This is a genomic window from Pseudomonas palleroniana (genome assembly GCF_003031675.1).
In the GTDB taxonomy this organism is placed as follows: Bacteria; Pseudomonadota; Gammaproteobacteria; order Pseudomonadales; family Pseudomonadaceae; genus Aquipseudomonas; species Aquipseudomonas palleroniana.
Map to the genome: position 1 here is coordinate 1 of NZ_PYWX01000071.1, position 57,671 is coordinate 57,671.

The following is a 57,671-nucleotide window of genomic DNA, read 5'->3' on the forward strand; positions in this document are numbered from 1 at the left end:
CACTACGACGACCAGCACCGCCTGCACGCCCACGCCATCACCCAGCAGGAACACATTCTTTACCAACGCCAATACGACTACGACAACACCGGCAACCTCACCCGCCTGCTCGACACCCGCAAGGGCCAGCACGACTACCACTACGACCCCCTCGCCCGCCTGACCCGCGCCAACCACTCGCAAGACGTACAGGAACGCTTCGGCCACGACCCGGCGGGCAACCTGCTGATGCAGAACCGCCCTGGTCCGGACATCGTTGCGGGCAATCGCCTGATGATCCAGGGCGATCATCACTATGACTACGACGCCTTCGGCAACCTGATCCGCGAGCGACGCGGCAAAGGTCAGTCACTTGTCACCGAATACCGCTACGACTGCCAGCACCGTTTGATCGGCCTCACCACGCCCAACGGGCAAACCGCACACTATCGCTACGACCCGTTTGGGCGGCGCATCAGCAAAACCGTGGATGACACCACCACGGAGTTTTTCTGGCAAGGCGACAAGCTGATTGCCGAGCATCATGCGGAGCGCCATCGCAGCTACCTGTATGAACCCGGCACCTTCCGCCCGCTCGCCCTGCTGGAAGGCTTTGGTCCAAAGGAAACAAAGCCCTACCACTACCAACTCGACCACCTTGGCACGCCGCAGGAACTCACCGCCCCCGACGGCGAAATCGTCTGGTCCGCGCATTACCGCGCCTACGGCGAAATCGCCCGCCTCGATGTCGGCAAAATCGACAACCCATTGCGTTTTCAAGGCCAGTACTGCGACCCGGAAAGCGGACTGCACTACAACCGTCATCGCTACTACAATCCGGATATTGGTCGGTACCTGACGCCGGATCCGGTGAAGCTGGCGGGTGGGATCAATGCGTACCAGTACGTGCCGAATCCTACGGGGTGGGTGGATCCACTTGGCTTAAATACATGCCCAGGCAGTAATGGTTGTAAACCAGCATCTGAACTCGAAAACCCAATTGAAAAGGCCACGGTTGACGAGCGACAACCAGCACTGCCGAAACAAGCTAGGGAAGAACGAAGATCACGAATAGAAGACCTCAGTGAGGCAAACGCAAAACGGCGGGTGCTGGAGTTGGAGGAAAAACACAACATGCACAGCGTCGCTAAACACAGCCCTGAAATCAACGATGCAGCGTTGAGGCAGAGAGCCATTGATGGCACAGATCCAAGCACTGGATTATTGAAACCAGGTAAAAGTGGAAATCTAAGCTCTCAGTTTCATAGCTGGAGAATGCAGCTAGGCGCCTTAAATAAAGCGTTGACACGAAATTCGCTAGGATTAGATCCATTCAACGGCAAGGACCACAATCAAAATCCCATACTCAAATTGGAGTTACTTGGAGCTGGACGAGGTTATCGACCTAACAAAAAAGATCCGAAAAGTCCGCACCTAAATGAAAAACTAAACTGGTTCGAAGTAAAGTTTGATAAAAAAGATAACACTAGGCCATTCACCGCTTTTCCTGTTGAGAAAAAATGATGCTCAAAGACCCATTTCTGAACGTCCCATTCGACCCCAGTTTGAAATGGTTTATAGGTGTATTTGATGTTTACGACCGAGAGCAAGATCTTGGGGAGGAGTTGGAGAAATACAATCCAAATGAACACGCAGACAGAGAAGAACTCATAAAAAACTACGCATTGAGCTTGGATTACCTATCCTACAGGCATAAATACGCGTTGGTCGAAGCTTTAAAATGCTGCCTGAGCGACAAGGACTACGATTTCCAAAGCTTATTCGAGATTGGTGAAGGTGAAGCAGCCTCATGGCCTAGGTCAGAATGGTACAACCTTGAAAAGCCTAGAGACTTCTTGGCAGACGTTTATCAATTTGCTCGAATTATTTGGATGGAAGACCTCCAAAAAGCCAGCCTCGAAGACCCATCAACTTGGTAACACCGCACCGCTCTGCAACGCGACACCGCCTCCTGTGGCGAGCGAGCTTGCTCGCGCTGGGCCGCGAAGCGGCCCCCAGGTCCGGCGACGGGTGTTTTCAGTTAGATGGGTAGTGTCTATTTTGGGGCTGCTGTGCAGCCCAGCGCGAGCAAGCTCGCTCGCCACAAAAAAAAGGGTGGCGATCATCATCTCGATAATGCCCCACCCCAATCAGCGCTTCGACAGCTCCATAATCATCCGGCTCAACAAATAAACCCGAGGCACTACGCTCTCCACCTCCGCGTACTCTTCCGGCGTGTGAATATTGCCGCCCACTATCCCGAACCCATCCAGCGTCGGCGTGCCCACACCCGCTGACAAGCTCGCATCCGCCGCGCCGCCGCTGCCTTCAATGGTCAAGGTCTTGCCTAACTCGCCGTAGATGCCTTGGGCAATCGCCACCAGTTTGTCCGACTCCGGCGTTTGCGGCATGGGTGGCAAACCACGGTGCAGGCTGGTGGTCACTTCGGTGTCGGGGATCAGTTTGTTGGCCGACACTCGCGCCAGGTCTTTCTCGATGCGATCAAACTCTTCCGGTAACGCCGCGCGGACGTCGGCCTTGGCGGTGGCTTGGTCGGGGATCACGTTGACGCGGTCACCGGCCTTGAGCACGGTGAAGTTGATGGTGGTTTTCTTCTCTTCATCGCCCAACTTGCCCAGTTGCAGGATCTGGTGCGCGGCTTCCATGGCCGCATTGCGGCCCAGTTCCGGAGCGACACCGGCGTGGGCGGCTTTGCCTTTGACTTCGACGACGGCGGTCGCGCTGCCTTTGCGCCATACCACCAGGCCGTCCGCAGGGCGGCCGGGTTCGAGGTTCAAGGTCACGTCGTGCGCCTTGGCGGTTTTACGGATCAGCTCCGAGGCCGCTTCAGAACCGGTCTCTTCGTTGGCGTCGAGCAGGAAGGTGATTTGCGCGAAGTCCTTGAAGCCCTGGTTTTTCAGGACCTTGAGCGCATAGATACCGGCGACGATGCCGCCCTTGTCATCCATCACGCCGGGACCATAGGCGCGGCCGTCCTTGATGTGAAACGGGCGCTCGGCGGCCGAGCCTTCCTTGAAGACGGTATCCATATGGGCCATCAGCAAAATCCTGGCCTTGCCGGTGCCCTTGAGGGTGGCGACCACATGACTGTTGTTGGCGGCTTTGTCCGGTACCAACTCAATGCTGAAACCGAGCTGTTTCAGTTCATCCACCGCAATGTCGCGCACTTGGGTCAGGCCCGGCTCGTAGCCTGAGCCCGAGTCGATATTCACCAGGCGCTCCAGCAGTTTCAAGGCTGGGGCCTTGGCCTGTTCGGCATCCGCCTGGATCTGTTTATGGGGTTCGGCACTGTAGGCCGGCACGACGACGGACAAGGCCAGGGTCGCGGCCAAAAGGGTACGGGGGGAAGTAAAAAGCATGAACCGATCCTTGTTTTTGTTGAGAGGGGCCGCGTTACCCTACCCCACTAAACTGATCGCAACAAACTCCCCTGGGCCGAACTCACGCGGTTACGCCCACTGCTTTTGGCCTCGTATAACGCAAGGTCAGCGTCGTTGAGCCAACTCAGCGAATCGGCGTGGCTCGGTTGATACGGCGCCAGGCCGATGCTCAAACTGGCGCGCAAGGTCGGGTCCTGGGCGTACACCAAGGCGTTGAAGCGATCGCGCAGGGCCTCCATCATTTCGGTGGCATGGTCGAGCGGCATGCCCGGCAGGATCACGCAGAACTCATCGCCGCCATAACGCCCGGCCAGGTCGGTGATGCGCAAGCTTTGGCGCAGCACTTTGCTCAGTTGGCGCAGCACGATGTCACCGGTCACATGGCCGTAAGTGTCATTGATGGTCTTGAAGTGATCGATATCGATCAGGGCGATCGCCGCACCGGCCGGACCACGGCGGCACCGTTGAAATTCGATTTCGAGGTGATCTTTCCAGGCGCCGTGGTTGAGCAGGCCGGACAGGCTGTCGGTGCGGCTCAGGGCGAGCAGTTCACGTTTGTGCCGCGCCAGGGTCACGGCCTGGCGATAGCAGATCCAGCCCAGAACCAGGGGATACACCGTCAGGATCGGCAGGCAGGCGTAGAGTTGCGCCTGGCTGGTCACGGCAATGAACGCCGGCGTGAACAACAGCAGGGACACGCCAATGCCGAGCGCTTGCGCCACCCAACCCATGAGCATGAAACGCGATCCGCCGATGGCGACGTTGTTCATGGTCATCATCGACAGCGTGGTGACGCTGGGCAACGGGTTGAAGTGCATCGCACCGACCCAGAAGCCCCCGCAAAAGGAATCGAACAGCAGATTGCGTCGCTCACTGCGCAACGAATTGCTCGCACGTCGCGAGCCCTGATAGGCCAGGTGCGGCCACACAAAGGCATTGATCAGCATCCAGGCCCAGACCCAGGCGGACGGGTGCAGCGGGTACATGGCAAACACCACGCACACAAAGCCGAGCGTCAGCCCCAATGCGCGGGATTTGTATAGGCGCGAAGCGAGCGGAAGTCCCTTTCCTCCGGCGGCTGGCATGGTGTGGGTGTAATCCAGGCTAAGTGCCTGGAGTCTATCAGGGCAGAGTCAAATCGCCACTACCGCTTATGGGCTAATACTTCAGTGCGAAAACCCGCGTGCCAACATCCCCGCAACCCCCACCAGCATCAGCGCCGTGCAACGCTGTAGCAGCACTCGATGCCTGGGGTTTTCCAGCACGCCCTTGATGCGTTGGCCGAAGTAGCCATACAGGCAGCCACTGGCAAATTGCAGCAGCAGGAAGGTCAGGCCCAGGATCGCGATATCCGCCATGGAACTGTGCTCCCCTGCCCCGGCAAACTGCGGGAACACCGCGCTGAACAGAATGAGCGTCTTGGGGTTGGAAAACCCGGTCAACAACCCCTTGCCGAACAGGCTGCGCGAGCTTTCCGGGGCGCCGCCCTGAGCGATGATTCCGCCGGTGCTGGTCCATTGTTTATAGGCCAGGTAAAGCAGGTAGGCCACGCCGACCACCTGGAGGGTCTGCGTAATGACAACGTTGCCCTTGATCAACTGTGAAAAGCCCACGGCAAAGATCAGGATCGAAATCAGGTACGCCACACTGGCGCCGACCTGCGCCGGGATCGAACGACGCAGGCCGTCCCTCAGGCCCAGGCTCAACAGCAGCAAGGTCATGGGGCCGGGGCTGAAGGTCATGGTGGCGCAAAACACCAGGAAATAGAGAAACGAAGACAGGGTTAACGCACTGGTCATGGTCAGGGGGCCTTGGGGGGGGTAGCAAAGAGATTTGAGCGTCGTCGCCAGCCGGGCCGGCGTTACACCCACGACCAACAGCGGCGCCTGGCGCGCAGTCTAGGCCAGCGTCATTGCACAAGGCAGGTAAAGTGGTGCCTAATCCGGCCTGACTTCACCGGTAAAATCACCGGTAAACACCAGGAAGGTTTATGTTCATATCCGCCATCGCCTTTGTGGAAGGCACGCCGAAGGTTCAGCAGATCGTCGAGGCGTTCAGCCAGGCCATCGAAGGTGGCGAGTGGGCGCCCGGCAGCAAGTTGCCGTCGGTACGCGAATTGACCCAGGTGCTGGGCGTCAGCAAGTTCACCCTGAATGAGGCGTTGGACCGCCTGCGCGGGCGCAACCTGCTGACGTCCAGCCAGGGCCGTGGCTACTTCGTCGCGATGGAAACCGCCCGGCCGGCGTCGGTGGCCTGGGTTGATCTATTGCCCCAGGACTTGCTCAGCGTATTGCGACGCCCCTTGGCCAACGCCGACAGCGAGCTGCGCCCGGGCAGTGGGCATTTGCCGGAAGACTGGTTGAACACCGAAGCCATCCGCCAGGCCCTGCGCAGCGTCGTGCGCGCGCCCTCACTGCGGATCGCCGGGCTGGGGACGCCGGCGGGCTTGTTGCCGTTGCGCCAGGCCCTGCAACAAAAGCTGCACAGCGACGGCCTGGCGGTGCCGGTGGAACAGATCATCACCACCCCCAACACCGTGCAGGGCCTGGACATGCTCATGCGCCTGCTGACCCGCCCCGGCGACACCGTGCTACTGGACGCGCCGTGCTACTTCAACTTCCACGCCAACCTGGCTCTGCATGGGGTCAAGGTGGTGACGATCGAGCGTCGACCCGACGGTCTGGACTTCACCGCGCTGGAGCAATTGCTCGCCGAACACCGGCCCAGCCTGTACCTCACCACCAGCGTGCTGCAAAACCCCACCGGTCACTCCTTCAGCCCCAGCCAGGCGTTTCGCCTGCTGCAACTGACCCGGCAGTACCACTGCCACATCATCGAGGATGACCTCTACGGCGACCTGCATCCCAACCCTCCCCCGCGCCTGGCGGCCCTGGCCGGGCTGGACCAGGTCACTTACCTGTCAGGCTTCTCGAAGATCCTCAGTGCCAACACCCGCGTCAGCTACGTGGTGGCCGCCCCGCAACTGGCGGCCAACCTGACGCATATGAAATTGATGAGCGGCGGCGTCACCTCCGAACTGTTCGAGCACGTGGTGTACCGCATGCTCAGCGAAGGCAGCTATGCCCGGCACCGCAAACGCACGGTGCAGCGCCTGCAGGAAGCCGGCGGACGAGTCGAGCAATGGCTCAAGCGCTGTGGCTGCGAACCGGCGATGGCTTATGAGGGTGGGATGTTCATCTGGGCGCGCCTGCCTGCGGGAGTGAATGCCGAGCAACTGGCCCAGGCGGCGTTGAAACACAGCATGGCGTTGGCACCGGGCGCACTGTTCGGCTATGACCCGGCCAACGGCGATTCGATGCGTTTCAATGTGGCCCATACCGATGAGCCACGGGTTCAGCGGTTATTCGAGACCTTGCTGCTCAAGGCCGTGGGCAGGTGAACAGGCCGTAGAAGCTCAACGAGGTGCCCATGACGTCAAACATCATCCGGCTGTTTTTTGCCTCGTCGTGTATCTACTTATCGCCAGATACAGTGCAATACAAAGGGCACAAGGCAACGGCGCCCATAATGGCTAGACTGCGCGGCAATCACACTTTTTGAGGAACGCAGCATGGAGCATGTCGATCACATCCTGATCGTCGATGACGACCGCGAAATCCGCGAGCTGGTGGGCAATTACCTGAAGAAAAACGGCATGCGCACCACCGTGGTCGCCGATGGCCGCCAGATGCGCAGCTTCCTCGACACCACCCCCGTGGACCTGATCGTGCTGGATATCATGATGCCCGGCGACGACGGGCTGCTGCTGTGCCGCGAGCTGCGGGTGGGCAAGCACAAGGCGACGCCGGTGCTGATGCTCACGGCGCGCAACGACGAAACCGACCGCATCATCGGCCTGGAAATGGGCGCCGATGATTACCTGGTCAAACCCTTTGCCGCCCGTGAGTTGCTGGCGCGGATCAACGCCGTGTTGCGCCGTACGCGGATGTTGCCGCCCAACCTGGTGGTCAGCGAAACCGGCCGTTTGATTCGTTTTGGCCGCTGGCGCCTGGACACCACCGCCCGCCACCTGCTGGATGAAGACGACACACTGGTAGCCCTGAGCGGCGCGGAATACCGGTTATTGCGGGTGTTCCTCGACCACCCCCAGCGCGTGCTCAACCGCGACCAGTTACTGAACCTGACCCAGGGCCGTGACGCGGACTTGTTCGACCGCTCCATCGACCTGCTGGTCAGCCGCCTGCGCCAGCGCCTGCTGGATGATGCACGTGAACCGGCCTACATCAAGACCGTGCGCAGCGAGGGCTATGTGTTTTCCCTGCCGGTGGAAATCCTCGGGGCCGCGCCATGAAGTGGCGGTTGGGTTGGCCACGCACGCTGGCGTCGCAGTTGTCCCTGATCTTCTTGATCAGCCTGCTGTGTGCCCATGGCTTGTCGTTCAGCGCGCAGTTCTACGAGCGCTACATCAGCGCCCGCACCGTCATGCTCGGCAACCTGGAAAACGATGTGTCGACCTCGGTGGCGATCCTCGACCGCTTGCCCGCCAACGAACGCGCAAGCTGGCTGCCACGCCTCGACCGGCAGAACTACCGCTACCTGCTCAATGCCGGCGAAACCGGCGAACCGCTGAGCAACGATGACGTGCCCATGGCGGCAACCTCGATCGCCAGCGCCCTGGGTGAGCACTATGCCCTGACCTTTCGTGACCTGCCCGGCCTGCGCAAGCATTTCCAGGCGCACCTGACCTTGGCCGACGGCAGCCCGATCACCATTGACGTGCGCCCCGCCGCCCAGCCGGTCGCTTATTGGTTACCGGTGGTGCTGGTGCTGCAACTGGCGGTGCTGCTCGGCTGCACCTGGATCGCCGTGCGCCTGGCCATCCGCCCGCTGACGCGCCTGGCCCGCGCCGTGGAAACCCTCGACCCGAACGCCCATCCTACGCCCCTGGACGAAAAAGGCCCCACCGAAGTGGCCCACGCGGCGGTGGCGTTCAATCAAATGCAACAGCGCATCGCCGAATACCTCAAGGAACGCATGCAGATCCTCGCGGCGATTTCCCATGACCTGCAAACACCGATTACCCGCATGAAGCTGCGCGCCGAGTTCATGGAGGACTCAGTCGACCGCGACAAACTGTGGAACGACCTGGGGGAAATGGAGCATCTGGTGCGTGAAGGCGTGGCCTACGCCCGCAGCGTCCACGGCGCCACCGAAGCCAGCCACCGCATCGACCTGGATGCGTTCCTGGACAGCCTGGTGTTTGACTACCAGGACATGCATAAAAACGTCAGCCTCAGCGGTAAAAGCGCGGTGCTGCTGGACACCCGCCCCCACGCCCTGCGCCGGGTGCTGGTGAACCTGGTGGACAATGCGCTGAAATTCGCCGGCAGCGCCGAGCTGCAGGTGAGTTCGACGGCCAACGGCGAATGCTCGCTCAAGGTGCTGGACCGCGGCCCCGGTATCGCCGAGGAAGAACTGGTGCAAGTGATGCAGCCGTTTTATCGGGTGGAAAGCTCACGCAACCGTGGCACTGGTGGCACCGGGTTGGGGCTGGCGATTGCGCAGCAATTGGCCGTGGCGATTGGCGGGTCACTGACCCTGAGCAATCGCGAGGGCGGCGGTTTATGTGCCGAGGTGCGCATAACGCTCTGATCAACCCGGCAACGGAATCACCCGCAACGGCCTGACCGACTTGTAGGAAAAACTCGAATAGATCTCTTTGACACAGGGCAGCGTCTGCAAGACCTCCCTGGCGAACTCGCCAAACGACTCCAGGTCCTTGGCCACCACTTCCAGCAGAAAGTCATAGCGCCCGGACACGTTATGGCACGCCACGATTTCCGGAATTTCCAACAGCCGTTTCTCGAACGCCCGGGCAATGTCCTGGGTGTGGCTCTCCATCATGATGCTGACAAACGCCGTCACCCCATACCCCAGCGCCTTGGGCGACAAAATCGCCTGGTAGCCGCTGATCACACCGCTGTCTTCCAGGTTTCTGACCCGTCGCCAACAGGGCGAGGTAGTCAAGGCCACCCGGTCGGCCAGTTCGGCGACGGTCAGGCGGGCATTGCCTTGCAACGCGTTTAAAAGGGCTTTGTCGGTACGGTCCAGACGGATGGGCATAACGTGCCTCTGATCATTATTTTTATAGGTTTTTCATCCCTTGACGCGGGATTTGTCGGCAAATTTGGCAACGTTCATCTGCGGTTATGAGCATAGCATTGTAGTAAATAAGGAGCGCTTGAGATGAACAATAAACACCCTGCCTTCGGATTTTCCACCCGCGCCATCCACCACGGCTATGACCCCAAGGACCACCATGGGGCCCTGGTGCCGCCGATCTACCTGTCTGCCACGTTCGCCTTCCCCACGGCCGAATATGGCGCCGCCTGCTTCGCCGGAGAAGCGAACGGCCATTTCTATACACGTATTTCCAACCCTACCCTGGCTCTGCTCGAGTCGCGCATGGCCACCCTCGAGAACGGCGAGGCTGCGGTCGCGTTCAGCTCCGGCATGGGCGCCATTGCCGCAACGTTCTGGACCCTGCTGCGTCCGGGCGACGAAGTCATCGTCAGCCGGACGCTCTACGGCTGCACCTTCGCCCTGCTGCACCACGGCATCGGCGAGTTCGGCATCAAGGTGCGCCATGTCGACCTCACCGACCTGGCCGCCCTTCGCGCGGCACTGTCCCCTGCCACCCGCATGATCTATTGCGAGACCCCGGCCAACCCGACCCTGCAATTGGTCGACATCGCCGCCGTGGCGCAACTCGCCCACGAGCAGCCGAATGTCACGCTGGTGGTCGACAACACCTACTGCACGCCCTACCTGCAACGGCCCCTGGAATTGGGCGCCGACGTGGTCGTGCATTCGGCCACCAAATACCTCAGTGGGCACGGCGACATTACCGCCGGCGTGGCGGTGAGCAGCCACGCCCTCGCGCAACGCATTCGCCTGCAAGGGCTCAAGGACCTGACCGGCGCAGTGATGTCTCCACAGGATGCCTCGCTGTTGATGCGCGGTCTCAAGACCCTGGCCCTGCGCATGGAACGCCATTGCAGCAGCGCCCAGACGGTGGCCGAAGCCTTGCAGGCGCACCCTGCCGTGCAGTGGGTGACTTACCCTGGGCTGCGCTCTTTCCCACAGTACGAATTGGCGACGCGCCAGATGAAAATGGCCGGCGGCATGATCGCGTTTGAACTCAAGGGCGGGATTGAGACCGGTCGGCGCTTCATGAACGCGCTCAAGCTGTTTACCCGCGCGGTCAGCCTGGGCGATGCGGAATCACTGGCCCAGCATCCCGCGAGCATGACCCATTCCACCTATACCCCGGAAGAACGTGCACACCACGGTATCAGTGAAGGTCTGGTGCGTTTGTCGGTGGGGCTCGAGGACGTCGCCGACCTGTTGGCCGATGTGCAACAAGCCTTGGCCAAATGCATGCGCGAGACGACCCGCCGGCCCTCGACCGTCGAACATGCCCTGAAATAAGTCCCAAGCTCGGCGTTATCCTTTCCCACAAACGGTGGTCGGACTGGTCCGACCGCCGTTATGCGTTTTAATCTGATTTTTTACCGATTGGATCCCCATCCCTGCGTCAGGCTGTACTAGCATAAGGCCAAATATCTGCACCTGAAATTCATGGATGAATGGATGAACTCACACCTGTTCCCACAGATAGGCAAGGTCATCGCCAGCACTGGCAGTCGCCATTTCCCACGCTTGCTGCATGACCTTATCCGTACCCAACTGGCAGTGGACGCCAGCCATATCAAGCAGTTGCAGGTCAGTTGCACCGGGCACGCCCACCGTGAGATCAACCCGGTCTACACCGATTCGGTGGTGACCCTGGACCCCGAGCAACCTGCCGCCCAGTTGCACCTGACGCATTGCAAGGACAATGTGCGTTACGTGCTGTCGGTGTATCGCGGCCAGCAATCCGAAAACTTTTCGCCTCAAGAACGCAGCCTGCTGCGGGATTTTTCCACCCTGCTGCTGCCGATGGTGGAAAAACACATCACGGCGATACATCCCTGCCGCCAGGACGGCGAGCCGCCGCTAACGGATAACCAGGGCCTCGAAGCCTTGCGTCAACGCATCCAGGAGCGCCTGGTGCAAGCGGGGCTGAAGCTGTCCAAGCGTGAGCTGGAAGTCTGTGTCGGCCTGCTGGCCGGGCGCACCGCGCGCGAACTGGCGGAACAATTGGCGCTGAAGGTCAACACCATCGAGAGCTACCTGAAGCGGGCGGCGATCAAGCTGGGGATCAGTGGACGGCACTCATTGTTGCGATGGATGTACGCCACCGACGATGGACCGCTCCCAGAATAAACAGGGCGGGCAAACCCTGATGCCTGTCGGTTAATCGATAGAACGGACGACGACTAACTTGTGGCGAGGGAGCTTGCTCCCGCTGGACTGCGTAGCAGGCCCAGTCTTTTCAAACCAAAAGCCGGGGCCGCTTCGCGGCCCAGCGGGAGCAAGCTCCCTCGCCACATGAGTGAGAGGCACAATCAGTCGCGGGCCAGTGCTTCGATCGGGTCCAGTCGCGCCGCATTTCGCGCCGGTACGAAGCCGAACACAATGCCGATCAGCGTCGAACAGGCAAACGCGGTGATGATCGAGCCCAGGGAGAACACCATCTCCCACTCCTTCACGAACAGCGAAAACAGATAGCCGATCGCGTAGGACAGCGAAATCCCGATCACCCCACCGATCAGGCACACCATCACCGCCTCCACCAGAAACTGCTGGCGGATATCCGACTGCCGTGCGCCCACGGCCATGCGGATACCGATCTCGCGGGTACGCTCGGTGACGGACACCAGCATGATGTTCATCACGCCGATCCCCCCCACCAATAACGAAATGACGGCGATCAGCGACAACAGCAACGCCAGGGAACGGCTGGTTTTTTGCACCGTCTGCATGATGCTGTCGAGGTTGTTGGTGAAGAAGTCCTTGGTGCCGTGACGTTGCAGCATGAGTTTATTGACGTTGTCTTCCACCACCTTGCTCGGCTGGCCATCCTTGATGCGCACAGTGATGCTGTCCAGGTGGCGCTGGCCCAACACGCGGCCCGCCGCCGTTTCATAAGGCACCCACACATTCAGCGCTTTGCTGGCGGCGAACATGTTTTTATTGTCGGCAGTGACCCCGATCACCGTACACGGCAGCTTGCCCACCAGGATGACCTGGCCCAGCGGGTCAATATTCGGCCCGAACAAACGCTGACGCGTGTTGTGGTCGATGACCACCACTTGCGCCTGGCGTCGCGCATCATTTTCGCTGAAGGCAATCCCGGCTTCGAGCTTCAAGCCCTTGACCTTGAAATAGCGCTCACTCACGCCATTGACCTGCGCATCCACGTCGATGTTGCCAAAGCGCAGCAACAGGTTGCGGCCCACCACCGGCGTGGCACTGTCGACGTAATACAGCTGGTTCAACGCCTCCACATCCGACGGCATCAAGGTCTCGATGGCCGACGCGCGGCTGTCACCAAAACTGGTGCCGGAAAAGATATCGATGGTGTTGCTGCCGATCGCCTGGATGTCCTTGAGGACATAGCGTTTGGCACCCTCGCCGATCGCCGAGATCGACACCACCGACGTAATGCCGATAACGATCCCGAGCATGGTCAACAAAGTCCGCATGCGATGGGAAATCAGCGCGACCCAAGCCATGTTGAACGCTTCCTTGAACAGCCCCAGGCTTGCCACCAAGCGGCGTGCGCCGCTGCGTCTGGGTTCGATGGGCGCTTCGCTGGGCAAGTCCAGGCCGACACGTTCGTTGGCCTGGTCGCTGACGATCTCGCCGTCGCACACCTCGACGATACGCTGGGCATTCGCCGCCACCTTGGGGTCATGGGTGACGATGATCACCGTATGCCCGGCGGCGTGCAGCTCAGTGAGGATACGCATCACCTCTTTACCGCTATGGGAATCGAGTGCCCCGGTGGGCTCGTCGGCGAGAATCACTTCGCCGCCATTCATCAAGGCCCGCGCAATACTCACCCGCTGCTGTTGCCCGCCGGACAACTGGCTCGGCCGGTGACTGATGTGCCCCGACAGCCCCAGGCGCGCCAGCAACTCCCGAGCCCGGCTGTGCCTTGCGGTTTGCGGCGTACCGGCGTAGATCGCCGGCATTTCCACGTTGTGCAAGGCACTCAAATGCGCCAGCAAGTGGTAGCGCTGGAAGATGAAACCAAAATAATCCCGACGCAGCTCCGCCAGTTGCTCATCCCCCAGGGAGCGGGTTTCGATGCCGTTGATCTTGTAGCTGCCGGCCGTGGCGTAATCCAGCCCGCCGAGGATATTCATCAGCGTGGATTTGCCCGACCCCGAGGCGCCGATGATCGCGACCATTTCCCCGGCCTGGATCGTCAGATCGATGCCCTTGAGCGCAACGAACTCACGCTCGCCGGCCATGAAACTGCGAGTGATGCCCTTGAGCTCCAACAGCGGCTGAGCCATGCGTCAGCTCCCTGCCACGGCAGGGGTTGCATCGCCGATCACGACTTTATCGCCCTCAGCCAGGCCCTCGAGGATCTGCACCTTGACGTTGTTGTTGATACCGGTCTTCACCTCACGGGGCACCGCCTGGCCCTTGGCATCCAGAACCCGCAGCGTGTAGCGACCATCGGGGCTGCGCACACCGAGTGCCGCCACCGGCACCAGCAACGCAGCCTGGGCGGTGTCGAGCACGATGCGCACCTGGGCGGTCATGGAGATGCGCAGGCGATGGTCGGGGTTGGGCACCTCGAACAACGCGTTGTAGAACACCGCGGTGTTCTGCTTCGACGTGCCCGCGGCCTGGGTTTCCAGGAAGTTCTGCGGCGCCGGCTCCGTGCCGCGCAGCTTGGCGTAGTAGCGTTTTTCAGGCTCACCCAGGATGGTGAAATACACCGGCTGGCCGCTGCCGATATGAATCACATCGGCTTCCGACACCTGAGCCTTGACGGTCATGGTGTCCAGGTCCGCCAGCTTGAGCAGCACCGGCGCCAGTTGGTTGGCAATCACGGTCTGGCCTTCCTGGGTGACGATCCCCACCACGTCGCCGTCGATGGGCGCGACAATGCGCGTATAGGCGAGGTTGACCTTGGCGGTGTCGATCTGGATCTGCGCGCTGTTGATCTGCGCATCCAGGGACACCAGGTTGGCCTGCTGCACCTGGAAGTTCGACTCGGCGTTCTCGAAATCCTGGCGCGACACCGACGCGTCGCTCTGCAAGTCCTTGTAGCGTTCATACACCGACTTGGCTTGCTTGAGCTGGGCCGCCGTGGCCCGGCGCTGGGCCTGCAGGTTTTCTTCATCCACCTGGGCTTTGCGCAGCGTGTTTTGCAGGATCAACGGGTCGATTTCGGCAAGCCACTGGCCCTTCTTGACCTTGTCGCCGACCTTGACCTTGAGCGACTTCAACTGCCCGGAAACCTGGGCGCCGACATCGACCTGCTTGACCCCTTCCAACAGGCCGGTGGCCAACACGGCATTTTCAATATCACCGCGTTCGGCGGGCGCGGTGAGGTATTGCGGGGCATCGGCGGGCGCTTGCACCGTGTAGATGACCAATGCCGCCGCGACAACCAGCGCCAGGCCGAAGCCGACTTTGCGAAACTTTGACTTTTGCATAAATGACCCTAAAGCAGTGATGAGGTCCGTTCTAAAGCGGGACAGTTAAAAATGGGCGCGTTGCATGGCCTTCAAGACACCACCTCCCCAATCACCAAACGCTCAAGCCACCACTGCGCCACTCCCTGAACATTCGGCGCTTTAAGCAAGGTGAAATGATTCCCCTCGCCATACCCCACCTCCAGCCCACTGCCTTGGCGCCGCCAGCCTTCAATCATCAACCCCTGCTCACGCTGATTGCCCGCCATATCCAGGGTCGCGTCGCGTGCCAACACCAGGCGCACCACCCCGCGATACGGCCGCGCCGGCCGATACACCGTGCGCAACGCCGCCGCATAGGTACGCGCAGGCCCCACCATCGCATCCACCGCAGCGCGGGCAGGCAGCAACCCCACGCGTACCATCCCCGCATGCAACGCCTGCCGCTGGGCCACTTCATCGCGCAGGGCAAAGTCCGGCGGATCGATGCCCAGCGACTTGCCGGCCGACACCTGCATGGACTCGATCAAGCGCAGCAGCGCCGCCGTCGAGGTATATGGCCGCCCTATCACACCGTTGCCACCCGGCGACTCACTGTCGATCACAGTCAATGACGCCACTTCACGCCCCGCAGCCTGCAAGCGCAGCGCCATTTCCAGCGCGACCCAGCCACCAAACGAATGCCCGATCAGATGCACCGGCCCCTGCGGGCACTCGTGCTCCAACGCAGCCAGGTAACACTGCGCCGCCGCTTCCACTTGGCTGTGGGGCACCGCTTCGCCGTCGAGGCCACGGGGTTGCAAGCCATACAGCGGCCAGTCACGCCCCAGTGCCTCACTCAAGCCGACGAAGCCGGTGACGCTGTCACCCGCCCCCGGCACACAAAAGATCGGGGCGTGCCCTGCGCGGCCGCTTTGAATGCGCAGCAACGGTTGATGCGCGACCTCCTTGACCGGCGTCCCCGTTGCCAATGCCTCGTTCAGCGCGCGGCCCAACGCCTGGATATGTGGCGCTTGCATCATGCTCTGGTGATCCCCCGGCACTTCGATGCGGCGCAGTTGCCCCGGCGCCAGCGCGTCGCTCCAGCCCAGCGACTCACTGCGTCGCGACAGCTCGGTAGGCCGTTCCTCGGCACTGAACAGATGCACCGCCAGCGGCAGCGGGAACAGGCTGTAATGCGCCAACGCATGTCCATGCCCGACTTCCCGCTCGATGAAATTCAAGAGGTCGGTGTCCGTCGCCGCCGCCATTTGCGCGTATAGCAGACCTTGATCGCGACAGCGTTGCAGCAGGCCCGCAAAGTCCAGCTGTCCAAGGCCTGCCTCCAATTGCTCAATACTCGCCAACTCATTGATACCTCCCTGGGCTTTCCAATAGGCGCTGCACTGCAACAGCAAGTGGCGCTTGAGCGCGTCCGTACCGCTCCAGCGCGCCTTGCCTTGGTCGGTCATGCGCGGCACGTAGCTGTCGATCAGCCCGAGAAACGCGACCGACTCGTCCAGACCCAGCAGTTGCATGGCGACTTCATAGGCCAGCACCCCGCCAAACGACCAACCGGCGATCCGGTACGGCCCATGGGGCTGGAGGCCGCGAATCAGACCGACCAGGCGCGCCGCCAACCCTTCCATGGTGTTCAAGTGCGGCTCGCCGAGGGGCACGCCCGGCAGGCCATAGATGGGGTAATCGCCGGGCAGATGCTGGCCCAGCGCCGGGAAGTACACGTCCATGCCGCTGAACTCGTGCACCAGGAACAGCGGCGGCTGCGAACCGCCGCTGCGCACCGTGACCACCGACGTCTCACGCACCGGCTCATCGGCACGCTCGCGCAGCATCGCCGCCACGGAGGCCACGCTGGCATGCTGGAACAGCTCGGCCAGGGACACCGGCAAACCGGCCTCCTCCATCAGCTTGACCAGGCGGATCGCCAACAGCGAATGCCCACCCAACTCGAAGAAGCTGTCATGCCGCCCCACCTGCTCAAGTTTCAGCACCTCGGCCCAGAGTGGCGCCAAGGTTTGCTCCAAAGCGTCCATCGGGGCTTCGAAATCGCGCTGGGCCAGCGCCTCCCTGTCAGGTATCGGCAAGGCTTTACGGTCGACCTTGCCATTGGCGGTCAACGGCAACTGCGCCAAGGGAACATAGGCCGACGGGACCATGTACGCCGGCAACTGGCCTTGCAGGCAGGCACGCACCGCGTCGACGCCGACCGGTTCGCCGGCCCAGGTGAAATACGCGACCAGACGCTTGTCGCCCGGTACGTCCTCACGCGCCAGCACCACCGCCTCCCGGACGCCGGTGCAGGCGGCCAGGCGCGCTTCGATCTCACCCAGCTCGATGCGGAAACCGCGGATCTTCACCTGGTCGTCATTGCGTCCGATGCACTCCAGCAGGCCGTCCGCCGTCCAGCGGCCGAGGTCGCCGGTGCGGTACATCAGGTTGCCCGGGTTGAACGGGTCATCGACAAACTTCTCGGCAGTCAGCTCGGGCCGGTTCAAATACCCCTTGGCCACGCCGTCGCCGCCGATGCAGATTTCGCCGCTCACCCCCAACGGCAGCGCTTGCAGTTGCGCATCCAGCACATAGACCTGGGTATTGGCAATCGGCCCGCCAATCGGCACGCTGTCGGCGCTTGGCGCCAGCGCACGCACTTCATGCGTGGTGGCGTAGGTGGTGGTTTCGGTCGGCCCATAGCAATGCACCAGGCGCACGGCCGGTGCCCGTGCCAGCAACGTGCGGAAGGCGGCCGGGTCGGCCCGCTCGCCGCCACACAGCAGGATGCGCAAACCGGCCAATGCGTCCGGGATCATCTGCACATACTGGTTGAACAGCGCCGTGGTCACGAACAGCACCGTGGCGCCTGCCAACGCCGCGCCGAACGCGGCCGGGTCGAGCAAGGTGGCATGGTCGATCACCTGCACCTGGCCGCCGTTGAGCAAGGCGCCCCACACATCCATGGTACTGGCGTCGAAGGCCGGGTTGGAGGCAAAGGCCACGCGGTCACTGGCATTGAAGTCGGCATAGCCATTGTTGAGCACCAGCCGGGTAATGCCGCGATGCGGCACCAGAACGCCTTTGGGCGCGCCGGTGGAGCCCGAGGTGTACATGATGTACGCCACGCTGTCCGACGCCTGCGACAGGGCCGGGTTATGGCTCGGTTGCGGGTCGAGAACCAGGGTGTCCAGATCCAGCCGCTGCGCCGAATGCACGGGGCGCGTATCGCTGCGAGTCAACAGCCAGGTCGCGCCGCTGTCTTGCAGCATGAAGTCCTGGCGCTCGGCCGGCGCGTTGAGGTCCAGCGGCACGTAGGCGGCCGCGCATTTGAGGATCGCCAATTGGCAGACCAGCAGGTCCAGCGAACGCGGCAACAGCATCGCCACAGGCTCGCCCGGCTGCACGCCCAGCCCCAACAAATGATGGGCCAGGCGGTTGGCGCGGGTGTTCAAGTCAGCGTAGCTCAAGCCGTGTTCGCCATGCCGTGCCGCCACGGCATCCGGTCGTGCCTGGGCCTGGGCTTCGAACAGGCGCTGCACCGTGTGTTCACGCGGGTACGCCCGAGTGGTCGCGTTGAAGCCCAGCAACTGCTGTTGCTCGACGTCGGGCAGAATCGGCAAGCGCCCGATGGCGATAGCGCTGCCCTGCTCCAGCGCCTGCACGATGTGCTCAAGGGCGACCTTCAGGTAGGCACACAGGCGTCGGGCACCCGGCCCCATGGCCTTGAGGCTGAAACCGTCGCCCAGGTCATCCACACTCAGCGACAGCGCATAGTTGGTGTGCTCCTGCGCCTTGAGCAATTGAATGCCTTGCCACGCCTCGGCCACTCCAGTGGCGTGCGGCGCACTGTGGCGGTAGTTGAACAGCACGTTGAACAGCGGCGTTCCCACCGGCACACCGCTGCAACGTTGCGCCACGGCCAGCGGTGCGTGTTCATGGCTGAGCAGTTGGCTCAGGCGTGCGTGGGTGGCGCGCAGGGCATCACGCACCGCGTGTTCACCGAGGTCGACGCGCAGCGGCAGGGTATTGATAAATACGCCCATGGCCCGCTCGGCGCCTTCGCCACCTTGCAGGCGGCCGAGCATCACCGTGCCGAACACCACCTGCTCACGCCCCGCCACCTTGCCCAACACATGAGCCCAGGCCAGGTGCATCAGGCTCGCTGCGCTGACACCCGACAGACGCGCCTGGCTGCGCAGGCGCTGGCTGAGTGACGGGTCTATTGCCACCTGCACCGACTCATCAGGCCCCAGCGGCTCGACTTGCGTCGGCTCATCGATCTCACTGAGCATCTCGCGGAAAAAGCCTTCGTGATCGTCCCCACCCGGTCGGGTCTGGGCCAGCGTCTGGGCTACATAGTTGCGATACGGAACGGCCTCTCCCAAGGTGTCCGAAGCCCCCAGCAAAAAGGCTTGCAGCTCCTGTTGCAGGATGTCCAGGGCGACGTGGTCCATGACCAAGTGGTGGAACAACAGCGTGGCGACCAGCCCTTGCGCCGCCTCGGCGCACACCAGGCGCATCAACGGTGCCTGGCCCAGGTCCAGACGCTGCGGCAGCGGCCCGGTTTCAACCCGCAACACCGCGTTGCGCCACACCACTTGCACCGGCTCCTCCAGGCCGTCCCAGTGGAACGATGAGCGCAGCACGTCATGCCGCTGGATCACCGCCTGCAACGCCTGGGTAAAGGCGTCCAGGCGCGCCTGGCTGTCAAAGCCGAATTGCGCCTGAAGCACATAAGCGTCAGCGCCCTGCGTCGCACGATGCTGATACAGCATTCCGGCCTGCAACGGCGCCAGCGCGTAGATATCCTGCACATTCGCCACGCCCCCCGGGATGCAGGCGACGATCCGGTCGATGGCCGGTTGATCGAGCTGGATCAACGGCAGCATATCCGGGGTGATCCGGGTGCAATCCGCGGTAATCCGATTGGCCGGCACCGCCACTTCGCGCCCGCCGCCCAACGCCGCCGCCAGACCCGCCAGCGTCGGTTGGCCGAACAGCACCTTCACGTCCGCCGACAACCCCAGGCGGCGCATGCGCCCCATCAGGCTGACCGCCAGCAACGAGTGCCCGCCCAACTCGAAGAAGTTGTCGTGACGGCCTACGCGCTCCACATTGAGCAGCTCGGCCCACAGGCTGGCCAGGCTGATTTCCGTGTCGCCCTGGGGCGCTTCGTATTCGCGCCTCCCCAGCGCATCCACATCCGGTGCCGGCAGTGCCTTGCGGTCGAGCTTGCCGTTGGGGCTCAGCGGCAAGGCCTCAAGATGTACGAAGACAGCCGGGACCATAAATTCCGGCAGGTGGTGCAGGAGGTGGGCGCGCAGTGCTTCGACCGCAGTCGGCACGCCGGTGTAATAGGCGATCAGCCGGTCTTCACGCGCTACAACCGCCGCTTCGTTGACCTGGGCATGTTCCAGCAGTCGCGCCTGGATTTCCCCCAGTTCGATCCGCAGGCCACGGATCTTCACCTGGTCATCGTTACGGCCCAGGTACTCGATATTGCCGTCGGGCAAATAGCGGCCCACGTCCCCGGTGCGATACAGGCGCCCGTGGGTGAACGGGTCGTCGAGGAAACGCTCGGCGGTCAGTTCCGGGCGGTTCAGATAACCCCGTGCCACTTGCACACCGCCGATGAACAATTCACCGACCACGCCCAGCGGTACCGGCTGCAACTGCGCATCCAGCAGGTACATGCGGGTATTGGCAATCGGCTTGCCGATCGGCGTGTTGTCCGGGGTCAGCGGCCCGGCGCAATTCCACGCCGTCACATCCACCGCCGCTTCTGTCGGGCCATACAGGTTGTACAGGGCGATCCCCGGCAACTGCTGCTTGAAGCGGCGCACCAGGCTGCCCGGCAAGGCTTCGCCACTGCACATCACCCGCACCAGCGCAGCGGCCTGGCTCAGATCGTCATGAGCGAGGAACACCTCGAGCATCGACGGCACAAAGTGCAGGGTGGTGACGCGTTCGGCCTCGATCACCTCGCACAGGTAGGCCGGGTCTTTGTGCCCGCCCGGGCGCGCCATGACCAGGCGCGCACCGCTCAACAGCGGCCAGAAGAACTCCCACACCGACACATCGAAACTGAACGGGGTTTTCTGCAGCACCGTATCATCGGCAGTCAGCCCGTATTCGTCCTGCATCCACAACAGGCGATTGACCACCCCCGCGTGCTCGTTGATCACGCCCTTGGGCTGGCCGGTGGAGCCGGAGGTGTAGATCACATACGCGGTCTGGCTGGCTACCTGGGGATTCTCGGCCGACAGGTGCTGCCAGGTCGGGCGGTCCAGGTCGACCACCGGCACCTGGCCGAGCAAGGTATGCGTCGTGTCCTGGGCCAGCACGACCCAAGGCGCGCTGTCCTTGAGCATGTAGGCGATGCGCTCCAGCGGGTAGGCCGGGTCCAACGGTACATAGCCGGCACCGGCCTTGAGAATCGCGTACAGGCCGACCACCATTTCCAGGCCGCGCTCCACGCAGATAGCGACCCGCGCGCCCGGTTGCACGCCCAACGCCATCAGGTGATGGGCCAACCGATTGGCTTGTGCATTGAGTTCGGCGTAGGTCAACTGCCGATCCCCGGCCTTGACGGCCACGGCGTGCGGTGAACGCTCGACCTGAGCCTCGAACAACCCATGCAGGGTCTGGTCGAGGTTGTAATCGACCTGCGTGGCGTTGAAGTCGAACAGCAGGTGCTGGCGCTCGCGCTCATCCAGCAGCGGTGCATGTTCCAGCACGGCCTGGTCGTTATCGACCATGGCCTGCAAGACCCGCTTGAAATAGCCGACGTAACGCTCGATTGTCGACTCATCGAACAGCGCCACGGCGTATTCCAGCGATCCGATCAAAGTGCCCTGCACCTCTCCCAGGTCCAGGGACAGATCGAACTTGGCAAAGTGGCTGTTCTCCACAATGCTCTCCAACGCCAGGTCACCCAGCGCCAGGGCCGGGGCGCTGCTGTCCTGCCAGGTCAGCAGGGTCTGGAACAGCGGGCTGTGCGCCAGGCTGCGCACCGGGCGGGTAATCTCCACCACTTGTTCGAACGGCAGGTCCTGATGGGCCTGGGCCGCCAGCGTCAGGCGCTTGACCCGCGCCAGCAGGGCCTCGGTGCTCAACTCACCCGAGGTATCGATGCGCACCGCCAGGGTGTTGACGAACAGCCCGATCAGCCCTTCCACCTCGCTGCGCGTGCGGTTGGCCACCGGCGAGCCGATCACCAGGTCCTGCTGCCCGGACAACCGCGCCAACAAGGACGCCCAGGCCGCCATCAAGGTCATGTACAGCGTGGTGCCATGCCGCTGGCTCAAAGCCTTGAGCCCGGCCGTGAGGCGTTCATCCAGGCGCACGGCGACGCTGTTGCCGGCGTAGTCCTGTTGCGCCGGGCGCGGGCGATCGGTGGGCAGCGTGAGCAAGGCCGGGGCGCCGTCCAGCGCCTGCTGCCAATAGGCGCTCTGGCGTTGCAGCACTTCACCGCTCAACCACAGGCGCTGCCACACGGCAAAGTCGCCGTACTGGATCGGCAGCGGCGGCAACGGGTCTGGCTGGCCGTGGCTGAACGCCCGGTACAGCGCCATCAGCTCACGGGTCAGCACGCCCATCGACCAGCCATCGGAAACGATGTGGTGCAGGGTCAACAGCAACACATGGTGATCGTCGGCCATCACCACCAGGCGTCCGCGCAGCAACGGGCCACGCTCCAGGTCGAACGGCGCCGACGCTTCGCCCTGGATCAGCGCATCCAGCGCCTGCTGCGGTTGCGGGTGGCGGCGCAGGTCCTGTACTTGCAGGGGCAGCATCTCCTCGGCCGGAACCACCAGCACTTGGGCTTCGTCACCGTGCTGGGCGAAACGGCTGCGCAGGGTTTCATGCCGCGCAACGATGCGTGCCAGTGCGCGCTGCAACGCCTCTACGTGCAACTGCCCGCGCAGGCGCAGGCCAATGGGGATGTTGTAGGCGGTGTTGGCGCCTTCCATCAGCGCCAGGAACCACAGGCGCTGCTGGGCGAAGGACAGCGGGATGTGTTCATCGCGGTTGGCCGGGAGGATGTCCGGCAAGGTGCTGCGGCCGGCCTGGGCCAACACGTCGCTGACGGCGGCAAGTTCGGCGTTGGCAAACAAGTCCCCCAGCAACAGCTCCACGCCCAGGCGCTGGCGTACCTGGGACACCATGCGCATGGCCAGCAACGAGTGCCCGCCCAGTTCGAAGAAATGGTCGTGCCGCCCCACGCGCTCGACCTGCAGCACATCGGCCCAGATCTGCGCCAGCTGGGTTTCGATTTCGCCTTGGGGCGCCGCGTATTCACGGCTAAACACCGCCGCCATGTCCGGCGCCGGCAGGGCCTTGCGGTCGAGCTTGCCGTTGGCGGTCAGCGGCAACGCGTCGAGTTTCACGAAGGCCACCGGCACCATGTAGTCCGGCAGGTGCGCCACCAGATGGGCGCGGATGCCCGCCACCGTCAGCGGGTCCAACTGCGGCTTCTCAGTGAAATAAGCCACCAGCCGCTCGTCACGCACCAGCACCACGGCTTCGAGGATGCCGGGCAGTTGGTTGAGCTGGGTTTCGATCTCGCCCAACTCGATGCGCATGCCGCGGATTTTCACCTGGTCGTCGTTACGCCCCAGGTACTCGAGGTTGCCGTCCGGCAGCCAACGCACCAGGTCGCCGCTGCGGTACATGCGCCCGCCGTTGAACGGGTCTTGCAGGAAGCGTTCTGCAGTCAGTTCCGGGCGGTTCAGGTAACCGCGCGCCACCCCCTTGCCGCCCACATACAATTCGCCTGCCACGCCCAGGGGCACCGGGCGTTGTTGTTCGTCCAGCACGTACACCGTGGCATTGGCGATGGGTTTGCCGATATGCAGCGGCTGCCCCACTTCGACCTTGCCGGAAGTGGCAACCACCGTGGCTTCGGTGGGGCCATAGTTGTTGATCAATGCAAAGCGCTGCGCCCGCGCAAACTGGCGCAGGCGGTCGCCGCCGATCAACAGGGTGCGCAGCGTCGGGTGTTCGATCTGTTGGCTGAAGGCATACTCGGCCACCGGTGTCGGCAGGAAGCCTACATCCAGAGGTTGCGCGGCCCACCACGCCAGCAAGGCGTCGATGTCTTCACCGCCCTCCTGGGTCGGTGCCAAGTGCAGGGTCGCGCCCACACACAGTGCCGGCCACACTTCCCAGGCCATCGCGTCAAAGCCGAACCCGGCCACGCTGGCGGTATGGCGCCCGGCACACAGATCAAAGGCGTGGCAATGCCAGTCCACCAGGTTGGTCACGGTGTGGTGTTCCACCATCACGCCCTTGGGCAGGCCGGTGGAACCGGAGGTGTAGATCACGTACGCCAGGTTCGACGGCGTGACGCCGGTCTTGGGATTATTCGCCGAGTGGTGCTGCCAGGTGTAGCGATCCAGGTTGATCACCGGCACGTCCAGCACCGGCAGACGCTCGAGCAACGCCTGCTGGGTCAGTACCGCCACCGGGGCGCTGTCGCTCAGCAGGTAGTTCAGGCGCTCGGCCGGGTGGGAGGGGTCCACCGGCACATAGCAGGCCCCTGCCTTGAGGATCGCCAGCAACCCGGCCAGGGTGTCCAGGCCACGGCGGGCGACGATGGCCACGCGGTCGTCGGGCTGCACGCCCAGCGCGATCAGGTGATGAGCCAGCAGGTTGGCTTGCTGGTTCAACTCGGCATAGGTGCGTTGTCGGCCTTGGTGCACGGCGGCAATGGCGTCGGGCGTGAGCGCGGCCTGGGCCTCGATGCGCGCGTGCACCGAGGTGCCCTGGGGGAAGTCGACCTGGGTCGCGTTGAACTGTTCCAGCAGCAACTGTCGTTCGCCGGCGGGCAGCACCGCGATCTGGTTGAGCGCCGTGTGGGGCGCCTGCTCCAGCGCCGTCACCAGGTTTTCCAGGGCGGTTTGCAGGTAGGCGCAGACGCGTTGCGGGTCCACTTGGGTGCTGGCCAGCAGGCTCAGGCCAAAGCCTTCGCCGAAGTCATCCACGCTCAAGGTCAACGGGTAGTTGGTGCGCTCCTCGGCGCTGAGCGCGGTGATGCCCGCCCAGGCCGATAACGCCTGCTCACTGGCGGCCGACGCGCTGTGACGGTAGTTGAGCAAGGCGCTGAACAACGGCGTCGGTGCCACCACCCCACTGCAACGCTGCGCCAGGGCAAGCGCCGCATGTTCATGGCGCAGCAAGGTGGTCAGGCGCACGTGCGTGGTCTTGACCCCGGCACGCACGTCCTGGTCATCCACGTCCACGCGAAACGGCAAGGTGTTGATGAAGATTCCCAGCGCACGCTCGGTGTCATGACTGCCTTGCATACGGCCCATCAAGACCGTGCCGAATACCACCTGCCGCTTGCCGGCGAGCACGCCCAGCACCTGTGCCCAGCCCATATGGAACAGGCTGGCGGCGCTCACCGCCAACAGCCGTGCCTGTGCACGCAGGCGCTGCCCCAGCTGCGGCGACAGCGGCAGGCTGACTTCAGTGATGCCACGGGCATCGCCCTGTACATCCTGCAAGCCGAACGGCAAGGTCGGCTCGCTGATATCGCCGAGCATCTGGCGGAAGAACGCCTCGTGCTCCTGCTCGCTGACACCCAGTCGCGCCTGAGCCACATAGTTGCGAAACGGCACCGGCTGACCGAGCGCCGCGCCCTGCCCCAACAGGCACGCCTGCAGTTCATGGCAGACCACTTCAAGGGCGCTGTGGTCCAGAGCCATGTGGTGAAACAGCAAGGTGGCGACAATCCGCGCATTCACCGGGTCATCGGCGCGCACCAGGCGCAGCAACGGCGCCCGGGTCACGTCGAGGCGATAGTGACGAACGTCGAACAGCCCGTGCAGTTGCGCCGCGATGTCGCCATCGGCGGGGTCCAGTTCAAGGGCCTGCACCGGCAGGCGAGCCTGGCGCCAGACCACTTGCGAGGGCTCGCGCAAACCTTCCCAGACCACGCTGGTACGCAGGATGTCGTGCCGGTCCATGACGGCCTGCAGGGCCTGGGCAAACGCGTCGAAACGCTCAAGGCTGTCGAAGGCGAACTGCGACTGCATCACATACGGGTCACCGTGCTCGGCGCTGACGTGATGGAACAGGATGCCTTCCTGCAGCGGCGCCAACGGGTAGATGTCCTGGATATTCGCGACACCGCCATCGACCGTGGCGACGAGGCCGTCGATCTCCTCCTGGCTCAGCGTCGACAGGCTCAACATCGCCGGGGTGATGCGCTCGGCATCCAGCGGGATGCCATTGGCCGGCACCGTTACTTCACCGGCCTTGGTCGCCGAGTATTCGCCGCCCTTGATCAACTCGATCAGCGCCGGTTTGTGTTCGCGCAACGCGGCCAGCAGCGCCGGGTCTTGCAACGCTTGTTTATTGCCTTGCACCGACAACTGCTCACCCTTGAGCGCCAATTGGACACCCTTGGTTTGCAGCGTCGCCAATAGTTCGAGGATGCTCACAGGACGATCTCCATTTGTTCGATGACGGCGGCGTAGCCCGCCAGGGTCGGCTGTTCGAACAGCGCCCGCACATCGGCTTCCATGCCTTCCTGGCGCAAGCGCCCGATCAAGCTCACGGCGAGCAGCGAATGCCCGCCCAGTTCAAAGAAATTGTCGTGGCGCCCTACCCGCTCCACGCCAAGCAGCTCGGCCCACAGCCGGGCCAGCAGGGTCTCGGTGTGACCTTGCGGCGCCTGGTATTCGCGCACGATCAATGCCTCCATGCCCGGCAGCGGCAACGCCTTGCGGTCAAGCTTGCCGTTGGGGCTCAGCGGCAGCGCGTCGAGGTGCACGAACAGGGCGGGCACCATGAAGTCCGGCAGGTGCTGCAACAGATGCGCGCGCAGTGTTTCGATGTCGGTGTGCACGCCGGTGTAGTAGGCGATCAGCCGCTCTTCGCGGGCTACTACCGCCGCTTCATTGACCTGCGCGTGCTCCAGCAGGCGCGCCTGGATTTCGCCCAGTTCAATGCGCAGGCCACGGATCTTCACCTGGTCATCGTTACGGCCCAGGTACTCGATATTGCCGTCGGGCATATAGCGACCCACGTCCCCGGTGCGATACAGGCGCCCTTGGGTGAACGGGTCGTCGAGGAAACGCTCGGCGGTCAGTTCCGGGCGGTTCAGGTAACCCCGCGCCACTTGCACCCCACCGATGAACAACTCACCGACCACGCCCAGCGGCACCGGCTGCAACTGCGCATCCAGCACATACATGCGGGTGTTGGCGATGGGTTTGCCGATCGGCGTGTTGTCCGGTACCTCGGGGCGTGCGCAGTTCCAGGCCGTCACGTCCACCGCCGCTTCTGTCGGGCCATACAGGTTGTACAGGCCGCTCCCCGGCAACTGCTGCTTGAAGCGCCGCACCAGGCTGCCCGGCAACGCTTCGCCACTGCACATCACCCGCACCAGCCCGCTGGCCTGGCCAACATCGCCATGGGCCAGAAACACATCGAGCATCGACGGTACAAAGTGCAAGGTGGTGATGTGTTCGGCCTCGATCACGTCGCACAGGTACGCCGGGTCTTTGTGCCCACCCGGGCGCGCCATGACCAGGCGCGCACCGCTCAACAGCGGCCAGAAGAATTCCCACACCGACACGTCGAAGCTGAACGGGGTTTTCTGCAACACCGAGTCATCGGCCTTGAGGCCATAGGCGTCCTGCATCCACAACAACCGGTTGACCACGCCCGCGTGTTCATTGATCACGCCTTTGGGCTGGCCCGTGGAACCCGAGGTGTAGATCACATAGGCCGAGTGCCGGGCGCTCAGGCCCGGCACCTGGGGGTTGGTGGCGGGCTGGTGCTGCCAGGTGACCGAATCCAGATCAAGCAGCGGCACGTCGCCCAGCAACGTGCGGGTGCCACCTTGCGCCAGCACCACCACCGGCGCGCTGTCTTGCAGCATGTAGGCGATGCGCTCCAACGGGTACGCCGGGTCCAGCGGCACGTAGGCGCCACCGGCCTTGAGGATGGCCAGCAGGCCGACCACCATGTCCAGGCCCCGCTCGACGCAGATACCCACGTGTGAATCCGGCTCTACTCCGAGTTCCCGCAGGTGATGGGCCAGGCGGTTGGCACGTTCATTAAGCTCTGCGTAGCTCAGTTGCTGCTCAGCGGCCTTGACCGCCGGCGCATTCGGCGTTTTCGCCACCTGCGCCTCGAACAGACCGTGCAGGGTCTGGTCGAGGTTGTAGCTGACATCGGTGGCGTTGAACGCCACCAGCAGTTTCTGGCGCTCGTCGTGGCCCAGGACCGGCAGACGATTGAGCGCCTGGTGCGGTGCCTGCTCCAAGGCGTCAACCAGGCCCGCCAGGGCCGTCTGCATATAACCGCACACGCGCTGCGCATCGAACTGCGCCAGGGCGGTGACGTCGTAGCCATCGCCCAGGTCATCCACGTTCAACGTCAGCGGGTAGTTGGTGCGCCCATCGTTGACCAGCGTCTGCATGCCTTCCCACGCCTGCTGTGCCTCGGCGGCACGCGTAGCGGCGCCGCGATGGCGATAGTTGAGCATCGAGCTGAACAACGGCGCCGGTGCCGCCACCCCACTGCAACGCTGGGCCAGGGCCAGGGACGCATGTTCATGCCCGAGCAACGCGGTCAGCCGCGCATGGGTGGCCCGCACGGCCATACGGGCGCCTTGCGCATCGATATCCAGGCGCAGCGGCAAGGTATTGATAAACACCCCGAGCGCCCTGTCGGCGCCCTCGCCGCCTTGCATGCGCCCGACCAGCACCGTGCCGAACACCACGCTGTGGCGGCCCGACGTAGCCGCCAGCACTTGGCCCCAGGCCAGGTGGAACAGGCTTGCGCTGCTCACGCCAAGCAACCTGGCTTGGGCGCGCAGGCGGCGGTTGAGCTCGCTGTCCAGGCGCAGGCAGTGTTCATCGATCTCACGGCCGTCGCCGCGCACATCCTGCAAGCCAAACGGCAAGGTCGGCTCGTCAATATCGCCGAGCATCTCGCGGAAGAACGCTTCGTGCTCCTGTTCGCTGACGCCCAGGCGCGCCTGAGCCACGTAGTTGCGGTACGGCATGGGGGCGACGGTTGGCGCGGCGTGACCGAGCAAATGGCCCTGCATTTCGCGCAGCACCACGTCGAACGCGGTGTGGTCCAGCGCAATGTGGTGATACAGCAACGCCGCGACTACGCGTTGGTTGGCCGGGTCCTGGGCGAACATCAAACGAATCAGCGGGGCTTGGCGGATATCCAGGCGATAGCGGCGGGCATCGGAGTGTGCGTACAGCGCCGCCAACACATCGCCGTCCAACTGCAACTCTTCCAGCGGCAACTCGGCACGGCGCCATACCACTTGCAGCGGCTGCACCAGGCCCTCCCAGACCACGCCGGTGCGCAGGATATCGTGACGGTCGATCACCTGTTGCAGCGCCTGGGCAAAGGCTTGCAGGCGCTCGAGGCAATCAAAGGCCAGGTGCGATTGCAGCAGGTATGGGTCGCCCTGCTCGGCGCTGAGGTAGTGATACAGCATGCCTTCCTGCAACGGCGCCAGCGGGTAGATATCCTGCACATTGGCCGCGCCACCGGGCACCTGGTTGACCACCTGATCGAGGGTCGATTGATCGAGGTCGACCAGGGTCAGCATATCCGGGGTAATGCGCGCGCAATCGGCGGCAATCCGGTTGGGCGGCACCTGCACTTCGCGGCCACTGCCCACGGCGCCGGCCAGGGCGGCCAACGTCGGCTGACTGAACAATACGCGCACGTCGGCGCTCAGGCCGACCTGGCGCATGCGTTCGATCAGGCTGACGGCCAGCAACGAATGCCCGCCCAGCTCAAAGAAGTGGTCATGGCGCCCGACGCGCTCCACTTGCAGCACCTCGGCCCAGATCCGCGCCAGGGTGGTTTCCACATCGCCCTGGGGCGCCTCGTAGTCGCGGCTGAGCAACGCAGCCTGATCGGGCTCCGGCAGGGCCTTGCGGTCCAGCTTGCCGTTGGCGGTCAGGGGCCACGCGTCGAGCTTGACGTAGGCGACCGGCACCAGTGCGTCCGGCAGTTGCGCTTGCAGTTGCTCGCGCAGCGTCTCGATGGCCGGCGCTTGCTGCGCGGTGAACCAGGCCACCAGGCGAGCGTCACGCACCAGCACCACCGCTTCGTCAATGCCAGGCAAGGCGGCCAGGCGGCTTTCGATTTCGCCCAGTTCAACGCGTACGCCGCGTACTTTCACCTGGTCGTCGTTACGGCCCAGGTACTCGAGATTGCCGTCGGGCAACCAGCGCGCCAGGTCGCCGGTGCGGTACATGCGCCCAGGGTTGAACGGGTCTTGCAGGAAACGCTCGGCGGTCAGGTCCGCGCGGTTCAGATAGCCTCGCGCCACACCGCAACCGCCCACATACAACTCACCGACCACACCGACCGGCACCGGGCGCAACTGCGCATCGAGCAGGTAGGTGTGGGCATTGGCGATCGGCCTGCCGATATGCAGCACCTGCCCGGCGCGCACGCGGCCGGAAGTGGCGACCACCGTGGCTTCGGTGGGGCCGTAGTTATTGATCACTGCAAAGCGTCGCTCCTGGGTGAACTGGCGCAGGCGGTCGCCACCGATCAGCAGGATGCGCAACGTCGGGTGCAGCAGGTTCTGGCTGAAGGCGTACTCAGCCACGGGCGTGGGCAGGAAGCTCACATCCAGCGGCTGCGCCAGCCACCAGTCGAGCAGTGCGTCGATGTTCTCATTACCCATTCGGGCCGGCGGCAGGTGCAGGGTCGCGCCGGCGCAGAGGGCCGGCCAGACTTCCCAGGCCATCGCATCAAAGCCGAAACCGGCGACACTGCTGGTGTGGCTGCGCGCATCCAGGCCGAAGGCTTCGCAATGCCAGTGCACCAGGTTTTCCACGGTGCGGTGTTCCACCATCACGCCCTTGGGCTGGCCGGTGGAGCCGGAGGTGTAGATCACGTAGGCCAGGTGCGCGGGGGTCAGGGTCGGCAGTTGCGGGTTGCTGACGGGGTGGTGCTGCCAACGGTCGCCCTGCAGGTCCACGGTGGGCACCGCACCGAGCAGGTCACGGGTGCCGGCTTCGGCCAGCACCGCCACCGGGGCGCTGTCCTGCAACAGGTAGGCGATACGCTCGGCGGGGTACGCCGGGTCGATGGGCACATAGCCGGCGCCGGCCTTGAGAATGCCCAGCAACCCGACCAGCATCTGCGGGCCGCGACGGCAGCACAGCGCCACGCGGTCATCCGGCTGCACACCCTGTTGCAGCAGGTAATGAGCCAACTGGTTGGCGCGTTGATTGAGTTGCTGATAGGTCAGCGACTCCTCCTCTTGCTGCACGGCAATCGCGTTGGGCTGGCGCTCGACCTGGGCTTCAAAGGCGCCATGCACGGTGTGCCCGGTGGGGAAATCCACTGCAGTGTTGTTGAACTCGCGCAGCAGGGTTTCGCGCTCCGCCGCCGGCAGGATCGACAGCTGATTGAGCGCGGTGGTGGTGCCGCTTTCCAGGGTCGCGACCAGTTGCTCGATGGCGGCGTGCATGTAGCCGCACAGGCGCTGGGCGCCGATCTGCGGCAGCGCCAGCACGCTCAGGGCAAAGCCTGTTCCCAGATCATCGACACTCAAGGTCAGTGGGTAGTTGCTGCGTTCTTCACCGCCCAACAATTGCACGCCTTGCCAGATGCCCTGGCCGTCGCGGGCCATTTCGTCAGGCGTGCTATGCCGGTAATTGAGCAGCGCGCTGAACAGCGGCATGGCCGCCGCCACGCCGCTGCAACGTTGCGCCAGGGCCAGCGACGCATGTTCGTGGCCGAGCAATGCACTCAAGCGCGCATGGGTGGCCTTGACCGCCACCGCCGCGCCGGCGGCTACATTGACCCGCAGCGGCAAGGTATTGATGAACATGCCCAGCGCACGGTCGGCACCGTCGCCGGCCTGCATGCGGCCCATCAACACGGTGCCGAACACCACGTCGTCGCGCCCAGACACCAGCCCCAGCACCTGCGCCCAGGCCAGGTGCATCAGGCTCGCCGCGCTGACGCCCAGCAGGCGCGCCTGCTCACGTACCCGCAGCGCCAGGGCTGCCTCCAGCGGTTGCTCGGCTTCTTCGATATCCCGCCCGTCGCCCTGCACATCCTGCACGCCAAAGGGCAAGGTCGGTTCATCGACATCGGCGAGCATTTCGCGGAAGAACTGTTCATGTTCCGCCACGCTCACCCCCAGGCGTGCCTGGGCCACATAGTTGCGAAACGGCGACGGCGCAGGCAATGCATCGGCCTGGTCGAGCAGGCAGGCGCGCATTTCCTGGCCGACCACGGCCATGGCGGTATGGTCCAGCGCCAGGTGGTGGAACAGCAGGATCGCCGCGACTCGCTGATGGTTCGGGTCCTGCGCATAGACCATGCGCAGCAGCGGCGCCTGGGTGATGTCCAGGCGGTAGTGGCGGGCGTCGAAACGCGCGTGCAGTTGTTCGATGACACTACCGTCCGCCGGGTCCAGGGTGACTTCCTGCACCACTAGCTGGGCGTCGCGCCACACAACCTGCACCGGGCTGTCCAAGCCTTCCCAGACCACGCCCGTGCGCAAGATATCGTGGCGCGCAACCACCTGTTGCAGCGCGCCCATGAAGCTTTGCAAGCGCTCGAGGCTGTCGAACGCCATGCGCGACTGCAACAGGTAGGGATCGCCCTGCTCGGCGCTGATGTGGTGATAAAGGATGCCTTCCTGCAGCGGTGCCAGCGGGTAGATATCCTGCACATTCGCCGCGCCCCCCGGGACGCTGGCGACGATCCGCTCGATCGCCGCCTGATCGAGTTGCACCAGGCTCAGCATCGCCGGCTCGATGTGCGTGCAACCCGCCGGGATACCGTTGGCAGGCACCACGACCTCACGGCCGCTGCCGACCGCCGCCGCCAACGCGGCCAGGCTCGGCTGGCTGAACAGCACGCGCACATCGGCGCTCAGGCCCACCTGGCGCATGCGTTCGATCAGGCTGACGGCGAGCAACGAATGCCCGCCCAGCTCGAAGAAATGGTCGTGACGCCCCACGCGTTCCAGCTTGAGCACGTCCTGCCAGATCTGCGCCAGCAGGGTTTCCACTTCGCCTTCCGGCGCTTCGTAGCCACGGCTGAGCAGCGCGCTCTGGTCCGGAGCCGGCAAGCCCTTGCGATCCAGCTTGCCGTTGGCGGTCAGGGGCAACAGCGCGAGCCAGACATAGGCCGAAGGCACCATGTAATCCGGCAAACGCGCTTGCAGGTGAGCGCGCAATGCTTCAATCGGCAACGCCGCCTCGCCGGTGTAGTACGCCACCAGGCGCTTGTCGCCAGGCTGGTCTTCGCGGGCCAGCACCACGGCGTCCTTGACCCCGGCAAACGTGGCCAGGCACGTCTCGATTTCGCCCGGTTCGATACGGAAGCCGCGAATCTTCAATTGCAGGTCATTGCGCCCCTGGTAGAGCAACGTGCCGTCGGCCTGCCAGCTTGCCAGGTCGCCGGTGCGGTACAGCAGGCCGTCACCAAAGGGGTTGGCGATGAATTTTTCGGCGGTCAGTTGCGGCTGGTTCAAGTACCCCTTGGCCACACCCGCACCGCCGATATACAGCTCACCGACCACGCCCAGCGGCAGCGGTTGTTGACGGGCGTCGAGCACATAGGCCTGGGCATTCGCGATTGGCCGGCCGATGGGGATGCCGCCCTCGCCCACCGCAGTGATCTCGTGGATGGTGGAGAACGTGGTGGCTTCGGTCGGCCCGTAGCCGTTAAGCAGGTGCCGGGGCTTGCCGTGCCGGAGCACGCGGCCGATCACCAGCGGGTCGAGGACGTCGCCACCGACGATCAGGTAACGCAACTGAGGCAACACCGGCATCAGCGCATCGGCGTACTGATGGAACAGCCCGGCGGTCATCCACAACACACTGACGGCCTGCTCCTGCAGCAATGCGGCGAACGCCGCCTGGGACAGCAGCACGGCCTGGTCGACCACCACCACGCAACCGCCATTGAGCAACGGTGCCCACACATCGAGGGTGCTCGCATCGAACGCCGGGTTGGAAGCGAAGGCCACGCGGTCGCGCTCGTTGAAATCGGCATAACCGTTGTTGAGCACCAGGCGCGAGATGGCGCGGTGCGGCACTTGCACACCCTTCGGGGCGCCGGTGGAGCCGGAGGTGTAGAGGATGTACGCCACGCTTTCCGAGCTTTGCGCCAGGTCCGGATTGCGCGCTGACTGCGCCTCCAGATTCAGGTCGGCCAGGGTCGTGAGCACCCGATGTGCGCCGCTGTCCTGCACCATGTACGCCTGGCGGTCCACCGGGGCGTTGATGTCCAGCGGCACATACACCGCCGCGCACTTGAGGATCGCCAACTGACACACCAACAGATCGAGGGAGCGCGGCAGGGCAATCGCCACGCTTTCGCCGGGCTGCACGCCTTGCTGGAGCAAGTGATGGGCCAGGCGGTTGGCGCGCCGGTTAAGGTCACGGTAACTCAGCGACAACGCGCCGTGCACGGCCGCTACCGCCTCCGGCCGGGCCAGCGCCTGGGCTTCGAACAGTTGCTGCACGGTCAGTTGCGACGGGTATTCGCGGTGGGTGGCGTTGAACGTCACCAGCAGTTGATGACGCTCGGCGGGCGGCAGGATCGACACCGCCTGCAACGGCGTGGTCGGCGCTTGCTGCAAGGCGCTGACCAGATGGCGCAATGCGGTGAGCATGTATTTGCCCACACGTTGCACATCCAGGCTGGCCACGCCTTGCACGGTGAGCGCGAACCCGCTGCCCAAGTCATCGACATTGAGGACCAGGGGGTAGTTGCTGCGCTCTTCGGAACTGAGGATTTGAATGCCCGCAGCGGTGAACGGGCTGTCGCCCGGGGCTTCATCCGGCGCGCTGTGGCGGTAGTTGAGCAGCGTGCTGAACAACGGCAATGAACCCGGCACACCGCTGCAACGCTGGGCCAGGGACAACGAGGCGTGCTCATGCCCGAGCAATTGCGCCAGCCGCGCATGGGTGGCGCGCACCCCGGCCTGTACGCCGACAGTGCCGAGGCTGACCCGCAGCGGCAAGGTATTGATGAACATCCCCAGTGCGCGGTCGGCGCCCTCGCCGCCCTGCATACGGCCCAGCAACACGGTGCCGAACACCACCTCCTGCTGGCCGGACACCTGGCCCAGCACCTGCGCCCAGGCCAGGTGCACCAGGCTGGCAGTGCTCACGCCCAGCTGCCGCGCCTGCTCGCGCAGGCCCTGGCTAAGCGACGGCTCCAGGGGCAAGTGGGCTTCGAGGATGCCGCTGCCGTCGCCGTTCACGTCCTGCAGGCCGAACGCCAGGGTGGGCTCATCGAGATCGCCGAGCATGTCGCTGAAGAAGGCTTCGTGCTGCGCCTGGGTCACGCCGAGGCGCGCCTGGGCCACGTAATTGCGGTACTGCACCGGTTCCGGCAAGTGCGCGTCATCACCGGACAGGCTGGCGCTCATCTCCTGTACCAGCACTTGCAGCGCGGTGTGGTCGAGCAGGATGTGGTGCAACAACAGGATGCCGACCAACCCGTCCGGCGCCTGGGCATAGGCAAAGCGCATCAGTGAGGCGCGCGACAGGTCGAGGCGATAGTGGCGCGGGTCAAAGCGCTGCTGCAGTTGCGCCAACGCATCCTGGCCCGGGCTTTCCAGGCGCTCGACGGCCAGCGGCGCCTGGCGCAGCACCACTTGCACCGGTTCCTCCAGGCCCTCCCAGAGAATGCCGGTGCGCAGGATGTCATTGCGTTCGATCACGCGGTGCAGCGCCTGGACGAACGCGTCCACTGCGGCCTGGTCGGTGAAGCGCAACTGCACCTGCAACACGTAGGGATCGCCCTCGGTGGTTGCCAGGTGGTGGTAGAGGATGCCGGCTTGCAGCGGGGCCAGGCCGTAGATGTCCTGCACGTTGCCAAGGCCGCCGGGCACGCTGGCGATGATGTGGTCGATCGCCGCCTGGTCCAGCTCTACCAACGGCAGCATCTGCGGCGTGATCTGTTCGCAGGTTGCGCTGATGAGGTTGGCCGGGACCTGGACCTCCCGCTGACCGCCCACCGCTGCCGCCAACGCAGCCAGGGTGGGCTGGCCGAACAGCACGCGCACATCGGCACTGAGGTCGGCCTGGCGCATGCGTTCGATCAACTTGACCGCCAGCAACGAGTGCCCGCCCAGCTCGAAGAAGTTATCGTCACGCCCCACTCGGTCGAGCTTGAGCAGCTCTTGCCAGAGGCCGGCGATGGTGGTTTCCACCGCGCCCTGCGGGGCGGCATAACCACGGCGCACCAGCGCATCGGTATCCGGGGCAGGCAACGCCTTGCGGTCGAGCTTGCCGTTGGGGGTGAGCGGCAACTGGTCCAGCCGTACGAAGGCGCTGGGCACCATGTAGTCAGCCAGGCTGCGCAGTAGATGATCGCGCAAGGCGGCGGTGCTGAGTTCGCCGTCGGCAATCACATAGGCCACCAGACGTTTGTCGCCCGGTTCATCCTCGCGGGCAATCACCACGGCGTCACGCACGCCGTCGGCGGTGGCCAGGCGCGCTTCGATTTCGCCCAGTTCGATGCGGAAACCACGGATCTTCACCTGGTCGTCGTTACGCCCCAGATATTCAACGCTGCCGTCGGCCAGCAGGCGACCCAGGTCACCGGTCTTGTACAGGCGCTGGCCGGTAACCGGGTCGGTGAGGAAGCGTTCGGCGTTCAGCGCCGGTCGGTTCAAGTAACCACGCGCGACACCGGCACCGCCGACGTACAACTCGCCGGCCACGCCAAACGGCAACGGCTCGCGAGCCGCATCGAGCACGTACAACTGCAAGTCGGGAATACGCACGCCAATCGGGCTGACACCCACCAACTGGGCATCCGCCGCCTGCAAGGCGCGATAGGTCACGTGCACGGTGGTTTCGGTGATGCCATACATGTTGACCAGTTGCGTGCCGGCGTTGATTGCGCGGGCATACCACGGCTTGAGCAAGCCTGGCTCCAGGGCTTCACCGCCAAAAATCACCTGGCGCAGGGAATGCGCTGCGGGGCTGCGGCCTTGGGCGGCGATCAACTGCCGGAACGCGCTGGGCGTCTGGTTGAGGATGCTCACGCCCGCCTCGCAGAGCAGCGTGTAGCACTCATCCGGCGAGCGGCTGACCAGTTGCGGCACGATCAACAACTGGCCGCCGTGCATCAACGCGCCCCAGATCTCCCACACCGAGAAGTCGAAGGCAAAGGAGTGAAACAACGCCCACACATCGTTGCTATTGAAGCCAAACCAGTGCTCGGTGGCCGTGAACAACCGCGCCACCTGGCGGTGTTCGATCATCACGCCCTTGGGCAAGCCGGTGGAACCGGAGGTGTAGATCACGTAGGCCAGGTTGGCCGGGCTCAACGCCAGTCGCGGGTTGACGATGGATTCCTGGCCCAGGTGGTTGAGATCGATCTGCGTCAGCTCGCCGACCAAGTGCGCGGTGTTGGCCTGCACCAGCACGGCCACCGGCTCGCTGTCGTGCAAGGTGAAGGCGATACGTTCCAGCGGGTAAGCCGGATCGATGGGCACATAACCGGCACCGGCCTTGAGAATGCCCAGCAGGCCGATGATCATTTCCAGGCCACGCTCAACGCAGATCGCCACGCGGTCGTCGGGGCGCACACCTTGGGCCAGCAGGCGGTGAGCCACCTGGTTGGCGCGTTCATTGAGTTGACGGTAGGTCAGACGCCGGTGATCGAAACGCAGCGCGACCGCCTCGGGGTGGGCGGCGGCATGGGCTTCGACTTGCTGGTGGATCAGGGCGTTATCGGCATAATGCGTGGGGCTTTGGTTGAGGCCGTGCAGGAGGGTCTGGCGTTCGGCGTCGGGCAGTATGTTCAGGCCGCTGAGCGGCATATCCGGTCGCTGCTCCAACGCATCGGCCAGGCTTTCGAGGGCCGTATGCAGGTAGCCGGCCACTCGGCCTGCGCCGATGGAGGCCTCGACGATCACGCTCAGTGCAAGGTCTTCGCCCAGGTCATCGACGTTGACCGTCAGCGGGTAGTTGGTGCGCTCCTCGGCGCCCAACACCTGGATGCCGGGGGCGACCTCGATGACGGCGGCCATATCGGTGGCGGCGCTGTGACGGTAGTTAAGCATCGCACTGAACAGCGGCGTCGGCGCGGCGACGCCGCTGCAACGTTGCGCCAGTGCCAGGGAGGCATGTTCATGATCGAGCAAGGTGGTGAGGCGCGCATGGGTCGCCCTGACCCCGGCGCGGATGCCCTGCTCGCCCACGTCCACGCGCAACGGCAAGGTATTGATGAACATGCCCAAGGCGCGTTCACCACCTTCGCCCGCGTCCATGCGACCGAGCATCACCGTGCCGAACACCACCGCCTCACGGCCGGACACCACGCCCAGCACACGGGCCAGGGCCAGGTGCAGCAGGCTCGCCATGCTCACCCCCAACGGGCGTGCCAAGGTCCGCAGGCGCCGGCTCAGGCCGCTGTCGACGGGGATACGCGCTTCATCGACGCCGTGGCCATCGCCTTGCACATTCTGCAAGCCGAACGGCAACGTCGGCGCGTCGATATCGGCCAGCATCTCGCGGAAAAACGTTTCGTGAGCCTGCTCACTGACGCCCTGGCGTACCTGGGCGATGTAGCTGCGAAACGGCACCGGCTCGCCGGCCTGGGCGTGCTCGCCGACCAGGTACAGCTGGAGTTCATGGCGCACCCCGTCGAGGGCGGTGTGGTCGAGGATGGTGTGGTGGAACAGCAGCATTGCCACGACCCGCTGGTTGGCCGGGTCGTCTGCGAAGACCAGCCGCAACAGCGGCGCCTGGCCCAGGTCCATGCGGTAAGTGCGCGCGTCATAACGCGCCTGCAACTGGGCCAGCGCATCGCCGCCGTCGCAGCGGATGTCTTCGCATACCAGCGGCGCCTTGCGCCACACCACTTGCAGCGGTTCGTCGAGGCGCTCCCAGACCATCGAGGTGCGCAGGATGTCGTGGCGGTCGATCACCCATTGCAAGGCTTCGGCGAAAGCCTCCAGCCGTGCGCGGTTATCGAACACAAACTGCGCGTGCAGCACGTAGGGGTCGCCTTGCTCGGCCGAAAGGTGGTGGTAGAGCATGCCTTCCTGGAGCGGCGCCAGGGGGTAGATGTCTTGCACATTCGCCGCGCCACCCGGGATTGCGGCGACGATACGGTCGATGGCGGCCTGGTCGAGGTTGACCAGCGGCAGCATGGCCGGGGTGATGCGGTAAGCCGGGCTCAGCCAGTCACCGCCGTGCTCGGCCACCAGTGCCAGCAGTGCGGGCTTGTGGGCGATCAGTTGATCCCACAGCGCGTCGCTCAGGGCTTCGTCGTCGCCCAGGATGATCAGGTCGCCCTCTTCAGTTTGCAGACGGATCGCATGGGTGGAAATCGCTGCCAATAATTCGCTGAACTGCATGGGGTAACCTGCCTGATAAGTCACGGTTGAGAAGAAAGTCCGTTTTCAGCTGCCGCTTGAATCGGGTGCGCTGCGCGCCCTGGGAAAATAGCGGGCGCAGCCAGGGGGCCTGGGGGGCTTCCGGCTGGTCTGGGACGTTAAGGGGTTTGGCGGGTGGGGGGTGACATGGGAAGTGGGGACACGGGCGGACTTGCGCCGCTCTAGGCGGGACTTGGGTATCTACAGGATCGGGTACATATCCGTTGCTGCGGTAACGGCTGATATTGGTTCCGCCCTTACGGCGGGTCACTTTTGGAAAAGAGCCCCAAAAGTAACCAAAAGGGCTCCTGCCCCACCACTCGGCACCTCGCTCAGGCTCGGTGTGCCCGAACACAGGCTTGAATCCGTGGGCCGCCGTCATGGGCCATCCCTGGCCCAGGACGGCTAACCCGGCGTCCTGCCGGGTTACCCACGGATTCAAGCCTGCGTTCGGCCAGCGTGGTTTAACGGGGCGCCTGAGATCAAGATCAAAATCAAAGGCAAGATCAAAAGCAGATCAAAAGCACGACGGGCGGCGAGGCGACGTATGGGGTATTCAGGTAGGCGTTACGCCTTGCCCGAAGCGTCGGATGGCCAGGCAGTAGCCGATCAATGCCAGGGTTGCCAGCAGCCCGCCAGCGGCGCCGATCCAGGCGAAGCCGAAGTGGCTGCCGACCCAGCTGCCCATCAGGGCGCCGCCGCCGATGCCGATGTTGTAGATGCCGGAGAACATTGCCATGGCCACGTCGGTGGCGTCCGGTGCGAGCACCAGCACCTTGGACTGCATGGCCAGGCCGAAGCCCATGATCGCGATGCCCCAGAATACGCTCAGGCCGACGAGATAGGCCTCTGCGCCACTCAACGGCAGCAGCAAGGCCAGGCACGCCGCCAACAGGAACACCGTGCCGACCACGAACAGATGGGGGTTGAAGCGGTGTATCAGGCTGAACAGCAGCGAGCCGATGATGCCGGCGCCGCCGAACACCAGCAGGATCAGGGTGACGGCGTTGCCGCCCATGCCGGCCACGCCTTCGACGAAGGGTTCGATGTAGCTGTAGGCGGTGAATTGTGCCGTCACCGTCATGGCGGTGAGCACGTAGAGCGCCACCAGCGCCGGGCGCTTGAACAGCAGCGGCAGGCTACGCAACGAGCCGGAGTTCTGGCTCGGCAACAACGGCAAGGTGCGCGCCAGCCAGAACACCAGAGCGGCCGCGAACGCGCCGATGACCAGGAACGTGGTACGCCAGCCCATCGCTTCACCGAGCAGGCGGCCCAGGGGAATGCCCAACACCATCGCCAGGGAGGTGCCGGTGGCGAGCAGGCCCAGCGCCTGCACCTGCTTGCCTGCCGGCGCCAGGCGCACCGCGAGGGATGCGGTGATCGACCAGAACAGCGCATGGGACAACGCGATGCCGATACGGCTGAGCATCAGCACGCCGAAACTGGTGGCGATACTGGAGAGGATGTGGCTGGCGATAAACAGGCCGAACAGCACGATGAGCAGTTTGCGCCGTTCGACGTTGCGGGTCAGCAGCATCACCGGCAATGACGTCAACGAGACGATCCAGGCATAGATGGTGAGCATCAGCCCGACGCTGGCGATGGGCATGTCGAAGCTGGTGCCGATGGCGCTGAGCAGCCCGACGGGCACGAATTCGGTGGTATTGAACACAAACGCGGCCAGTGCGAGGGCGATGACCGGTTGCCAGTTGGCTTGGGGGGTTGTGGCTGAAAGGCTCATGGGTTGGCGCGGTACTCTGACGGTGATCAAGCGGCCACCCAGGACAAGCGCCGCCGCCGAGCATTCTATAGGTTTCTCGGCGGTGTGTTGGCGATGTTCCCGATCAAAAAGCCGTCAGGGTCATCAAGGCGCGGTCATGGTGACGATGTAGGCCCCCGACTGAATCGGCTTTCCGCCCGCATCCACCAGCAGATACCGTTGGTCGTAATAACGCCCATTGCTGCTGTCGGCCACCAGCTTGACGTTGGCTGTCGCATTACCCAGCGCCTGTACGCTGCCCACGGGCTGCACGTCGAAGCGGCTGCCGCGCATGGCCTGGGGGCAGCCATTGAAGGCCACGGTCGAGTCGCCCGGCGTGGCGGAATTGCAACCGGGCTCGACAATGCTGCCGTGAAATTGAATGACCCCCGAGGAGGCGGCCATGCAGGTCCCCGCCCATACCGCGAGCAAGCCCGTAACCACTGACAAACGTATAACGTTCATGACGACGCTCCTTCTGGGTTGTTAAGAAGGTCATCGTCCGTTCGGGTGCAGACTTGAGAAATTTCGTCGTTTTAAGAATCGCCTGATAGCCAGGCGACGCTGCCCTACGGGTCCACTTGCCCCATCAATTCTGGAATGCTTTCCGGCCGTTTGGCATAACGCTGCGCCAACGCCGCACAGACCATCAACTGGATCTGGTGGAACAGCATCAACGGCAGGATCAGCACGCCCATGGTCGCCCCGGCGAACAACACCTGGGCCATTGGCACGCCCGTCGCCAAGCTCTTCTTCGAGCCGCAGAACAGGATGGTGATGCGATCTTCCTGATTAAAGCCGAACGCCTTGCCCAGCAGCGTCGATGCCACCAGCACCAGGCCCAGCAGTACGCAGCAGGCGATCACCAGACCGCCCAGTTCCCACAGCGGGATCTGGTGCCAGATGCCTTCATTCACCGCTTCGCTGAACGCGCCGTACACCACCAGCAGGATCGACCCCTGGTCGACAAACTTCAGCCAGGATTTGTTGCGCCCGACCCAATCACCGATCCAGCGCCGGGCAATCTGCCCGGCAATAAAGGGCAGCAGCAGTTGCACGCTGATTTTCAGGATCGCGTCGATGGTGGAGCCGCCCTCGCCGTGGACATTGAGCAACAGCGTCACCAGCAACGGCGTGAGGAAGATACCGAACAGGCTCGACGCCGCCGCACTGCAAATCGCCGCCGGGATATTGCCGCGCGCCAGCGAGGTAAAGGCGATCGCCGATTGCACGGTGGCCGGCAACGCACAGAGGTACAGCATGCCCATGTACAGGTCTTTGCCGATCAGCGGCGAGAGCAACGGCTTGAGCGCCAGGCCCAGCAACGGGAACAGCACGAAGGTCAGACTGAACACCAGCAAGTGCAGGCGCCAATGGCCGGCGCCGGCGACGATGGCCTGGCGTGACAGTTTGGCACCGTGCAGGAAAAACAGCAGCGCAATGGCCAGGTTGGTCACCCAGCCGAACGCAACGGCGGTTGGCCCGGTGGCGGGCAACAGGGAAGCAATGATCACCGTGGCCACCAGGGTCAGGGTGAAGTTATCCGGTAGAAAACGTGGGCGGGTCATGAGCAAGTCGTCCAGGGGTTGCAAAACGCGTCATCGCGACTCTAACGTAACGGCTTGTTACCGACTAACGCCAATGAGCCAGTAAATGCCGCCGAAAGGACATGACAAAACCGTGCGCCGCAGTGTCCCTGGGCTTTCCAGCCTGCCGCGGCCGGTGTATGGGCGTACCGAATCCCTGCCCAACCGCGCCTTGACGCGCCGGCACAGCCACCCGTGGGTGCAGCTCTCCTACGCGATTTCCGGGGTGCTGGAAATCCAGACCAGTGCCGGCCGGTTCGTCGCTCCTCCCCAGCGCGCGGTGTGGATTCCCGCAGGTGTGCCGCACCGCGTGTTCAGTTCGCCGCATACCGAAATGCGCAGTTTGTACCTCGATTGCAGCGTCACTACCTGGGCGGCCGAGCGCTGCCAGGTGCTGGAGGTGAGCAGTTTATTGCGCGAGTTGATCCGCAGCTTCAGCGAGCTGCCGGTAGAGTATGCCGAGGATGGCCCGGATGGACGCCTGGCCCAGGTGGTGCTCGACCAACTCGCCGCCGCCCCGCAGGTGGATTTGATGCTGCCGCTGCCCCATGATCCACGGCTGCGCCAGATCTACCGCAGTTTGAACCTGCACCCGGAGCAACAGACCACACTGGGGCACTGGAGCGGGAAGCTGGGCGTCAGCGAAAAGACGCTCAGCCGCTTGTTCCTGAGCGACACGGGGCTGACCTTTCGCGCCTGGCGCCAGCGCCTGCGACTGTTGAGCGCCCTGCCCGCCCTGGAACGAGGCGAGCGGGTCACGGATGTGGCATTGGGGTGTGGGTATGAGTCGACGTCGGCGTTCATTGCTGCGTTTCGCCAGCAGTTTGATACCACTCCAGGTGAGTTTTTTCGCTGATCTGGCTGGGGCCGCTTCGCGGCCCGACGGCAGCAAGCTGCCTCGCCACAATAACAGCGCCTCATCCCACAGGCCGGTCAGCTGCCGTTGCCGCCATGGGCCTCTTCAAAGAAGTAGTCCTTCCAGCTCCCGGCCTTGTTCTTCAACACGCCAAGCTCCTGGAGTTTCTCGGCATAGATAAAGGTGCGCTGGGGCACGATGGTGAAGTCGATCTCCGGGTCCTGGACGATTTTCTCCACCAGGTCCAACGGCAGCTTGGACTGCTCCACACGGATATACGCCTTGGCGGCGGCCGGTTTGTCAGCCTTGATGATCTGCTCGGCTTCGGCCAGGGCGGCATAGAACGCCTTGTAGGTCTTGGGGTTCTCGTCGTGAAACTTCTGCGTGGTGTAGAGCACGTTGAACGACGCCGGCCCGCCCAGGATGTCGTAGGAACTGAGCACCTTGTGCACGTTGGGGTTCAACAACTCCTGATACTGGAACGGCGGGCTGGAGAAGTGCGAATTGATCTCTGAACCACCGGCAATCAACGCGGCGGTCGCGTCGGGATGGGCCAGGCTGATGGAAATATCGTCGAATTTCTTGTAGTTCGCATCGCCGAACTGCCTGGCGGTCTCAATCTGCAAGGTGCGCGACTGGAACCCTACACCGGCGGCAGGCACGGCGATGCGGTCTGTTTCGGTGAAGTCCTTGAGGGTCTTCACCTTGGGATTGTTGGTCAGCAAGTAGTTGGGCATCGAACCGAGGGAGGCGATGGCCTTGACGTTCTGCTTGCCCTTGGTGCGGTCCCACAGGGTGAGCATGGGTGGCACACCCGCCGAGACCACATCCAGGGCACCGGCCAGCAGCGACTCATTCATCGCGGTAGCGCCGGAGATGCTGTTCCACTCCACCTGGATGTCCAGCCCCTGTTCCTTGCCGTGTTTTTCGATCAGGTGCTGGTCGCGCACCACGTCGAGGATCAGGTAGCCGATACCGAATTGCTGGGCGATGCTGATCTTGCCTTCGGCCTGGGCGCCGAGACTGATCAAGGCGCTCGCAGCAGCCAGGAGGGTCAGGGAGGAACGCTTGAAAGTCATGTAGGGGTCTGCCGCGCTTTTTAAGAAGGTGATGGAGCGTAGCGGCGATTTTTAAGACGGGAAAAGAATATCGGGATCTATTGTTATGCAAATAATCCCCAAAACCTCGCTCGGCTGGTATTGTTTCGCGCTTTGAAAAACAGCTACATGTCTGCGAGGAAATGGCCGTTGAACACTGACGAAAAAATGACCGGTGACCTGTTCGAGGTGGATAAGCGCCTGTCACTCAAACCCGTGGTGGACTTCAACGCCTACCTGCACAGCGCGTTCGGCGACGGCCCGTGCACCTGCGTTCGATGCGCGGCGGCCAATGGCGATGAAACCGGCTACGCCTTCCAGCACACGTTCAACTTCGACGGCAAACCCACCCACCGCCGCTTCGCCGCCACGGCGGGTAGCGATGTGTTGCAGGCGTTGAAGAAGGCATGGCTGTCGTACACCAAAGCCGAGTTGCCGCTCAGCGGCGTGTTGGCACTGGACACGGTGAAGGAGTTCGTCGAGCCGCAACTGCACAAGCGCCTGGCACCGTTGTTTCTGGCCAGTGGGTTGGTCAAGGATGTGGAAGGTGAGCTGCACCTCCAGCCACAAGCGGCGGCCTAGATCGGGAGCAACGTGAAAGGAGGCAAGCCCTAATGCCCGTCAGTTTAGAGAACCTGCCGCGACCAAACTCTGTAGTGAGCGGGCTTGCCCCGCGCTGGGTGGCGCAGCCGCCCCAAACCCGGGCGCCTCGGTCGTTCAGAAACACCACGGCGTCCTTGTTGGGGCGGCTTCGCCACCCAGCGCGGGGCAAGCCCGCTCACTACAGATGATGTGTTCTACATCCCAGCATTTAACTGACTGGCATTAAGGCAAGCCCCCTTCCACAGGTTTCCGCTTTTCCAGCTGAACAGGCTTATTTACGCGCCGCCTCCCACGATTTGAGCAAGTCGCTGTAAGCCACCGTTTCGCCTTTCGGTTTCTCGTTGGCCAGTTTCGGCTTCGGCGCGCCCGGCTGGTCGAACCAGTATTGCGCGTCACGCTCGGGGTTCATTTTCGGACCGCACACCGGTTGTACCTTGGAGCGTTCCAGGCGCGTCATGATCGCGTCCTGCTCCTTGGCCAGGTTGTCGAGGGCCTGTTGCGGGGTTTTCTCGCCACTGGCGGCGGCCGCAATGTTGCTCCACCACAGTTGCGCCAGGCGTGGGTAGTCCGGCACGTTGGTGCCGGTCGGGGTCCACTCCACCCGTGCCGGGCTGCGGTAGAACTCCACCAGGCCACCGAGTTTCGGCGCCAGGTCGGTCATGGCCTGGGAGTTGATGTCGGACTCCCGAATCGGCGTAAGACCCACGATGGTTTTCTTCAGCGAGACGGTTTTCGAGGTCACGAACTGGGCGTAGAGCCAGGCCGCGAGTTTCTGTTTCTCCGGCGTCGACTTGAGGAAGGTCCAGGAACCTACGTCCTGATAGCCCTTCTTCATGCCCTTTTCCCAGTAAGGCCCAACCGGCGACGGCGCCATGCGCCATTTCGGCGTGCCGTCGGCGTTCACCACCGGCAGGCCCGGCTTGGTCATGTCGGCGGTAAATGCGGTGTACCAGAAGATCTGCTGGGCGATGTTGCCCTGGGACGGCACCGGGCCGGATTCGGAGAAGGTCATGCCCGCCGCTTCCGGCGGCGCGTAGGCTTTCATCCAGTCCACGTATTTCTGCGTGGCGAACACGGCGGCCGGGCCGTTGGTGTCGCCGCCACGGGTCACGCTCGAACCGACCGGGTGGCAGTCCTCGACACGAATGCCCCATTCGTCCACCGGCAAACCGTTAGGCAAGCCTTTGTCGCCGCCGCCGGCCATGGAAAACCAGGCATCGGTGAAGCGCCAGCCCAGGGACGGGTCTTTCTTGCCGTAGTCCATGTGCCCGTAGATGCGCTTGCCGTCGATTTCCTTGATGTCTTCGCTGAAGAACTTGGCAATGTCTTCATAGGCCGACCAGTTCACCGGTACGCCGAGCTCGTAGCCGTATTTTTCCTTGAACTTGGCTTTCAACTCCGGACGCTCGAACCAGTCGGCACGGAACCAATACAGGTTGGCGAATTGCTGGTCAGGCAACTGGTAGAGCTTGCCGTCCGGTGCGGTGGTGAAGGAGGTGCCGATAAAGTCCTTGATATCCAGGGTCGGCGAGGTGAACTCCTTGCCTTCGTTGGCCATCAGGTCAGTGATGGATTCGGTCTTGCCGTAGCGAAAGTGCGTACCGATCAAGTCGGAATCGTTGACCCAGCCATCGTAGATATTCTTGTCGGACTGCATCTGGGTTTGCAGCTTCTCGACCACGTCGCCTTCCTGCAGCAGGTCATGGGTCAGCTTGATGCCGGTGATTTCGCTGAACGCCTTGGCCAGCACCTTGGATTCGTACTCGTGGGTGGTGAGGGTTTCCGACACCACGTTGATCTTCATCCCACGGAACGGTTCCGCCGCCTTGATAAACCACTTCAACTCTTCGAGCTGTTGGGCGTCGGTGAGCGTGGACGGTTTGAACTCGCTGCCGATCCATTTTTTCGCGGCATCCTCATACGCATCCGCCCAGGCCGTAGCGCTCAAACCGCTGAGAGCCAGTACGCCAGCCAATGAAATGCTATGTCGCAGCTTATTGTTTTTATCGAACATAGAGACCTCCTGGTTTGTAGTCAAAGGAGCACTAGCCCCAACGCATCACACACAACAGCCACATCAGGGACAGCACGCCGGCCACCCAGATGCTCCAGTCGGTGACGCCGATTACCAGCAGATGCAGGTAGGCGCTGCCGAGAAGACTGATAAACAGACGATCACCACGGGTGGTGCTGATCGGTAAAAAACCGCGCCGTGCAATACTCGGCGAGCGCAGCTCCCATGTGGTCATGCCCACCAGCAACAGGGCAATCGCCCCGAAGAACAGGGCTGTGGGGGTGGTCCAGGCCATCCATTCCATGATCGACTCCTCAGACCCGGCCCAGGGCAAAGCCCTTGGCCACGTGGTTGCGAACAAACCAGATCACCAGCATGCCGGGCAGGATGGTCAACACCCCCGCCGCTGCCAGCACGCCCCAATCGATACCCGAGGCCGAGACCGTGCGGGTCATCACCGCCGCGATGGGCTTGGCGTTGACCGAAGTCAGGGTGCGCGCCAGTAACAGTTCGACCCAGGAAAACATGAAGCAGAAAAACGCCGTGACGCCGATGCCCGAACCAATCAGAGGGATAAAAATCTTCACGAAAAACTTGGGAAAGCTATAGCCGTCGATGTAGGCGGTTTCGTCGATTTCCTTGGGCACGCCGGACATGAAACCCTCCAGAATCCACACCGCCAGTGGCACGTTGAACAAGCAATGGGCCAGGGCCACCGCAATATGCGTGTCGAACAGGCCGATGGACGAATACAGCTGGAAAAACGGCAGCAAGAACACCGCCGGAGGCGCCATGCGGTTGGTCAGCAACCAGAAGAACAGGTGCTTGTCGCCCAGGAAGCGGTAGCGCGAAAACGCATAGGCCGCAGGCAACGCCACGCTCAAGGAGATCAGCGTGTTCAGGCTCACGTAGTACAACGAATTGAGGTAGCCGGTGTACCAGCTCGGGTCGGTGAAAATCACCCTGTAGTTGGCCAGGGTGAAATCCTGCGGAAACAGCGTCAGCCCGCCGAGGATTTCGGTGTTGCTCTTGAACGACATGTTCAACAGCCAATAGATCGGCACCAGCAGGAACAGGATGTAGACCAACAGCGGAATAACCTTGCGCTTGCTCATGTTGGCGGCCTCAGCGGTTGGCGTCGGAATGGGTCATGGCGGTGTAGAACAGCCAGGACACCAACAGGATGATCAGGAAGTACACCAGGGAAAACGCCGCCGCCGGGCCAAGGTCGAATTGGCCGACGGCCATCTGGGTCAATGTCTGGCTCAGGAACGTGGTGGCATTCCCCGGCCCGCCACCGGTGAGTACGAAGGGTTCGGTGTAGATCATGAAGCTGTCCATAAACCGCAGCATCACGGCGATCAGCAGCACGCTTTTCATCTTCGGCAACTGGATATGCCGGAATACCGCCCAGGCCGATGCACGGTCTATGCGTGCGGCCTGGTAGTACACATCCGGAATGGCGCGCAGCCCCGAGTAGCAGAGCAGCGCGACCAATGACGTCCAATGCCAGACATCCATGATCAATACGGTGACCCAGGCATCCGCCGTGTTGGCCGCGTAGTTGTAGCTGATGCCCAGCGCGTTGAGGCTGGAACCGAGCAAGCCAATGTCGGCGCGGCCGAATATCTGCCAGATCGTGCCGACGACGTTCCAGGGGATCAGCAGCGGAATGGCGAGGATGATCAGCACCAGCGAAGACCAGCGGCCCTTGGTCGGCATGGTCAGGGCAATGGCAATGCCCAGGGGAATTTCGATCAGCAGCACGCAGGCCGAGTAGATGAACTGGCGCAGCAATGAGTCGTGCAGACGCGGGTCGAGCAGCACCTGTTTGTACCAGTCGGCGCCGACAAAGTAGCGGCTGGACTGGTCAAAGATGTCCTGCACCGAATAGTTGACCACGGTCATCATTGGGATCACCGCACTGAACGCCACCAGCAGGAACACCGGCAGCACCAGCCACCAGGCCTTGTTGTTCTGCACTTTGTTCATGGCTGTATCTCCAGCAGGTAGTCGTCGGCATAGACCATCAGCCACTGGGCGGGGAAGCTGATCGAGGCGTTGCCTGCGGGCACCGGCTTGTCTTCGGCCAGGCGTACCTTGAGCAGGGCGCCGTCGAGGTTGAGGGTCATGATCTTGTAGGTACCGAGGTCTTCGAGGTGGCAGACATCCGCCTGCAGTGCGTCAGGGTTGTGCTCGTCCCACACGTGGATAAATTCCGGGCGAATCCCCACCTGCAGTTTCCGGTAGTTCGTCTCGACGATGCGCTGCTGCAGCGCCTCAGGCAGCGGCAGCAAGGTGCCGGCAAACGCCACCCCGCCCGCCTCGGCCCGCACGTCGATCAGATTCATCCCTGGGCTCCCGATGAAATAACCGACAAAGGTGTGGCTGGGCCGCTCGAACAGTTCACGCGGCGTACCGAACTGCACGATCTGCCCGCCGTACATCACCGCAATCTTGTCGGCGAACGTCGACGCCTCAAGCTGGTCATGGGTGACGTAGACCATGGTGATATTGAACTGCTCGTGAATCTGCTTGAGCTTGCGCCGCAGCTTCCACTTGAGGTGCGGGTCGATCACCGTCAAGGGTTCGTCGAACAGGATCGCCGACACGTCATCACGCACCAGGCCGCGGCCCATGGAGACTTTCTGCTTTTCGTCGGCGCTGAGGTTGCGGGCTTTTTTGTCCAGCAGGTTTTGCAAGTCGAGGACTTCGGCAATTTCCTGCACCTTGCTGTGCACTTTCGCCTCGGCCATGCCCTGGTTGCGCAGCGGGAACGCGAGGTTATCGAACACCGTCATGGTGTCGTACACCACCGGGAACTGGAATACCTGGGCGATGTTGCGTTTTTCCGGGGTCAGCTGATTGACCACCTGGCGGTCAAACAGCACCTGACCCTCGGATGGGCTGAGCAAGCCGGAGATGATATTGAGCAAGGTCGACTTGCCACAGCCTGACGGCCCCAGCAGCGCGTAGGCACCACCCTGCTCCCACACGTGATCCATTTCGCGAATGGCGTAGTCCTCTGGACCACTCGGCGTAGGGCTGTAGCTGTGGGCAAGGTTCTGCAAATGGATCTCGGCCATCAGGCAACCCTCGCAATACGACGCCCGGGCGCCTGGAGCAAGCGTCCCTGGCCATCGAACACAAACAGTTTATGGGTGGGGATATACACGCGGATCGGCGCGTCGACATCGTACTCATGCACCCCCGGCAGGTGCAGCACCAGCAGGAAGTGCTCGCTGCGCACATGCAGGAAGGTTTCCGAGCCGCTGATCTCGGCGACTTCCACGGTCACGGCCAACTCCAGATCATCATCATTACTCGGCACCAGGCTGATATGGCTGGGGCGCACGCCAAAACGGAACTCGCCCTCACCGAGCCCGCGCAGGTCGACGTTCAGCGGGAAGTGCACAAAATTCGCGAAACTCACCTCGTTGCCGCTGATACGCCCGGGCATCAGGTTGATCGGCGGCTCGGAGAACAGCTCGGCGGCCAGCACCGTCTGCGGCTGGTGGTACACCTGGGCAGCCTTGCCGCTCTGGATCACCCGGCCTTCGTGAAGAATGGTGGTGGTGCCGCCCAGCGCCAGGGCCTCGTTGGGTTCGGTGGTGGCATACACGGCAATGGTGTGGCGCGCCTTGAACAGTTCGCGCATTTCCTGACGCAGTTCTTCACGCAGTTTGTAGTCCAGGTTCACCAGCGGCTCATCGAACAGGATCAGCTCGGCGTCTTTCACCAGCGCACGGGCCATGGCCGTACGCTGCTGCTGGCCACCGGACAGTTCCAGCGGGTGGCGTTGCAGGAATTTTTCGATGCGCAACATCCTGGCGGTTTCCAGCACTTTGCTCTGGATCAGGTCCTGAGCCATCCCCGCTTGGCGCAATGGCGAGGCGATGTTTTCGAACACGGTCATGGTCGGGTAGTTGATGAATTGCTGGTATACCATCGACACGTTGCGCAAGCGCACCGGCCGCTGGGTGACGTCCACGCCGTTCATCAGGATGCGGCCGCTGTCGGGCTTGTCCAGGCCGGCCATCAGGCGCATCAGGCTGGTTTTGCCGGAGAGCGTGCGGCCGAGCAATACGTTGAACGAACCGGCTTCGAAGCGCAGGTTGGCGTCGTCGATCCAGGTTTGACCTTCGACGACGCGGGACACATGTTCCAGGGTCAATGACATGGCGCGCCCTTTTTTCTTATTGGAATGAATCTGGCCCAATGTCAGAGCCAGATTCATGCCAAAACCACAAGCGCTTGATGTGCAAGGAAAAGGGTAAAACAGCCTGTTCAGGCGTGAACACAAATGAACAACCTGGGGTTGACAATGAACAGTACTGAACAACACTGTTCAGACTTGATCGCCCACACAATGCAGGTCAATTGTGAGAGGGGGCTTGGTCCCGATGGCGGTGTGTCAGTCGATTCATGGGTGGCGGTCGTACCGTCATCGGGAGCAAGCCCCCTCCCACATGACCGCTGGATTGTGCAAGATCCCATAACAATAAAAAGAAGGTCGCCCCATGGCCGCTCCCTTGGCTCACGACACGCTTATCCAGGAATCCTGGCGCCGTTGCCGCGCCTTCGGCCTGGACCACCAGAGTGCTCCCAGCTTCGACCTGCTGCCCGCCGAGGGCATCAGCCAATTGCTGGAAAGCCAGCACTCTCTGGTGCAGACCACCCATCAGGAAGTGCTGCCCTATTACGAAAACATCCTCAGTAACTCCAACTGCCTGATCATGCTGGCCGACAATCAGGGCCAGGTCCTGACCTCGTGGGGCACCCAGCGCTTTATCACGCCGACCCTCGCGCGTGGGTTCAATGCCGGGGCCAGTTGGCAGGAACGCGCCACCGGCACCAACGCCATCGGCACGGCGCTGGCCTGTGCCCAGGCGGTGCATATCGAGCACGACGAGCATTTCCTCAAGGCCAACCGCTTCATGACCGGCTCGGCCGCGCCGATCTTCGATGCGCAGCGTGAAATCATCGCGGTGCTGGATGTGTCCAGTGACAGCTACCTGCCCCCCTCCCACACCCTGGGCATGGTCAAGATGATGAGCCAGACCGTGGAGAACCGGCTGATCCTCAACCTGTTTCGCGGCGAACATTTCCAACTGACCTTCAACACCGGCCTGAACAACCTCGACAGCCAATGGGCGGGCCTGCTGATCTTTGATGAGAGCGGCCAGGTGCTGTCGGCCAACCGTCGCGCGGACAATTTGCTGGGCATCAGCCTGTCGCGAGTGATGATCGACAGTTTGTTCAAAGTGTCGTTGCTGGAGTTGCTGAACCAGCCGGAGGGGCTGCCGTTTTCACTCCAGGCCGCGGGACGCAACCGCTTCCAATGCGTATTGAAACGGCCGAAGAAAACTCCGGTGCACGCCCGGGTCTTCACGGCGCCAGCGCCGAGTGAACCGACATCGGCAAGCCCCAGCGGGATTGGCCTCAACGCCCTGCACTTCGGCGATACCCGCGTGGAGAAAGCTGTGCGCCAGGCCGAGCGCCTGCTGGAGAAGGATATCCCGCTGCTGATTCATGGCGAGACCGGCGTGGGCAAAGAGGTGTTCGTCAAGGCCCTGCACCTGGCCAGTTCCCGCAGCCGGCAGGCCTTTATCGCGGTGAACTGTGCGGCGATTCCTGCGGAACTGGTGGAGTCGGAGCTGTTCGGTTATGAAAAAGGCGCCTTCACCGGCGCCAGCCAGAAAGGCAGCATTGGCCTGATCCGCAAGGCCGACAAGGGCACGTTGTTCCTCGACGAAATCGGCGATATGCCGCTGCCGACGCAGGCCCGTTTGCTGCGGGTGCTGCAGGAGCGCTGCGTGCAACCGGTGGGTAGCAGCCAACTGTTCCCGGTGGATTTGCGCATTCTCTCGGCGACCAATCGCGTGTTGCGCGAGTGGGTGCAGGCCGGCCGCTTTCGTGAAGATTTGTACTACCGCATTGGCGGCCTGGCCCTGGAGTTGCCGCCCCTGCGCGAGCGCGCCGACAAGCAGGCACTGTTCCAGCAACTGTGGCAGCAACACCGTGAACCCAGCCAACGCGCCGGTCTAAGCGCTGAAGTGCTGAGGTTGTTCGAGCAACACCCGTGGCCGGGGAACTTGCGCCAGGCCAGCAGTGTGTTGCAGGTCGCGTTGGCGATGGCGGAAGACCAGCCGGTGCGCCCTGAACACCTGCCGGATGACTTTTTTGTCGACCTCAAAGGTGCTTCGCCACCGCCCCAGGCATACCCAGTTGATGACCTGGACCTGACACAACGCTTGAGGGCAGTGGGCGGGAACATTTCCCACCTTGCTCGGGAACTGGGCGTCAGCCGCAATACCCTGTACAAGCGTCTGCGCCAGAACGACGGCTGAGCCCGCCCCGCTCATGCGTACCGCAGCCGTTCAACGCCAGCTCCATGACACGCCGGTGTAGATGCCTCGGCCATCCGCCGGGGTGGACCGGGCCAGGTCCATGCCTTTGTCGTCGTAACCCGGGGTGACGGTATTGGCGTAGCGGCGGTTGGTGAGGTTGCGCAGGTCGACCCACGCCTGCCAGTCCTGCTTGGGCGCGTCGTAGCCGAAGGTAGCGCCCAGTGTGGTATACGCCGCGGCGTAGTAGGAATTGGCGTAGTCCACCGCCACCCGCGACGCATGTTCGGTGTTGAGGCTGGTGTACAACCCCGTCGGATGGCTGTAGCGCAGTTGCGCCTGGTAGTAGTGCTTGGGGATGCCCGGCAAGGTGTTGCCACCGAAGCGGTCGTCGTCGCGGTAGTGGAAGTCACTGAAAGTGTAGGCTTGGCGCAGGGCGAGCTGGCCGGTGCGACCACCGTCCCACAACGGGCTGAGCAGGCTCAGTTCCACGCCCTGATGAATCGTGGGGCTGGCGTTGTTTTCGGCGGTGATGGCATTGGTGGTAGCGGTCTGCGCCTGGGTTTCCACGGTGAGCAGTTCGTGGCGCACTTCGGAACGGTACAGCGCGAGGTCCCACTGGCCGAACCATTGCTCGCCACGGCCGCCGACTTCCAGGGTGGTAGCGGTCTGGTTTTTCAGGCTTACGCCTTCACGCGCCAAACCCTTGGCCGGGCCACCCGCAAAATACTTGTTGGAACCCCAGATCATCGACCACGCATGCGGCGGCTCGACCGAACGGCTCAGGTTGCCGTACACCTGCAATTGCGGGGTGAAGTCATAGCGCAGGCCGATACGTGGGGCGTAGTCCCAATCGTGCTGGCTGAGCGGCGCCTGGCCATCGGGATAGGTGACCTGGGTTTCGCGACGGGTGTAGATCGCCGCCAGGCCGGTGGTCAGCCACAGGTCGGGGACCAGTTCCAGGTCATTGCCGATATGCAGAACGGTGTCGGAGCCCAGGTAGCTGTAGTCGCGGGTCTTGGTGCCGGGCGCGTAGCCGGCGGTGTTCCCGGCAGGCGTGCGCACATATTCCGAGGCGCCGTTGTTGGGCATCGCCTGGGTGGTGCGCAGGCCGACCGTGGTGTTGCTGTCGTGACCGAACAGCGTGTCCTGGCGGATATAGTTGAGGGTGCTGCTGATATCGGTGTAAGCCACTTTCAGGCGGTTGGTGCCTTCGCGCAGGTCCATCGGGTAGTCGTGGTAAGCGAGGCCGACTTCGATGCGGGAATAGTCGTCCAGCAGCAAGGTGGTCTTGTTGGCGATCCAGGTGGAGCCGGGTTGCAAGCGCTTGGAATCACGGGCGACGTTGAGGCTGTTGGCCGCCCGCGGGTCGTGGCTGATCTGGGCGCGGGTGAGTTTGCCCGGGGTGTCGTTGGTGGTTTCGCGATAGCGCAAATAGAAACGCGTTTCCAGGTTGGGGTTGAAGCGATAGCCGAAGTTGGCGGCGACACCCTTGCCGGTGCCCGCACTCTGCTGCTGGTAGCCGTCGGACGCCGAGTCCGTGAGGCTGATGTAATAATCCGCGTCCCCCAGGACCTGGCCCGAACTGATCTCACGCTGCGCGTAGCCGCGACTGCCCGCTTCATAGCGTACCTGCAGCTTGGGCGCGTCGTAGCCGGTGCGGGTGACGTAGTTGACCGAACCACCGAGCGCCAGCGCGCCCTGATCAAACCCGTTGGCGCCCCGCAACACCTCGACCCGGCTCTGCCACAACGGGTCCTTGAGTTCGTAGGGCGTGCCGCCAGGGCCGGTCAGTGGCAAGCCGTCGAGCATTTCATAAAGCCCGGAGGCATGGGCGCCGGGGCTGCGGTTCAAACCCGAACCACGGATGGAGAGCTTTACGCCCTCGTTGTTGGCCGCCTTGGCATACACTCCGGCCTGATACTTGAACACGTCTTCGTTGCTACTGACGCGGCCCTGTTGCACGCTGTTCATGTCGATGAAATTGGTGCCGCCGGGCACGGCCTGGAGCTGGGCCCGGGCCACTTCATCGGCACTGGCTTCGTTGCTGGTGACTTCGACCGGCGCCAATTGCAGCTCTTCGGCGTGCACCATTGAACTGAAGGCCAGAGCGGCAAAAAGCAGTGGAGGTTGTCGCAACAGCATGGGCAGGTCCTTGAAATACAGGGGCATGACAGGCCGTGGCCATCACGCGAACTGTGATGGGAAGACGGGGGACTGCCTGAGGTCACGTCTTATTGACGCGCCGCCCTGCCGCCAATCAATGGCTGCCCGACTGGCCCTGATCCGGCGAAGCTTGCAACGCCCTCATCAACTCATCCGCCTCCGACCCCAGTGGGAACCTGAAGCCCTGCATTTCATCCTCGGCCAGTATTTCGGCGAGGGCGTCGCGTAACTGCGTTTCGGTCGGCGAATCGCGCAGCAGTTTGTGTGCGGGCAACAACACACTCGCGCCAACTCCTTGGACGCTCGCGGCGTCGATCACGGCAAAGAGGATAAATCGCAGGCGAATTTCGCGATCCGTCGGCCAAACCTTTTTTCGCTTACCCAAAGCACGCACTCGTTTTTAAGAAAAGTCCGAGGCTATGGCCGACGGGGGCGGCGTTTCAAGGGAACGGGCAGCGGATCGTCCGATTCCTACGCAGGAAAAGGAAATGCCGCACTGTCAGATCGATGGAGGCTGCGGCGGTGCAGGTCACTGCACCGGCAAGAAATTCATCAGCAACAGACTTTGCGCGTAATTGAGGCCGACGCGCCGATAACGCTCATCAAGGATCTGGGTCAGCAGGTCCAGGCGCGCGACAATCTTACCGAACTCAACGGCGAAGCTGAGGTTGCTGCCCTCCTCCGATATCTCGTTGGAGAACAGCAGCAATACGCCATTGGCATCCTGGCGCTGGCCGAGCAGCCAGGTGGCCTTCTCGATGTTACGCGCGGCATTGCTGACAAACTGTGGGTTGATCGAGTCGGTCATATAAAACTGGGTGCGGCCACCATGTGCGGTCACGAGCATGCTGCCAATCGCATAAATGAACGCGCCAACCCGGTCACCGCGAAATTCCGGGCTCAACGAATAGCTCAAGGCCGCCAGGTCACGACGCTCGCCCAACGCCGGCAGTGGCTGTTGGTTTTCGATGGCCTGGCGGATTTGCCGCGCCGCACTCACCGCATCCGGATAACCCGATTGACGCCACTGGTTGGGGTTGCGCAGATAGAGTTTGTTCATCAGCAAATAGAGGCTTTGCAGGTTGTCGCGCATGCCCAGTGTTGCCATGCGATCCACACTGGTTTGAAAGAACTCATCAGGCTTGCCGTTACTGAACTGCCTGGCGATATCGCGCCCTTGTTGCTGGCTGCAACCGGTCACACAGAGCACGCACAGCATTGCCAACCGCAGCGGCCATCGGGTGGTGAAAACAGTCAGCGTTCGATCCATCGGTACCGGGTCAGGTTCTGCAGGCAACGCGCCGAATGCGCGTCGCCGGGACAGAGATAGATCAGGAAAATGTAGAAAAGTGCAGCGCAAGGGATAACAGGACGGTCAGTTGCGCTTGCGCACCGCGATGACAAGGCTGCCGACCTTGGCAGCCAGTCAGGCCACATCTCAGGTTTTGTTGCAGCCGATGCGCGCAGGCAGTTGCCCCTGCTTCGCTTTCAACGCGGCTTGAACCGGTTGCGGCAGATTGCTCCAGAACGTCAGTCCGGATCGCTCCTCGATCTGGTTCACGGTCACTTGGTAATCGCAGAAAGCCGCGCCTTTCGGGGTTTCCTGGTTCATCACGAACGAGGCGTAAATGCCGTCCTGCGGCGAACTGCCGACAAAGATGATTTTCCAGTAGCCGCTGGGGATGGTGTGGACCTTGTTCGTACCGGGAAGCGTGCCGACAAAGTGCTCGTACAGTGGCCCGGTGACCACATACACCTGGTCCACGCCGGGCTCTTTGGCGAGGTTTCTCTCCTGGTCTTCCAGGCGCGCCCAAGGGCCCTGGTTCAGATCAGCCTTCTGCGGGGTAATGTTCGACAAGTAATTGAGGGTTGGCCAGTCCGCCACACCGGCCATTGACGCGAGGTTGGCCTGATGGCCGCGGTCGACCTTGAGGG

General features: G+C 63.0%; 32 protein-coding genes (1 of these 32 running past the window's edge). 10 read left to right on the forward strand and 22 right to left on the reverse strand.

Features of this window, described 5'->3' with window-relative positions:
* The coding region (locus C9383_RS24480) for an RHS repeat domain-containing protein (RefSeq protein ID WP_146164719.1) at positions 1–1,503 on the forward strand (1,503 nt) is incomplete at its 5' end.
* Positions 1,500–1,919 (forward strand): hypothetical protein, encoded by a 420-nt coding sequence (locus tag C9383_RS24485; RefSeq protein ID WP_060755569.1) that lies wholly within the window; start codon positions 1,500–1,502, stop codon positions 1,917–1,919. The genes C9383_RS24480 and C9383_RS24485, both read left to right, overlap by 4 nt.
* Before the next feature lie 210 nt (positions 1,920–2,129).
* Here the strand turns inward: C9383_RS24485 and C9383_RS24490 are convergent, their stop codons facing one another.
* From C9383_RS24490 to C9383_RS24500, 3 genes are all read right to left on the reverse strand, one after another.
* Positions 2,130–3,359, reverse strand: a complete 1,230-nt coding sequence (locus C9383_RS24490; protein WP_090370378.1) for a M20/M25/M40 family metallo-hydrolase — start codon at positions 3,357–3,359, stop codon at positions 2,130–2,132.
* Positions 3,360–3,406: 47 nt separating this feature from the next.
* Entirely contained in the window at positions 3,407–4,465 is a 1,059-nt protein-coding gene (locus tag C9383_RS24495; RefSeq protein ID WP_090370376.1) for a diguanylate cyclase, read from the reverse strand.
* An 81-nt stretch (positions 4,466–4,546) separates the two neighbouring features.
* A complete protein-coding gene (locus C9383_RS24500) occupies positions 4,547–5,179 on the reverse strand; it encodes a LysE family translocator (protein WP_090370374.1) in 633 nt (210 codons plus the stop codon).
* A 191-nt stretch (positions 5,180–5,370) separates the two neighbouring features.
* Between C9383_RS24500 and C9383_RS24505 the strand changes: the two genes are divergently transcribed.
* From C9383_RS24505 to C9383_RS24515, 3 genes are all read left to right on the forward strand, one after another.
* Complete coding sequence (locus C9383_RS24505; RefSeq protein ID WP_090370372.1) at positions 5,371–6,780, forward strand: aminotransferase-like domain-containing protein; 1,410 nt, start codon at positions 5,371–5,373, stop codon at positions 6,778–6,780.
* Between the two features lie 171 nt (positions 6,781–6,951).
* Positions 6,952–7,692 (forward strand): response regulator, encoded by a 741-nt coding sequence (locus tag C9383_RS24510; protein WP_060755575.1) that lies wholly within the window; start codon positions 6,952–6,954, stop codon positions 7,690–7,692.
* Complete coding sequence (locus C9383_RS24515; protein WP_090370370.1) at positions 7,689–8,993, forward strand: ATP-binding protein; 1,305 nt, start codon at positions 7,689–7,691, stop codon at positions 8,991–8,993. Before C9383_RS24510 ends, C9383_RS24515 begins: the two co-directional genes overlap by 4 nt.
* On the opposite strand, the gene C9383_RS24520 is transcribed toward C9383_RS24515, so the two are convergent.
* Positions 8,994–9,464: an Lrp/AsnC family transcriptional regulator gene (locus C9383_RS24520; protein ID WP_060755577.1), complete on the reverse strand. Its 471-nt coding sequence runs from the start codon at positions 9,462–9,464 to the stop codon at positions 8,994–8,996.
* A 123-nt stretch (positions 9,465–9,587) separates the two neighbouring features.
* Between C9383_RS24520 and C9383_RS24525 the strand changes: the two genes are divergently transcribed.
* Entirely contained in the window at positions 9,588–10,832 is a 1,245-nt protein-coding gene (locus C9383_RS24525; protein WP_090370368.1) for a methionine gamma-lyase, read from the forward strand.
* A gap of 162 nt (positions 10,833–10,994) precedes the next feature.
* Positions 10,995–11,669 (forward strand): helix-turn-helix transcriptional regulator, encoded by a 675-nt coding sequence (locus C9383_RS24530; protein ID WP_174554038.1) that lies wholly within the window; start codon positions 10,995–10,997, stop codon positions 11,667–11,669.
* 182 nt (positions 11,670–11,851) lie between these two features.
* Here the strand turns inward: C9383_RS24530 and C9383_RS24535 are convergent, their stop codons facing one another.
* The 7 genes from C9383_RS24535 to C9383_RS24570 form a co-directional block, all read right to left on the reverse strand.
* Complete coding sequence (locus tag C9383_RS24535) at positions 11,852–13,810, reverse strand: MacB family efflux pump subunit (RefSeq protein ID WP_090370365.1); 1,959 nt, start codon at positions 13,808–13,810, stop codon at positions 11,852–11,854.
* Between the two features lie 3 nt (positions 13,811–13,813).
* Entirely contained in the window at positions 13,814–14,965 is a 1,152-nt protein-coding gene (macA, locus tag C9383_RS24540) for a macrolide transporter subunit MacA (protein WP_090370362.1), read from the reverse strand.
* A 71-nt stretch (positions 14,966–15,036) separates the two neighbouring features.
* Positions 15,037–26,382 carry a non-ribosomal peptide synthetase gene (locus C9383_RS24545; protein WP_090370359.1) on the reverse strand — a complete coding sequence of 3,782 codons (11,346 nt, stop codon included), beginning with the start codon at positions 26,380–26,382 and terminating at the stop codon, positions 15,037–15,039.
* On the reverse strand, positions 26,379–39,290 hold the full coding sequence (locus C9383_RS24550; protein ID WP_090370357.1) for a non-ribosomal peptide synthetase: 12,912 nt from the start codon (positions 39,288–39,290) through the stop codon (positions 26,379–26,381). The genes C9383_RS24545 and C9383_RS24550 overlap by 4 nt, the downstream gene beginning before the upstream one ends.
* 574 nt (positions 39,291–39,864) lie before the next feature.
* Positions 39,865–41,049 (reverse strand): sugar transporter, encoded by a 1,185-nt coding sequence (locus tag C9383_RS24560; RefSeq protein WP_090370355.1) that lies wholly within the window; start codon positions 41,047–41,049, stop codon positions 39,865–39,867.
* Between the two features lie 123 nt (positions 41,050–41,172).
* Positions 41,173–41,532: a hypothetical protein gene (locus C9383_RS24565; RefSeq protein ID WP_090370353.1), complete on the reverse strand. Its 360-nt coding sequence runs from the start codon at positions 41,530–41,532 to the stop codon at positions 41,173–41,175.
* Positions 41,533–41,636: 104 nt separating this feature from the next.
* Positions 41,637–42,635, reverse strand: coding sequence for a bile acid:sodium symporter family protein (locus tag C9383_RS24570; RefSeq protein WP_090370351.1), 999 nt, complete (start codon positions 42,633–42,635; stop codon positions 41,637–41,639).
* Positions 42,636–42,720: 85 nt separating this feature from the next.
* Between C9383_RS24570 and C9383_RS24575 the strand changes: the two genes are divergently transcribed.
* Complete coding sequence (locus C9383_RS24575) at positions 42,721–43,509, forward strand: AraC family transcriptional regulator (RefSeq protein ID WP_090370349.1); 789 nt, start codon at positions 42,721–42,723, stop codon at positions 43,507–43,509.
* 77 nt (positions 43,510–43,586) lie between these two features.
* Here the strand turns inward: C9383_RS24575 and C9383_RS24580 are convergent, their stop codons facing one another.
* A complete protein-coding gene (locus C9383_RS24580) occupies positions 43,587–44,588 on the reverse strand; it encodes an ABC transporter substrate-binding protein (RefSeq protein ID WP_090370346.1) in 1,002 nt (333 codons plus the stop codon).
* A gap of 168 nt (positions 44,589–44,756) precedes the next feature.
* Here C9383_RS24580 and C9383_RS24585 point away from each other — a divergent pair, with 168 nt between their 5' ends.
* Positions 44,757–45,188 (forward strand): hypothetical protein, encoded by a 432-nt coding sequence (locus C9383_RS24585; protein WP_060755589.1) that lies wholly within the window; start codon positions 44,757–44,759, stop codon positions 45,186–45,188.
* Between the two features lie 292 nt (positions 45,189–45,480).
* Here the strand turns inward: C9383_RS24585 and C9383_RS24590 are convergent, their stop codons facing one another.
* From C9383_RS24590 to C9383_RS24615, 6 genes are read right to left on the reverse strand one after another with little or no spacing between them, the layout of a single operon-like run.
* Positions 45,481–47,223 (reverse strand): ABC transporter substrate-binding protein, encoded by a 1,743-nt coding sequence (locus tag C9383_RS24590; protein WP_090370344.1) that lies wholly within the window; start codon positions 47,221–47,223, stop codon positions 45,481–45,483.
* Between the two features lie 31 nt (positions 47,224–47,254).
* Positions 47,255–47,527, reverse strand: coding sequence for a DUF2160 domain-containing protein (locus C9383_RS24595; protein ID WP_090370342.1), 273 nt, complete (start codon positions 47,525–47,527; stop codon positions 47,255–47,257).
* 10 nt (positions 47,528–47,537) lie between these two features.
* Positions 47,538–48,338, reverse strand: a complete 801-nt coding sequence (locus tag C9383_RS24600; RefSeq protein WP_060755592.1) for a carbohydrate ABC transporter permease — start codon at positions 48,336–48,338, stop codon at positions 47,538–47,540.
* A gap of 10 nt (positions 48,339–48,348) precedes the next feature.
* Positions 48,349–49,215 carry a carbohydrate ABC transporter permease gene (locus C9383_RS24605; protein WP_060755593.1) on the reverse strand — a complete coding sequence of 289 codons (867 nt, stop codon included), beginning with the start codon at positions 49,213–49,215 and terminating at the stop codon, positions 48,349–48,351.
* Positions 49,212–50,309, reverse strand: a complete 1,098-nt coding sequence (locus C9383_RS24610; RefSeq protein WP_090370341.1) for an ABC transporter ATP-binding protein — start codon at positions 50,307–50,309, stop codon at positions 49,212–49,214. The genes C9383_RS24605 and C9383_RS24610 overlap by 4 nt, the downstream gene beginning before the upstream one ends.
* On the reverse strand, positions 50,309–51,403 hold the full coding sequence (locus C9383_RS24615) for an ABC transporter ATP-binding protein (protein ID WP_090372380.1): 1,095 nt from the start codon (positions 51,401–51,403) through the stop codon (positions 50,309–50,311). Before C9383_RS24615 ends, C9383_RS24610 begins: the two co-directional genes overlap by 1 nt.
* 340 nt (positions 51,404–51,743) lie before the next feature.
* On the opposite strand from C9383_RS24615, the gene C9383_RS24620 reads away from it, so the two are divergent.
* The gene (locus tag C9383_RS24620; protein ID WP_090370339.1) at positions 51,744–53,573 is read left to right on the forward strand and encodes a sigma-54-dependent Fis family transcriptional regulator; all 1,830 of its coding nucleotides are present in this window, start codon (positions 51,744–51,746) and stop codon (positions 53,571–53,573) included.
* Positions 53,574–53,603: 30 nt separating this feature from the next.
* On the opposite strand, the gene C9383_RS24625 is transcribed toward C9383_RS24620, so the two are convergent.
* From C9383_RS24625 to C9383_RS24640, 4 genes are all read right to left on the reverse strand, one after another.
* Positions 53,604–55,715, reverse strand: coding sequence for a TonB-dependent receptor family protein (locus C9383_RS24625; RefSeq protein ID WP_090372378.1), 2,112 nt, complete (start codon positions 55,713–55,715; stop codon positions 53,604–53,606).
* 115 nt (positions 55,716–55,830) lie between these two features.
* On the reverse strand, positions 55,831–56,121 hold the full coding sequence (locus C9383_RS24630) for a hypothetical protein (RefSeq protein ID WP_060755596.1): 291 nt from the start codon (positions 56,119–56,121) through the stop codon (positions 55,831–55,833).
* A gap of 144 nt (positions 56,122–56,265) precedes the next feature.
* The gene (locus C9383_RS24635) at positions 56,266–57,006 is read right to left on the reverse strand and encodes a hypothetical protein (RefSeq protein WP_090370336.1); all 741 of its coding nucleotides are present in this window, start codon (positions 57,004–57,006) and stop codon (positions 56,266–56,268) included.
* A gap of 168 nt (positions 57,007–57,174) precedes the next feature.
* Positions 57,175–57,671, reverse strand: the 3' portion of a protein-coding gene (locus C9383_RS24640) for a DNA/RNA non-specific endonuclease (protein ID WP_090370333.1). The gene runs 355 nt beyond the window's last position; the window shows 497 of its 852 coding nt (coding positions 356–852); its start codon lies off the right edge, out of view; it ends in the stop codon at positions 57,175–57,177.

Excerpts from the sequence above, each read along its gene's own strand:
- C9383_RS24485 (WP_060755569.1), top strand. The coding sequence starts at position 1,500 with ATGATGCTCAAAGACCCATTTCTGAACGTCCCATTCGACCCCAGTTTG.
- C9383_RS24490 (WP_090370378.1), bottom strand. The coding sequence starts at position 3,359 with ATGCTTTTTACTTCCCCCCGTACCCTTTTGGCCGCGACCCTGGCCTTG.
- C9383_RS24495 (WP_090370376.1), bottom strand. The coding sequence starts at position 4,465 with ATGCCAGCCGCCGGAGGAAAGGGACTTCCGCTCGCTTCGCGCCTATAC.
- C9383_RS24500 (WP_090370374.1), bottom strand. The coding sequence starts at position 5,179 with ATGACCAGTGCGTTAACCCTGTCTTCGTTTCTCTATTTCCTGGTGTTT.
- C9383_RS24505 (WP_090370372.1), top strand. The coding sequence starts at position 5,371 with ATGTTCATATCCGCCATCGCCTTTGTGGAAGGCACGCCGAAGGTTCAG.
- C9383_RS24510 (WP_060755575.1), top strand. The coding sequence starts at position 6,952 with ATGGAGCATGTCGATCACATCCTGATCGTCGATGACGACCGCGAAATC.
- C9383_RS24515 (WP_090370370.1), top strand. The coding sequence starts at position 7,689 with ATGAAGTGGCGGTTGGGTTGGCCACGCACGCTGGCGTCGCAGTTGTCC.
- C9383_RS24520 (WP_060755577.1), bottom strand. The coding sequence starts at position 9,464 with ATGCCCATCCGTCTGGACCGTACCGACAAAGCCCTTTTAAACGCGTTG.
- C9383_RS24525 (WP_090370368.1), top strand. The coding sequence starts at position 9,588 with ATGAACAATAAACACCCTGCCTTCGGATTTTCCACCCGCGCCATCCAC.
- C9383_RS24530 (WP_174554038.1), top strand. The coding sequence starts at position 10,995 with ATGAACTCACACCTGTTCCCACAGATAGGCAAGGTCATCGCCAGCACT.
- C9383_RS24535 (WP_090370365.1), bottom strand. The coding sequence starts at position 13,810 with ATGGCTCAGCCGCTGTTGGAGCTCAAGGGCATCACTCGCAGTTTCATG.
- macA (WP_090370362.1), bottom strand. The coding sequence starts at position 14,965 with ATGCAAAAGTCAAAGTTTCGCAAAGTCGGCTTCGGCCTGGCGCTGGTT.
- C9383_RS24550 (WP_090370357.1), bottom strand. The coding sequence starts at position 39,290 with ATGCAGTTCAGCGAATTATTGGCAGCGATTTCCACCCATGCGATCCGT.
- C9383_RS24560 (WP_090370355.1), bottom strand. The coding sequence starts at position 41,049 with ATGAGCCTTTCAGCCACAACCCCCCAAGCCAACTGGCAACCGGTCATC.
- C9383_RS24565 (WP_090370353.1), bottom strand. The coding sequence starts at position 41,532 with ATGAACGTTATACGTTTGTCAGTGGTTACGGGCTTGCTCGCGGTATGG.
- C9383_RS24570 (WP_090370351.1), bottom strand. The coding sequence starts at position 42,635 with ATGACCCGCCCACGTTTTCTACCGGATAACTTCACCCTGACCCTGGTG.
- C9383_RS24575 (WP_090370349.1), top strand. The coding sequence starts at position 42,721 with ATGCCGCCGAAAGGACATGACAAAACCGTGCGCCGCAGTGTCCCTGGG.
- C9383_RS24580 (WP_090370346.1), bottom strand. The coding sequence starts at position 44,588 with ATGACTTTCAAGCGTTCCTCCCTGACCCTCCTGGCTGCTGCGAGCGCC.
- C9383_RS24590 (WP_090370344.1), bottom strand. The coding sequence starts at position 47,223 with ATGTTCGATAAAAACAATAAGCTGCGACATAGCATTTCATTGGCTGGC.
- C9383_RS24595 (WP_090370342.1), bottom strand. The coding sequence starts at position 47,527 with ATGGAATGGATGGCCTGGACCACCCCCACAGCCCTGTTCTTCGGGGCG.
- C9383_RS24600 (WP_060755592.1), bottom strand. The coding sequence starts at position 48,338 with ATGAGCAAGCGCAAGGTTATTCCGCTGTTGGTCTACATCCTGTTCCTG.
- C9383_RS24605 (WP_060755593.1), bottom strand. The coding sequence starts at position 49,215 with ATGAACAAAGTGCAGAACAACAAGGCCTGGTGGCTGGTGCTGCCGGTG.
- C9383_RS24610 (WP_090370341.1), bottom strand. The coding sequence starts at position 50,309 with ATGGCCGAGATCCATTTGCAGAACCTTGCCCACAGCTACAGCCCTACG.
- C9383_RS24615 (WP_090372380.1), bottom strand. The coding sequence starts at position 51,403 with ATGTCATTGACCCTGGAACATGTGTCCCGCGTCGTCGAAGGTCAAACC.
- C9383_RS24620 (WP_090370339.1), top strand. The coding sequence starts at position 51,744 with ATGGCCGCTCCCTTGGCTCACGACACGCTTATCCAGGAATCCTGGCGC.
- C9383_RS24625 (WP_090372378.1), bottom strand. The coding sequence starts at position 55,715 with ATGCTGTTGCGACAACCTCCACTGCTTTTTGCCGCTCTGGCCTTCAGT.
- C9383_RS24635 (WP_090370336.1), bottom strand. The coding sequence starts at position 57,006 with ATGGATCGAACGCTGACTGTTTTCACCACCCGATGGCCGCTGCGGTTG.